This window comes from Hymenobacter glaciei (assembly GCF_039539585.1).
Lineage (GTDB): Bacteria > Bacteroidota > Bacteroidia > Cytophagales > Hymenobacteraceae > Hymenobacter > Hymenobacter glaciei.
Map to the genome: position 1 here is coordinate 1 of NZ_BAABDK010000008.1, position 57,671 is coordinate 57,671.

The window sequence follows — 57,671 nt, forward strand, 5'->3', positions numbered from 1 at the left end:
CTCGGCAGGTAGCAACAATCGGAAGAAGCGGTGCTATCCCAAAGTGACGTCCCATTCTACCGTTTTCTTGAACGAGTGAAACGCTACATTAAACGCTTCTAGCCACTTCCTTTTCTCTCCCTCTATACTGCAAAACGCCTAGGCTCGTCTCCCCAAACGCCAAGCTATTCTCGTACACTCGGCAAAATCCGGCCACGATGTATTAGCTCTCGGCTTCACTGCTTAGTTCAAACAGTTGGTAGTGCCGGGGGAAGTTGGCCAGCGCTTTATCGATTCGCTCGTAGCCAATGGGTTTGTCGGCAGGGCGACGGAAAAGACGAAGGGTGTTGAAGTAAGTCGGCAATTGAAGGTATAAGGTGTCAAAGAAGATGACGTCCTCATTGTGCTGGCTGCCGTCTATTTTGTCGGCCCGCAGCAGCAATTGGCCATGACTGACCAGCGCATCAGAAAGGACAAACTTTCGGTTAGATTGATAGAAAGGATTCATGGTGTTCCGCGGAAGAGCAGGCGTTGGTTTCCGCACCTTTACCACTGCTTCAAATCTACTGCCTGTTCAAGACATACCCTCCTTTGGGTGAACACCAGCAACGGGCCGATACTAGGTGGCCCGCAAGCTACTGCAGTGCCAGGCGAGTTTAAGAAACTCGTCTACGAATCAACGTTCACGAAATGCCCAAAGTAGATGAGTTTCGTAAACTTCATTTCACCCCACAAAAAAGCCTCGCCAGTATCTGGCGAGGCTTTTTGCTGCTTGACGCTACGGGCCCGGCTAGTCCTTCACCAGGCGTTTCACCACGGTGCCTTCCTGGGCGTGGATGCGCACGGTGTAAACGCCCGTGGGCAGGGTGCTCAGGTTCAGCTGGTCGGTGAGCTGGCCCTGGCGGGGGCGCACGCTGTGCTGTTGCACGGGCTGGCCCAGCACGTTCAACACCTCGATGGCCACGGGGCCCTGCTCGCGCAGGCCCGCCAGCTCCAGGGTGGCCGTGCCCGTGGTGGGGTTGGGGTAGAGGGCGGTGCGGGCCGTGAGCTGGCCGGTGGTTACCGCCAGCGGCGAGCCGACCACGAAGCTGAGGTAGAAGCGCTGGCCGGAGTAGCTGGCCGCCATCGTGAAGGCGTAGCTGGGGTTGGCGGCCAGGTTCTGGCGGCGGTTCAGGACCCGGTCTTCGAGCCACACCTGGGTACCAGCGGGCGCATCAGCCAGGTCGGCCAGCAGCAGCTCGTGGGCCCCGTCCACGCTCACGCGCACCCCGAGGGGGATGACGGGGGCCGTGGCCAGGTCGGGCAGGCCGTTGATGGCGAGGCCATCGGGGCCGGCGATGCTCCAGAGGCTGGGGCGGCCGGCGCTGTTCAGCTGCACCTTGTAGGCATCGTGCTGGGGCGCGAAGCCCAGGCCGGCGCCGCCTTCGAAGTACACCACCGTTTCATCGGTGGTGGCGTTGGCGGCGTTGCGGGCCAGCAGGCGCAGCACCGGGCGGGGCGTACCGGTGGCGGTGCCCCGGTTGAACACCGGCGAGGCGTAGCTGGTGGCGCGCACGGCGTTGGTGAAGCTTACCGTGGCCGTGGGGGCGGTGGCCCGCACGAAGAAGCCCTGCATGGCGGCCAGGCTGGGGCTGCCGCCGTTCTGGCCGAGGCCGTTCACGTAGCTCTGGTAGGTGCCCGTGTACTGGCCGCTGGGCTGGAACACGTAGAGGGCATCGGCCACGCCCGAGAGCATGCCGCTGGTGGTGCGCACCACGTCCCAGTCCATGGGCGCGGGGTAGGGGTTGCCCAGCAGGTGCCAGCCCGAGTTGGCTAAGCTGCCGCGGCCGAGGCTATAGCTCACGTTGCCGGTTTGCAGCAGGCCCGAAATGTCCACTGTGGTGGTGGGCAGGGTTTGGGCGGTGTAGCCGCGCAGGGGCAGCAGGTCGTCGGTGGCGGTGGGCACCATCCAGGCATCGGTGAAGCCCGGCTTGGCGGCCGTCAGGCGCGTCTCGTCGTACTGAAACAGGGTGGGGAAGGGCGTGGCCGCGTTGCCCACCGTGTTGTAGGCCGGGTTCAGCTCGAACACCGGCAGGTCGTCGGCAAACTCCTGCACCGTGGTGCTGATGCCGGCGGCGCTCCGCTGCATGGGCGAAGAGTAGTGGCGGTAGCCCGCCGCTCCGCTCAGGCCCGTAATGAAGCGCTCCATGGTAGCGCGGCCGGTGCAGACGCCCCCGCCGGGCTGGTTCACCACCATGCCCGTGCCGCTGGCGTTGCTGACGAGCGTGAAGTTGCCGCCGCAGGCCAGGTTGCCGCCCCCGGTTGCCATGGTGAGGACGTGCAGCAAACCCAGGGCGGGCACCGTGGCGGTGCCGCCGGTGCCGGTGCAGCTCGCACCGGCCGGGTTCTGAATCGTCCAGCTATAGAACGTGGTGGGGGCCGTGCCGCCGAAGGTTTGCAGCGTGGTGCCGTTGGCAAACACGGTGTTCAGCCCGCAGGCGAATACGCCGTTGTTCGTGAAGTTGCCGGCCAGCCCCAGCGGGCAGCCCAGGGTCACGCCCGCCGCCGAGGTGTTGGCAATGGTGAGGCCGTAGAACTGCGCCAGCGTGATGCTGCCGCCTACCGCAATGTTCTGCCCAGCGGTGCCGTTGAAGAACACGGTGTAGGTGGCCGGGTTCCAGGCCCCGCTCACGAGCCAGTTGCCGCTCACGTTGATGTTGCCGACCAGCGTGACGCCGCCCGCGCTGGTGTTGGCCAGCGTGAGGTGGTGGAAGTTGCTGGTGCCAGTGGTGCAGGTAAGCGTCTGGCCGGTGCTGCCGCTGAACAAACTCAGGAAGCCGCAGCCGCAGTAGCGGCCGTTGTTGGTCCAGTTGCCGAGGTAGGTCACGTCGCGCAGCAGCGTGAGGCCGGCGGTGCTGGCGTTGGTGTTCTGCCAGTGCCAGAAGGCCGTGAGCACCGTGCCGCCGATGGTTTGCAGGCCGGTGCCATCAAATACCACCAGCTGGTTGCCGTGCAGGAAGCCGCCGTTGTTCACCCACAGCCCGCTCACGTAGATGCCGTTGAGCAGCGTGATGCCGACTGCATTGGCAAAGGTGATGTCGTGGAAATGGGTGGTGCCGCTGCCGCCAATCGTCTGGGCCACGGTGCCGCTGAAGCGGGTGCGGAAGCCGCAGCCGCAGTAGTTGCCCAGGTTCAGGAAGTTGCGCAGCACGTCGATGTTCTGGCCCAGGCTCACGTTCACGGCGTTGTTAAACGTCACGTCGTAGAAGCTGGTGAGGGCCGAGCCGGCGATGGTTTGCAGCACCGTACCGTTGAAGTACACCAGCAGCGAGTTGGGCAGGAAGGTGCCGTTGTTGGTCCAGTCGCCCAGCAGCGTGATGCCGAGGTTCTGCTGCACCGAAGCGCCCGTGGCAATGGTGAAGTGGTGGAACACCGTGGCCACCGTGCCGCCAATCAGCTGCAGCACCGTGCCGTTGAAGAACACCGTGAAGCCGTTGGCCACGAAGCCGCCGTTGTGCGTCCAGTTGCCCAGCAGGTAGATGTTGGAGAGCAGCGTAACGGTGGTCGGGTTGTTGAAGCGCAGGTCGAAAAAGCGCGTATTCAGCCCCGCGAAGATGGTTTGGGCCGCCGTGCCGTTGAAGTACACCACGTAGCCGTTGCCGAGGAACACGCCCGCGCCGGCCCAGTTGCCGAGCACGGTAATGGGCTGGCTCAAGCTCACCGACACCAGGTTGGTGATGGTGATGTGATGGAACACGGTGTTCACCGAGCCGCTAATGAGCTGGGCCACGTTGCCGACAAAGTTGACCAGGTAGCCGTTGGCGAAGTAGCCGCCGTTGTTCAGCCAGTTGCCCCACACCCGAATGTTCTGGTTGAGCGTGATGCCCGCCAGGTTGTTCCAGGTGATGTGCCAGAACTCGAACACGCCGCTGCCGCTGATGACCTGCGCCCCCGAGCCGCCGAAGAGGGCGGTGTAGCCCGTGTACACTCCCCCCACCAGGTTGTAGCCATAGAAGGTGCCCGCGTTGGCGAAGCTGCCCAGCCAGGTCACGTTCTGGATGAGGCGGACGTAGGCGCCGCTCGCAATGTTCCAGCCGTAGAAGCTCAGCGAAGTGTAGCCGCCCACCGTCTGCACGTAGCCGGGACCTTCGAAACCGTTGAAGTACACCGTGAAGGTGCCCGGGTTGAATGAGCCCGCGTACAGGTAGTAGTTGCCCGCGATGTAGATGTTGGTGGCCAGACTCACACCCGCCAGGTTGTCTACATAAAAGTGGTAGAAGTAGGTGGTCGCGTTGGCATTAATCACCTGGGCCACGCTGCCGGCAAAGCGCACGTAGCAGCCCGTCGTGATGCCGCCCACCGTCTGGTAGCCGTAGAACACGCCCGTGTTCACGAAGCCGCCCAGCACGTAGATGTTCTGCGTGAGCGTGACGGAAACGGGGTTCTGCAGGGTGATGTTGTAGAAGTTCGTGACCTGCGTGCCGCCAATAAGCTGCGCCACCGTGCCCCCGAAAATCACCGAGTACGAGCCGCCGAAGAACAGGCCGTTGTTAATCCAGTTGCCCAGCACGGTGATGTTGCTCACCAGCGTGAGGCCGACTGTGTTGGTGATGGTAACGCCGAAGAAGGTAGTGGTACCCGAGCCGCCGATGGTCTGGGCCGTGGTACCGCTAAATACCACCGCGTAGCCGCCGGCCCCGAAGCCGCCGTTCACCACCAGGTTGCCCACAAACACCACGTTCAAACCCAGGTTCACCACCGTGTTCGGGTCGATGGTCACGTTGTAGAAAGTCGTGACCGAGCTGCCGCCGATGAGCTGCGTGAAGCCGCTAGGGCCGTTGAAGACCACGCCGTAGCTGCTGCCCCCGTTCAGGAAGGTGCCGTTGTTGGTCCAGTTGCCATACACGCACAGGATGTTGGCCGCCTGCAGCGTGACGCCGGAGTTGATGACGACGTTGCCGAACTGCACGGCCGTGCCGCCGCTCACCGTCTGGGTGCCGCTGCCGGCAAAGGTCCAGGTGCTGGTGCGGGTGGCGTAGCAGGTGCCGTTGTACACCACGTTGCCGTAGAGGTTGAAGCCGGCCGTGCCGAGCAGCTGCAGGCTGGCGCCGGTTTGCACGGTCAGGTTCAGGGCCAGGGCGGTGCCGCTGCCCACCACCGGGTAGGTGCCGAGGCCGGTCGGAATCAGGACCACGCTGGTGGCGGTGGGTACTTGCCCACAGCTCCAGTTGGCCGCGTTAAACCAGTCGGAGCTCACCGCGCCCGTCCAGGTGTAGGTGAGGGTGCCCACGGTCAGGTTGCTGCCGTTGTCGGAGCCCACGGTGGCGGGGCTGTCGGCCACTACGCGCACCCGGTAGCCGCTGCCGGCCGGGGTATTAAGTGGAATAACAGCCGAAACTGTGCCGCTGCTGGCGTTGCCGGCCAGCGAGCCGATGCTCACCGGCGCGGCAAACGAGCCGCTAGCATCCGAGAGCTGCACCGTGAAGGTGTTGCCACCGTTCAGGCTGCCCGTCGTCACAGAATACGGCACGCTCAGGGCCGAGCCGGGGCAGAAGCTCCCGCTCACGCCGCCCGTGGCAATTACCACAGTGGGCGAGCCCACCACCAGCTGCACCTGCCGCGTCACCGAGCAGCCGTTCAGGCCCACGCTGAGGGAATAGGTGCCCGCGTTGCTGGCGTTGGCGTTGGCAATGCTGGGGTTGGGCTGGCTGCTGTTAAAGCCGTTCGGGCCCGTCCAGGCAATGGTAGCGCCGGCGGGAATGCCGCTGCTGCTGAACTGAATTAGGGCGCCCGCCGCCACCGGCGAGTTGCTGCCAGCCACCACGTTGGTCAGGTTGCTGATGACGAGGTTGCCGCCGTTGTCGGCGCTGGTCAGGGCCGGGTTGGTGCTCACTAGGCGGATGCGGTAGCCCGTGCCGTCGAGGGTGGCAGCCGGCATGGTAATGCCCATACTGCCGCTGCCCGTGCCGCTAAAGGCAATGCTGCCGATACTCACCGGCGCGGCAAAGGAGCCGCTGGCATCCGACAATTGCGCCGTGATGCTGCCGCTGCTCAGGCCCGCGCCCGACACCGTGTAGTTCACCGCGTAGCTATTGCCGGCGCAAAACTGCCCCGAGAAGGTCCCCAGGGCCAACGTGGTGCTGGTTGGAGGGTTCACCAGCACGCGCACGCTGGCCGAGTCGGTGCAGCTGCCCTGCGTCACGTACACATAGTAGAAGCCCGTCGTGGTCGTCGTTACGTTGTTGAGCGTCGGGTTCTGCTGGTTGCTGACGAAGCCGCCGCCACCCGCCGTGTACAGCACGTACCATTGGTACGAAGCCGCGCCGTTGGGGCCGGCCGTGAGCTGCAGGGTGCCGCCCGTGGTGAGGGGCGAGTTGCTGCCGGCGGTAGCCACCAGCGTGGTGGGCACGGTCAGGTTGCTGCCGTTGTCGGTGGTGCTGGTTACGCCGGGGTTCGAGCCCACCAGGCGAATGCGGTAGCCCGAGCCGGCTGCCGTTGCCTGCGGAATCAGCACCGAAACCGAGCCGGTGCCCTGCCCGGCAAAAGCCGCCGAGCCAATGGCGACGGGCGCGGCAAACGAGCCGCTGGCATCCGAGAGCTGCGCCGTGATGCTGTTGCCAGCGGCGAAGCTGTTCCCCGTCACCGAGAAACCGATGCTGAGCTGCGAGCCGGCGCAGACGTTACCGCCAAACTGCGCCATGCTCAAGATGGGCTGGGCCGAGGGGTTCACCGTCACGGTCGTGGCCACGCCGGGGCTCTGGCAGCCGCCGACGGTTACGTACAGCGTGTAGGTGCCCGAGTTGCCGGTTGTGGCGTTGGGAATGGTCGGGTTCTGCTGGTTGGAGCTGAAGCCCGGGCCCGTCCAGAAGTAGCTTGCCCCGGCCACCGTGGCAGCCGTGAGCTGAATGGTGCCGTTGTAGGCCACCGGCGAGTTGCTGCTCGGCGTGGCGGTGGGCTGGGTGGTAATGCTCAGGTTCGCGCCGTTGTCGGTGGTGCTGGTCACGGCCGGGTTCGAGCCCACCAGCCGGATGCGGTAGCCCGCCCCCGTTGGCGTGTTGGTTGGAATAGTGGCCAGCACTGCGCCGTTGCCCTGCCCGGTAAAAGCCGCCGAGCCAATAGTAGTGGGGCTGGCAAACGAGCCGCTGGCACCGGAGAGCTGGGCCGTAATCGTGTTGCCGGCGGCAAAGCTGTTGCCCGTCACCGAAAAGCCGATGTTGAAGGCCGCGCCCGCGCAACCCGTGTAGCCGAACTGGCTCATGGCCAGCACCGGCACGGCGTTGGGCTGCACCAGCACCCGCACGCTGGCGGAGTCCTGGCAGCCGTTGCTGTTGCCCACGTACACGTAGTATTTGCCGCTCTGGTTGGGCTGAGCGTTGCTCAGGTTCAGGGTTTGGCCCGAGCCCACGTAGCCACTGCCGCCGCTGGTATAGTTCACGTACCACTGGTAGCTGCTCTGGCCCGTGGGCTGGGCCACCAGCTGAATGGTGCCGTTGAATACCACCGGCGAGTTGCTGCTGGCCGAAGCCACCGGCGTGGGGTAAATGGTCAGGTTAGTACCGTTGTCGGTACCCGTAATCGCGGGGTTGCTGGCCACCACGCGCACCCGGTAGCCGCTGCCGGCCGGCGTGCGAAACGCCACCGTATCGCGCAGAACCCCGCCGCTGGCACTCGTGCTAATCAATGAGCCATACAGCCGCGAGCCGGCCGTGAATACGCCGTTGGCATCCGAAAGCTGGAATTTGAACTGGTTGGCGGCGTTGTAAGCCGTCGTATTGGTGGTGAAGGGCACCTGAATAAAGGTGCCGCTGCAAAACGCCGCCGGCGACACCGTGCCCGTGGCAATGGTGGGCGGGTAGGTGTAGTTGGTGCTCGAGCAGGCCGTGCCGCCGGGCGTGGTCACGCAAATCTGGCCGGTGGTGCCGCCGTTCGGGGCGTTCACCGTAATCTGGGTGCCCGTGTTCACCGCGAAGCCCGGCGCATTCACGCCGTTGAACGTGACGGCCGTGGCCCCGCTGAAATTAGTGCCCGTGATGGTAACCGGCGTGCCACCCGCTCCGCCCGTGGGCGTGAAGCTGGTGATGCTCGGCCCGGCGCAGTTGAAGTTGTAGGTGCCCGCGCCGCTCAGTACCACGTACTGGCCGGCCGCGTTCTGCACCGCCAGCCGGAATACCCGCGCCGTGGCGGGCGAGGCCAGCGTGCGGATGACCGGCGTAGTGGTGCCCGCCGTCAGGCTGGCCACATAAGTGTCGATGGTCGTGAACGGCCCGGCCGCGCTGGCCCCCGTTTGCAGCACAATGCTGAAGCTGCTCGTGTTGCTGGGCGTGAGCTTGTAGCGTACCTCGCTCACGGTCTGGGCCGCGCCGAGGTCGGCCTGAATCGCGCCACCGTTGTAGATATAGGGTGAATTGCTGGTAGTGGGAGAGGCCGGGTCGGTGTTAAAAGCCAGGTCGGGGGAGTTGCCCACCGAGCCGCTGTAGCCATAGCTGCTGGCTGGCAGCCCCGCCGCGAAGTTGGCCGACGAGGCGCAGCCGTTCTTCACGAAGGCCTTGCTCCAGACCAGGCTCCACTTGCCATTGGCATCGCGCGAACGCACAAACAGGCGGTTTGCCCCATCGGGCAGCCCGCTGGCATCGGCCGCGAACACGAAGCCCGCAATGTCGGCTGCCGGCGTTATCGGCACGTCGACTCCATTGCCAAAGCCGGTGTCCGCATTGAAGTAATATTCCAGCTTGGTGATGTTGGGCGCAGCCGCCAGCACGGGCTCGTAGTAAAAGCTGCGCACGCTGGTCAGGCTCCACTTGCCGTTGGCATCCCGGCTGCGAATGCTCAGCGAATGGAAGCCGGCGCTCACGCTGCTCAGCGGCACGGCCAGGGCCACCCCGCTGATGTCGGGGCCAGCCGTAACGGGGATGTCAACGGCCGGGTCGTTGTCGAGAAAGTACTCGAGCTTCACCACGTTGGGCGCGGCTACCACGGCATTTGGCTCGTAGTAGAAGCTGCGTACTGCAGTCAGGCTCCATTTCCCGTTGGCGTCCCGGCTGCGAATGCTCAGGTTGTGAAACCCGGCACTCACGCTCGCCAGCGGCACGGCAATGCCCACGCCGCTGACGTCGGTGGCGGCCGTTACCGGCACGTCAACGGCCGGGTTATTATCGAGGAAGTACTCGAGCTTGACCACGTTGGGTGCTGCCACGATGGCATTCGGCTCGTAGTAGAAATTGCGCACCGAGGTGAGGCTCCACTTGCCGTTGGCGTCTTTGCTGCGGATGCTCAGGCTGTGAAACCCGGTGCTTACGCTGCCCAGCGGCACGGCCAGGGCGATGCCGCTGATGTCGGGAGCGGCCGTGACGGGGATGTCAACGGCCGGGTTGTTGTCGAGGAAATATTCGGCCTGAACAATGTTCTGGGCGTGGCCGAAGCGCGCCGCGCCCAGCAGGGCCAGCAGCAGCAACAGCTGCCACCAGCTCCGCCAGCCACGCGACGGGTGCGATGAGGAATAGCGATACATGAGAACGGGCCGCTTAGTTGTTGGAGCGGGTGCTCACGTTCACGTTCAGCGTGTTGCCGCTCACGCTCTGCGAAAGCTGGTAAATGGTCGGAATGGCCGGGATGCCCGCAATGCGGTAGGCAAAGCCCGTGGCCGAGCCATAAGCCCCGATGTCGACGCCGCCCTGGCCCGTGCCAATGGCCGGGCTGCCGGCTTTTAGCTTGTACCAGGCATCAAACTGGCCGGGGACGGTAGGAGTCAGCACAAACACGCTGCTTTGGGGCACGTTGGCGGTGTTGTTGCTCTGGCTGCCCAGGGTGGGCAGGGTGGCCTGGCCCAGCAGGTTGTACTGCCAGGTGGTGTTGGCGGTGGTGCTGAGGTTGTTGCCGAAGTAGTTGTTGCGGACCGTGAAGCCGTCGAAGTTGGAATTGCGCAGCGCCACGTTGTTGCTGAACTCGCCGGTGAAGCCGGTACCGCTCACGTTCACATCCAACTGGATGATATTGTTCGTAATGAGCAGGTTGGTGGTAGCCGTATTGGTGTTGTAGGAGATGCCGTAGATGTAATTCTGCCGTATCACGTTGTTGGTCGTCGCCACGTTGTAGTTCGTGTAGAGGTAAGCGTTACTCACGTAGTTGCGCTGGAAAATCAGGTTGCTGGCCCCCAGGTACACGGTGCTCGTTATCAGGCCCGACATACTGGTGCCGTTGCTGCCCGTAGTGAAAACTACCTGCCCCACCGTGGCCGGAATCACGCTGGCCTGCAAGGCCGGCGGCTGGTTCTCGCTCAGGAAATAGCCCGGACCGACGAAGGTGAGCTGTTTGGTGCAGTTCAGGTTGCCGTAGCTGGTGGTCGAAGGCTCCACCTGAATAATGTCGCCGCTAACCGCTGCGTCGTGCGCCAGTTGAATGGTGGCGTAAATGTTGGTGCCGGTAATGCCGTTGTTGTTCACGCGGCGGATGGTTTGGGCCGAAGCCAGCTGCACAGCCAGCGTCAGCAGCACGAAGAGGAGGGCGGAGGAGAGCTTTTTCATAAATCGGAACAGAAAAAAGGTGGTGGAGAAACTGCCAAAAGCCCTTTTCCTGTGCCGTATGCAAGGAATTGTAAACAGGCTTTTGCAAGGGTAAAATTGACCTTTGCCCTGCTGTCCGTACAATCCGTGCTGTCCCGTATTTTCCCGTTCTCCCGCCTCCGTGCCAGCACGGATATACCTGGTGTAGGGGCGGGGCTTGCCCCCGCCCGCCGTATGCGCAACTAATGAACGTTGTGCATGCGACGGGCGGGGGCAAGCCCCGCCCCTACAATGCTGTTACTTATTTCACTAACCCCGCCGCCTCGTGCACCCGCACGCCCCCGCCATCGTCTTCGGCGGCGCGCAGCATCGCGGCGGCTACGGCCGCACCGGGCACCGGCCGGTATTTCTGCAGGGGCCCGCGTAGCAGTGGCCGCGTCAGTTTCAGCACCACCGCTCCCAGCCGCTCGCCCAGGCGGGGCGTGGCCCGCTCGCCCAGCAGCAGCGAAGGCCGGAAAATATGGATGGCCCGAAACGGCGCCTGCTGCACGGCCGCTTCCATCTCGCCCTTCACCCGGCTGTAGTAGATGCGGCTTTCCGCATCGGCCCCCATGCTGGACACCACCATAAACTGCGCCGCGAAGTTGCCCGCCGCCAGCGCCGCCAGCTGCACCACGTACAGAAAATCAACCTTAAAAAAGGCCTCTTTCGAGCCCGCCTGGGCCATGGTAGTACCCAGGCAGCAAAACACGTCGTCGGCAATCAGCTTCAGGCGCACCGCCTCCAGCTTGTCCAGCTCCGTCACCACCTGCACCAGCTTCGGATGGATGGTGGGCACGGCCTTGCGCCCCACCACAATCACCTTCGCATACCGCTCCGAAGCCAGCAGCAGCGGCAGCAATTGCGAACCAATCAGGCCCGTGGCCCCAGCAAGTAAAGCGGTTTTCTGCATGGGAATCGGCTTTAAATCCGCTATGCTTACCGTTGGTTTATCGTGAAAGTTGTGACGGAGAACGGGCAAATCTTCGATTTGTAGAATACGAGCTTTTATGGCAGCAGAAAGAGGTTTGACAGGTTTTGCTTCCTGACAATACGGCCCATCATAAAGATGCCAATCATATACGAACAAGCCATACTGAGCATAGTCTTGCCAAATCTTTATAGTGCCAAAATGAGGGAGCGGAATTTCACCAGCGAGCAGTGAATGCGCTTCGTGATGGGCTAATACATTTTCAGGAATAAAGCCGTAACCCCCGAAGCTGAAGATGCCAATGTTGCCCACAGAATCGAGAGCAAACCAGTCAAACTCCATACCCCAGAAATCATCCATTAAATCCGTATTACCCATCGGATTCAATATTACTTCAATACCGTTGCTTCCGGCTCCAGCAGTACTAGGCCCTGCCGGAACAATGCGCCCAGTGCTTTTTTGAATACCTTTTTGCTCATGCCCACGCGGCGGTATACATCCTCAGCCAGGCTCTTGTCGCCCAGTGGCAGGCGCCCACCCGGCGCAGCTTTGATGGCTTTGAGCAGCGTATCGGTGGCCGATTCTACCTCGCCGTAGCCTTCCTGTTGGAGGCGCACGTCGAGCTTGCCATCGGCGCGCACCTGGCGCAGGAAGCCGGGCAGCTGCTCGCCCAGCCGCAGGGGCCGGAATACTTCGTTGTGAAACAGCAGCCCCTGGTGCGTTCCGTTCACGATGACGGGGTAGCCCAGCTCGGTTTCGTCGGCCACCAGCAGGCGCACCGCGTCGCCGGGCTCGCCCTGGAAGGGCTCCTGGCTCAGAAACTGCTTCCACTTGGTGGAGGCCACCAGGCGGTCGCTTTCTTCGTCGAGGTACACGTACACGAACACCCGCTCGCCGATGCGCAGGTCGCGCCGCTGGTTGCGGTAGGGCAGGAGCAGGTCCTTCTCCAGGCCCCATTCCAGAAACGCGCCGGCCGGGCCGTGGTCCTTCACCGTGAGGCCGGCGTAGGAGTTCACCAGCGCCAGGGGTCGCAGGTTGGTGGCAATGAGGCGGTCCTCCGAGTCGCGGTACACGAATACGCGCACGATGTCGCCTACGCGGGTACCGGCCTCCACGTACTTTTCGGGCAGCAGCAGGTCGCCGTCGTCGGAGGTGAGGTAGAGGCCGATGCTGGTTTCGCGGGCTACTTCGAGGTCGTTGTAATCGCCGAGGAGGAGGCTGGCCATCTGAGAGGTATTTAATTGGGGAAAGCTACAAAGGTCGGTTCGTCCGGGGGCAGCCACAAGAAACCGCCACACCTTTGTGCCACTCGCCTCAATTCCGGTAGCTGAAAACGATGAATGATTTAGTGCCCATTGAAACCGTAAGCTGGGAAGAATTGCAGCAGTACGTATACGAGGTAGACGGTTCGTGGCGCGACATCTACGTGCTGGGCGCTAATCGGGCAGACTGGGAAATCTGGGCTGATTTCGTCAATGCGAACTACCGCGTAAAATTCATCGATGGCAATTCCGTTCGGCATAATCAAATTGATTTTACAGCGGTAGAAAGCTTTTGGGACAGCGACGGCCCCAATATGCCCATATCAACATTCTTCGTCGGTGAGGTTAATGTCAACTGTTATTTCTTCGGCGATTATGAGATTGAAAACGACATCGACCCGCTAAAAATCACCTCCTATGCGGTCCATCAGCAGCTAATGGATTATTTGACTCGGCTCTCGCAGGCGCTTGGGAAAGAAGTAGTGCTGACTTTAGAAAACGACACGCCGCAACCCGGTACCGGACGGCGGCAATGGCATCCGTTGCTTGCTGTTAATGGCGAGCAGATAATGGTCTACCCGTACTGGCTCGGCTCCAAGTAGCATCAACACTGCCCGCGCAGGAAGTCGAAAAACCGCTTGGCGTGGGGCGCGCGCCGCCCAATAGCGGCCGGGTCGAGGGTAGCCAGAATATCGAAGGAATGCTTGCCCTTGTCGTATTCGCGTTTGGCTGTGGCGCGGCGCAGGCTGTCATCAAGAGCCGGCTTGGTGACCGTTTCCAGTTGCGCAGTGGTCGGTAGCGCGCTGGCCTGGAAGCCTTGCCCATAGTAGGCCGCCAGCCGGGCAGCATCGGCGACCAGCCAGGTTTCCATGCTCACGGCCATGAAGTGAATTTGGGCGCACATCGGGCGCGGCCGGGGTAGGGTCCTGGGTTGGTTCGGCCATTAGAGAGTTGAGCTATTGGGTGCTAGGGGCAAAACAGCGCAGTAGGGCACGACCCCGCACCCTACTGCGCTGTTTTTGGAACTAATCGGAAAAAACAGCGCATCTTTAAGAATATATCTGCGCTGTTTTTAGGAAAAAACTAAAAAAACAGCGCAAATTTCCCTGACTCTTATGGCGCGACACGTTGCTACAGCCACCTCCCTGATAGCCCGCGTACGGGCCTGGTTTGGCCTCGCGCAGGCCGAACTGGCCCTGTACCTGGGCATTAGCCCGCCCTTGGTGCGCGACCTCGAAACCAACCGCCGGACCCTCACATCCGCCGTCAGCGCCGCCCTGCTGCCGCTGCTGCTCCAGCTGCCCCCGCCCGAGGTGCCCGCCGCGCCGGCCACTGGTGCCGCCCTACCGCCCAATACCCCCGCGCCCGATGCGGCCGACCTCGACTTCCGCCGCCGCGAGTGCCTGCACCGTGCCGGACGGCTGTCGGCCCAGGCCGACGCCCTGGCCGCCCGCGCCCACGTGGCTGCCCGCTGGGCCGCTGCCCGGCCCGCCCTGAGCCCGCCCTCCGAAGACGCGCCCGCTCCCGATACGCCCGCCGCCCAGGCGCTGGCCGTTGCCCTGGCCCAAGCCGCTGACCCCACCGACCCGGCCCGGGCCCGTGACCACGCCCGCTGGCTGCGGGGCTGGCTGGCTGCCCGTGCCGCACCCCTCTCGGTCGCCGAGGCCACGCGCTTCCACCGCCTGCGCGCCCAGGCCGCTGGCTTGCTGGCCGAAGCCGCCGCCCTGGCCGAAGCCCTGGCCCCGCCCTTCCCTTGAGTAGTGAGTCGACAATAAGCGCAAGACCAATACGAATGGGTGGCGTGCCGACGCGCGCCTTACTAAAAACGGTAATATTCTTATTCGTGAATAATAAGGGCGGGCAGCACGGCGTTGGGGACGGTGTCAATTCTTTCCACAAACCATTCAACCCCATTCTTCCCATGAACCCCGATTATTCCTTCCTCACGACCTGGGCCGAGTGCGACGCCGCCAAAGCCGATGTCGAGTTCGAGCTGAAGACCTTCAGCTACCGCGACGCCGGCCTCGAAATCACCGACGAGCGCGCCAGCCGCAGCAAAACCGCCGGAGCCGCCGCCCTGGCCAAAAAAGACGGCGAAATCCTCACCGCTCAAGGCCAGGCCACCGTGGTCGGCCTCACCGCCCAGCAGGTGCAGGATGCCAACGACAAAGTGGAGCTGCTGCAGGCTCAGCGCAAGCAAATCATGAAAGCCAACCGCACCAGCGCTGGCACCGACCGCTTCCTGGCCACCGTCGATGCGGCTCAGATACAGGCCCAAATTGATGTGCTCACCACCACGCTGGCCAGCATTGCCACCCGCCGCGCCCAGCTCACAAGCTAGTCCAACAGGTAGTTGGTTAAAGTAGAAAAGGCCCCGGCGACTATCGCCGGGGCCTTTTTTCGTGCCTTCGTAGGGTGCGGGGCTTGCCCCCGCCCGGACGGTCGCACTGTTGCACGGAATCATAGCAACGGTACGACCGTCCGGGCGGGGGCAAGCCCCGCACCCTACTTGTTTTGCAAGCCCTTATCCACGGCTACGGCCAGCAGCGCGCCACCTATTGGCCCCACCACGTACACCCACCAATCTGTCCAGTTGCCGCTGAGCAGGGCCGGGGCCAGCGAGCGGGCCGGGTTCATGCTGGCGCCTGTGAGGGGGCCGGCCACCAGCGCTTCCAGCGCCACGGTGGCGCTGATGGCCAGCCCCGCCAATAGTCCCGCTTCCTTCGGTCCCGACGCAACGCGCAGAATCACCAGCATCAGCCAGAAGGTGAGGAAGGCTTCGATGCCCAGCGCCTGCCAGGCACCGTGGGCCGGCAGGGTAGCTCCCAGGGTAGAGGCCGGCCCGGCAATCAACTTCACCAAAAAGCTGCCCAGGGCCGCGCCCGCCAACTGTGCCAGCACGTAGGGCAGCACCCGCCGCCCACTGAAGCGCCCTGTGGCCCAGAAGGCCACCGTCACGGCCGGGTTTACGTGTGCCCCGCTGGTTTCGCCCAGGCTCTGGATGATGGCAAACACCACCAGCCCAAAGGCCACCGCTACCCCGCTGTGCCCCAGCGCGTGGGTTTGCGCATCAACGACGGCCGCACCGGTACCGAAAATCAACAAAATGGCCGTGCCTAGCATCTCGGCCAGCAGGCAGGTACGGAGCGGGAGCAGCATCAGGCCTGAATCGTATCGGTAGAGCCCACCACAGTGCTGCGGCGCTCCAGTAGCAGGGTGTCGTGCCACACGCCGTGCAGCTGGCCGATGCGCTCGCGCCGCCCCACCAGCCGAAACCCCACCGCTTCGTGCAGCCGCACACTGGCCGTGTTTTCGGGAAATATGCCCGCCTGCAAAGTCCAGAGGTCGTTTTTCTCTGACTCAGTCACCAGGGCCTTCATCAGGCCCAGGCCCACGCCCTGCCCCCGGGCGGCGGCCCCCACGTACACGCTCACTTCGGCCACGCCCGCATACACGCAGCGACCCGAAACCGGCGACAGCGCCACCCAGCCCAGCACCGTCCCGGTTGCGTCGGCAGCTACCAGGCGGCAGGCGGGCAGGTGGCCAGCATCCCAGGCCTCCCAAGTGGGTGGCTCGGTGGTGAAGGTGGCCGTACCGGTGGCCATGCCTTCGGCATATATGGCGCGCACAGCTGGCCAATGGGTTGCCGTGAGGGGAAGCATGTTCATGAAAAGAACTGGTAAGAAGCGTTTCCTGGCCGTCCTGCGGAGCGTAGCCGAAGCAGAACGGCCATGGATTAGAAATTTGCCCGCACGAAGTCGTGGGCGTAAGCCTTCACTTGCTCGCGCACGCTGCGGAACTGGGCCATAATTTCCTCCTCGCTGCCGGTAGCCTTGGCCGGGTCGGGGAAGTTGTGGTGCAGCTTGGTCGCCGTTGTCGGGAACACGGGGCACACCTCGTTGGCGTGGTCGCACACGGTGATGATGAAGTCGAAGGGCACGGCGGCATATTCGTCGACGTGGTTGCTGGTGTGGGCCGAAATGTCCACGCCATCCTCCGCCATCACGCGCACGGCGCGGGGGTTGAGGCCGTGCACTTCCACCCCGGCGCTGTATACCGCGGCGCGCTCGCCGAGCTCCTGCACGAGGTAGCCGTGCAGCAGCTGGCTGCGGCAGGAGTTGCCGGTGCACAGCACCAGAATGTTTTTCTTGTCAGACATAAAAGTTGGGGTCAGCCGCGGGCGGCGTTAGGTAAAGAAGATTAGCAGCACCCGCCGCCCGGCGCGCAACCGGCCACCTGCAGCTGGGGCAACGCAAACGACTGGTCGGCGGGAATGCCGCAGGCATCCTGCGCCAAACAGGCCGTGTGCTTGGGCGTGAGCCAAAAATCCGTGCCGTCAAAGTCCAGCCCGAATTTGCCGATGGTCGACTGCTGGTATTCCACCTCAATCTCTAAATCCTCGCGGCCCAGGATTTTCTCCGACAGCTGCAGGATGTGCAGGAATTTCTGTGGCGCCAGTCGGTGGTCGTAGTCGCCCGCTTCCCAGAGCTGGAAGTTGGCTGCCGTTTCGCGCCGCTCCACACCGCCACAGTCAATAAAATGCTTGCTCACCAAGCCCACTTCTGTTACGTGGAAATGGGCGGGCAACTGCGTGCCATCGGCCAGTCGGAAGCTCACGGCTGCCAGCCCGGCCAGCGCTTCTTTCATCTCGGAGATTTTCATGATGCTGTTGGGTTGAGAGTAGGATTTGGGAAAAGGAGAGGTATGATTAAAAGTTAGCAACAGACGGGTCCGGTCGCTGCGGTGCCGGCCGCGACGGGCAGCTCGGCCAGCAGGTCGCCAAAAAGTTGCCGGGCCACGGCCCAGCCCGCCGCATCGAGGCAATAGCACACCCGCGGGCCGTCGACTTCGCCCTGCACCAGGCCGGCTGCCTTTAGCTCCTTGAGGTGCTGCGATACAGTGCTTTGCGATAACGGTAGCTCGAGCACCAGCTCGCCGCACACGCAAGCCTGGCGCTGCGCCAGCAACCGCACAATGGCTACCCGGGCCGGGTGGCCCAATGCTTTGGCCATCGCTGCCAACTGCTGCTCCTGGGCCGTAAAATGGGTGCGCTTGTGGAAAGCCATAAGAGTATCAGCGCTTATCGTAGATTTACGATTGCAAACATAATAGGATGTTTCCAATTCTGCTCTGGGTAATTTCTGTTTGGCGGAATAATGCTGTTTTTGTTAATAAAAAAATAACCTGCAGATGCATGCGTTGGGTTATGAATTATTATCTACGGATAATGCCAAAAAATGCGTTTAAATGGAGTGAATAGCGATTTGATAAATTATTACACTACAAATAATACCATGAAATGTGCCTGAAAATAGCCGGTTACGCCCAGAAAAAATCTATTGATAAGTCAATTTGTAAAAACTATTTTGTAGCTTTCCATCGTAGTTAACCAAACCGCCAAGGTGGACTACCTTCTTGCTCGCATCACTTATCGTTATTTACTATGAAAAATACTTTACGATTTTCCGTTCTCGCCGGTATGCTGGGGCTGTTGGCCGCCAGCCAAGGCCACGCCCAAACAGGCCCCAACCAGTCGGCCCCGGCCAGCCCGGCCGCTCCGGCTGCCATCAACCCCGATTCCGTGTTTGTGAACCCTGAAGTGCGGCCCCAGTTTGTGGGTGGCGACCGGGCGTTTGCGGCCTATGTGGGTAAATCCATCCGCTACCCGCAGCAGGCGCTGAACCGCCGCATCTCGGGCCGGGTTTTCATTAGCTTCACCCTCAGCGCCCAAGGCAAGGTGCAGGATGCCCACGTGGTAAGCGGGCCCGGCAACGGCCTCAACGAGGAGGCCCTCCGGCTTATCTGGACCATGCCCCCCTGGGAGCCCGGCCGCGTAAACGGCCAGCCGGTGCGCGTGGCCTGCACGCTACCAATTGCCTTCAACTCGGGCCGCTAGACTAGTTATTTTTTGAAGTCGTTTTCGACTGTATTGGTGAGTTAAAGCAATTAGTTAGATTATATCCGCTATAAAACAACAGCGCCCTGCTTCCCATTAGGAGGCCGGGCGCTACTATGTTGGCTCCGGTTCTTATTGATATACCGGCACACCGGGCGCACCCAGGCCAAAGTCACTGAAGGTGATGGTTTCGCGGGTGCTCTCGTACATGCGGGTACCGTTCGCGGTATTTAGCCCGCGCGGGTAGTAGCCCAGCAACAGCTGGAAGGTGCGCAGCACGGTGAACTCGTTGCGGAAACGCAGGCCCAGCCCAAAGCCCGTGTAGGGAGCGTCGGTGAAGGGCGACCCGCCGCCGGGCCGTTCCGATACCCAGGCCGCGTCGGCAAAGGCAATGCCGGCCAGGCGGAAGCCCAGCAGCGAGAGCGGGGTAAACAACGTGGTTTCGTAGTTGAGCACAAAGCGGCTGGTAGCCCGAATGGGATTGGCCGGCGAGAAGCCCCGCAGACCCCGGTCGTTGGTGATGCCCTGCTGCAGGTAGTCGCCCGGCCGGCGGTTCAGTCCAATGGTGGCCCGACTGCTGAGGAAGTGGCGGTACTGCCAGTTGCCGGTGTGGTACAGCTTGGTAAACGAGGTAAATTCCCCCGTCAGCAAGCCCTGTTCCCAACGGTGGCCCTGGTCGAGGCGCTGGTAGCCGCCCAGGTCTACGGCGCCGTAGAGGTAGCCGGTGCGGGTGCTGTAGCCTGCAGCGGCAATGCGCACGTCGAGGTAGCGGTGGGGCACCACGCTGTTCATGTCGTAGCCAGCCGTGAAACTCACCAGCGTGCCGGTTGGCACGTCTTCGGTGCGGCCAAAGCCAAACAGGTACCGGTCCTTATAGTAGCGCCGCACGGAGTAGCCCACGGTGCCCAGCAGCAGGGTGCCATTGTAGTAGTTGTTCTGGTAGCCCGGCACATCGATGGGGTCGGGGTTGGGCACGGCCTGGTACTGCGTCCGGATAACGCGCGTGGCCACAATAATGCGCCCAGGGTTCTCGTAGCCCAAGTCGTAAGAGCGCAGGCGCAGGGCCCGTCCTATCCAGGCGTCCTGCACATTGTAGGTGAGGGGGTAATAGCGGTTGGACTGGCCCGGCGCCGGCGATGTCAGCGGAAAGGCGAGCACATAGCGGTCGAGGCTGAGTGCCCCGGCGTAGCGCGTGGTGGGCGAGTAAAAGTCGCGCCGCAGCGATACCCCGCCCGAGCGGTAATTGAACTCGTCGCGGTAGCGGCCCTGGGCGTAGATAAAATGGCGGAAAGGAGCAGTGTAGCTGCCTTCGTAGGCCCAGGTTTGGGCCCCGGGCGCATTGTCGAACTCGCTGCCGTAGCGGTAGGCGTTTTCGACCTGGTGGCCCAGCCCCAGGAAATTCTGGTCGCCAAGCGTGACGACCCCCGACGTGGCCGAACCTATCTGCACGCCGGCTGTGACGCTGAATACATCGGTGGTGAGCACTTCGATGTCGACGCTATCGCGCGTGGTGGTGCGCTCGTTCACCAGCACCCGGGCGTCGAGCACTTCGGGTGTCTGGCGCAGCAAACGCTCCGATTCGGCCAGGGCCTGGGGCGCCAGCGCCTGGCCGGGCCGGAACAGCAGCACCTGGCGGATGCGGGCCCGCGAGGTTTTGATGTGCAGGCCATTGCCGACTTTGTCGAATAGCGCATTCGGGTGCCGGGTCGAGTCGGTGAGGCTGTACCCGAAAGCGTCGAGTGTTCGGATAGTTACGCGGCGCACAATCTTGAAGCTGTGCCGGTCGAACTGCCGGTCGAGCAGCACGGCGTCGAGGCCGGCCTGCTCTTCCTGCCGGCGCGTGAAGTTGAGCAAGCCGGACATGGCCCGGCCCACGATGGTTTTGCGGCGGGTGTAGGCCTGCAAGCGGTTGATAAGCCGCTCCTGGTCGAAACGCTCGCGCAGGGAATCGGGCCGGGCCGGCAGCGTCTCCTGGCTGGCGCGCAGCGAGTCGGGCGGCACCGCCGAGCGGGGGTCAAATGTTTGGGCACCCGCCGGCCGGGCCAGCCCCAGCAGCAGGAGCAGACCCGGCAGCCACACCGATAAATAATAACCGCGAAAGCTCATGGATAGGGGCAACGCCGCAAAGTACGAAAAGGAGCCCGGGCTGTTGGCGGGTGGGGGAATTGCCAAAGACGCGGCAGGCACCGCTTTGCTAAGCTATTGCGAAAGAATAGCCGGCTGTTTTTCCCGAAAAAAGAAACTATTCCCAAAAAAATTAGCTTAAAGTATAGTGTCCGATTGCGGGCTGATTAGTAATTTTAAAGCCGAAAGCACGTCCCGCCGTATGAACGAACGCATTCAGGAGAAACTAAGCATATTAGCCGACGCGGCCAAGTACGATGCGTCGTGCAGTAGCAGCGGTGGCAAGCGCAAAAACGAAGGCAAAGGCCTCGGCAATGCCGAAGGCATGGGCATTTGCCACAGCTATACGGAAGACGGCCGTTGCGTGAGCCTGCTGAAAATCCTGCTCACCAACCACTGCATCTTCGACTGTGCCTACTGCGTGTCGCGCCGTTCGAACGATGTGAAGCGGGCCGCTTTCACCGTGGATGAAGTGGTGGACCTCACCATCAACTTTTACCGCCGCAATTACATCGAAGGGCTGTTTCTGAGTTCCGGCATCTTCTCCAGCCCCGACTACACGATGGAGCGCCTCGTGCGCATCGTGAAAAAGCTGCGCACCGAGCACAAATTCAACGGCTATATCCACGTCAAAACCATTCCGGGCGCATCGCAGGAGCTTATTGCCGAGGCTGGCTTGTACGCCGACCGCCTCAGCGTGAACATTGAGCTGCCCTCGGAGCTGGCTCTGACCACGCTGGCCCCGGAAAAAAACTACGCCGAGATTCTGACCCCGATGGCACAGATTCGGGACGGCATCATTCAGAATAAAGAGGAGAAAGCCCTGTTCAAGAAAGTGCCCGGCTTTGCTACCGCTGGCCAAAGCACCCAGCTTATTGTGGGCGCCAGCGCCGAAACGGATTTGCAAATCATCAAGCTCACCGACTCGCTCTACCAGGGCTACGGGCTGAAGCGCGTGTATTACTCGGGCTACATTCCCGTGACCGATGATGCCCGCCTGCCGCAGGTGACCCAGCCACCCGTTATCCGGGAGCACCGCCTGTACCAGACCGACTGGCTCATGCGCTTCTACGGCTTCCAGGCCGACGAAATTCTCGACCCGGCCCACCCGCACCTCGACCTCGAAATCGACCCCAAACTGTCCTGGGCCCTGCGCAACCGGCACGTTTTCCCGGTCGACGTGAACACCGCCGACTACGAGATGATACTGCGCATTCCCGGCGTGGGCGCCCGCTCGGCCAAGCGCATTGTAGCCGCCCGCCACTTCGCCTCCCTCAACATGGAAACCCTGCGCCAGCTGGGCGTCGTGCTAAAGCGCGCCAAATACTTTCTCACCTGCCAGGGCGAGCGGCAGCCCATTATTGGCGAGCTGACCGAGCAACAGGTGCGCCGCCAGATTCTGTTTGGCTCCGGCTCGGTGCGCTCGGCCCTGGTTACCCAGCAACTCGATTTGTTCGCCCAGGCCTCCTGAATCTACTGTGCAAGCTGACTTCAACTCCGACTCTTCCACCCTGCTGCTACACCCCGGCCAACTGGGCGGCGTGCAGCACGACATCCTGTTTTCTGTCATGAAAGTTATTCACCGCCAGCCCGAGGCTGCTGTTCGGCCCGCTGCCGTTTCCGCTTCCGACAAAGTGAACCGCCTCTCGTGCTGCTGCCGCATTAGCGAGCTGATGCCTTTGGTGCGCCAGCTGCACGACGAAGCCCGGGCCCGCCACGAAGCCCAACGCCAGGGCGAAGAGCGCCAGCAGGCGGCATAAAAACGGGACGCCCGGTTTCGCGCTTAGCCGGCCGAGCCAGTTGCCTGCCAGCAAAAGCCGCTTACGGGCGCCGCAAGCCCAGCCGCTCCACGGTTTCGCCCTCGAAGTCGAATTCGATGAGCACGGCAGGCTCGTTGCCCACCACCCAGCCGTCGTGGCCCGGCGCTATAGCCACTACCTGCGGCGCGATGAACTCCTCCAACGTGCCGTCGGCGTACTGAATATTGAGGTGGCCGGCTGCCAGAAAGCCCACGTGGGCGTGCTGGCAAAGCTCGGTGCCTACCACGGGCTTCATGTCTTTCGACCAACGGAAGCCGACCGGGTAAACAACCCGCTTCACCCGGGAGTTACCGGTGCGTACTACGTCGACCTGGGCGCCGCCAATTTCGCGGCGAGTGGCCCCTTTGAGAGGACCGAGGAGGGTGTCGAGATTCATGCAGCGTAGGAGTTTAAGGTTGGGAATGCCAGCAGCTTGCTGGCTTAAATATAGACGTTTTAGCAAGAAGCCAACCTGCCGTGAAGCCCAGCCGCCGCCCTGCCACTGCCAGCTTGCTGAGCACAATTTCTGCTTCGCGCCGCCCGGCGCCGAACCTAACCGCCGCGCCCCGCGACTACACCTACGACGGCACCTTCGAGGGCTTGCTGACGGTGCTGTTCAGCATCTACGAAAGCAAGTCGCCACCCAACAGCATTCAGCCGGAAGCGACGGCCCAGAGCGGGCTATTTGCCCAGCCGGCTTACCTCGAAACCAACGATGCACAGGCCACCCGCGTGTGGGAGGGCCTGCTGAAAACAATGGATGCCGAGGCCCGCACGCGCCTCTATCACGTCTTCCTCAGCGAAGATGCGGACCGGGAACAGTTGATTTTTCGCTACGTGGATTTGGCCTTGCGCTCGGCCGTGGATGTTTCGGAGAATTACGCCAACGCCGACGTGCGCCGCGTGCAGCGCCTGGCCCAGATGATGTTTCGCGAAAAGCACCGCATGGAAGCCTTTGTGCGCTTCGAGAAAACATCCGACGAGTTATTCCACGCCACCATCGAGCCGGATATGGACGTGCTGCCCCTCATCGCCGCGCACTTTACCAAGCGCTACGCCGACCAGCGCTGGCTGATTTACGACCGCCGCCGGCACTACGGGCTGTATTACGATTTGAGCCGCACCGACATTGTGCAGTTTGAAAACCCGACGGGCCGAAAAGCCACCGATATTTCCGCTACCGTGCTCGATGAGCGGGAGCCCCTGTTCAAGCATCTCTGGCAGGCGTATTTCGACCACGTCAACATCCCCGAGCGCAAAAACATGAAGCTGCACCGCCGCCACATGCCGCTGCGCTACTGGAAATACCTGAGCGAAAAGCAGCCGCGCGAGGTGCGATTCGAGCCCATCAAAAACAAGCAGTCCATTGCGGGCAAGGAGGTGTCGGCGGGCCAGAAACTGCTGCCACCCGCCGAGTAACGCGGGCCTTGGGCGAGGCGTTTAAGGCGGGCGCGCCGCTAACTTGCGGGCCGGTTCTGCTTCAGCGGGCCGTTTTGAAGAGAAGCTATGCAGACAACTTTGGTATTTGGGGCCTCTGGGCAATTGGGGCAATGCCTGGCACACGTTGCCCGCGAGCGGGGCACTGCCGGCCTGCAGTTTCTGGCCGAAGAGCAGGCCAATATTCTCAACCCGGAGGGCCTGGCCGCGCTGTTTGCCGCCCATCGCCCGGCCTACGTCATCAACTGTGCCGCCTACACGGCGGTGGATAAGGCGGAGGATGAGGTCGACCTGGCCCGCCGTATCAACCGCGATGGGGTAGTAAACCTGGCCCGGCTTTGCGGCGAGCACGGCAGCACGCTCATCCAGATTTCAACCGACTTTGTATTTGCCGGCAACGGCCACCAGCCCCTCACCGAAACCGACGAAACCGCGCCGTTGAGCGTCTACGGCCTCACCAAGCTCGAAGGCGAGCAGGTGATTCCCGGCCTCACCGAACGGTACTTCACGCTGCGTACCAGCTGGCTGTACTCGGAGTTTGCTGGCAACTTCGTGAAAACCATGCGCAAGCTGGGCCGCGAGCGCGACGAGCTGCGGGTGATTTGGGACCAGGTGGGCACACCCACCTACGCCATCGACCTGGCCGGCGTCATCTTGGGTATTATCGAGCGCGGTAGCACCGCCTATGGCTTGTATCACTACAGCAACGAAGGCCTCACTTCTTGGTACGATTTCGCCACGGCCATCTTCGAGCTCAGCGAAATTTCGGTGAAAACCACACCCATTCGCACCAGCGAATACCCCACCAAAGCCACCCGCCCACCTTTTTCGGTGATGGACAAGACCAAAATAAAAACTGCGCTGGGCGCGGCCATTCCCCACTGGCGCGAGAGCCTCAAAACCTGCCTGGAGCGGCTTTCCGCCGCCGAGTAGCAACAGGATGCCTGTCTGTTCTAAGCACTCGTTCGAAAGTAAATGAGTAAAAGCACGTCATGCAGAGCGCAGCGAAGCATCTCCCGTGCCACAGTAAATCAATCGTTTGACGATGCGAGCGAGATGCTTCGCTGCGCTCTGCATGACGGTTACTTGTGCTTGAGTACTTAAAGCCTTACCGGGTACGACCCCGCCCCTACATCCACTGATTCCGAAACTGCTCTAGCTGCGCCCGTAAAACCGACTCACCAGGTAGGCCGCCCCGGTGAATGCTGCCCCGAGCACGCACACGCCAAGCCAGCCAAAGTGCATCCAGACAAAGCCACCGGCCACCGAGCCCAGTGAGCCACCCGTGAAATAGCCGGTCATGTACACGGTGTTGAGGCGGCTGCGGGCCTCGGGCACCAGCGAAAATATGCGGGTCTGGTTGGAAATGTGGGCCGCCTGCACGCCCACATCCAGCAGAATGACGCCGACTACCAGCCCGGCCAGGTAGAAGCCTCCCAGGCCCAGCACCACGTAGGCGCCCAGGGCCAGCAGCGTGCCCACGCCAATGGCAAAGTCGGGACCGCGCTTGTCGGCCGTTTTGCCGGCCAGCGGCGCAGCTAAAGCGCCCACGGCCCCAATCAGCCCAAAAAAGCCGGCTACGTCGCTGCCGTAACGGTAGGTCGGGCTTTCCAGGAAGAATGTGAGCGTAGTCCAGAACACACTGAAAGCAGCAAACAGCAGCCCGCCCACCAGGGCCGAGCGGCGTAGCGCTGGCAGCGTGGAGGTAAACGTCAGGAGCGACTTCATGAGCGAACGGTAGGAGCCGGTGAACTGTGGTTGGTCGCGGGGCAGCTGCCAGGCCAGCAAGGCCAGCAGCGCCACCATAACAACGGCTGCGATTTCGAACATGGCCCGCCAGCCCAGGTGCGCCCCCACGTACCCGCTGAGCGTGCGCGAGGCCAGAATTCCAATCAGCAAGCCGCTCATGATGCGGCCCACAATGCGGCCGCGGTCGGCTTCGGGGGCCAGGTGGGCAGCCATGGGCAGCAGCAGCTGCGGCACTGCCGAGCACAGCCCGATTAGCACACTGGCCCCGGCCAGCACCGCAAACGTAGGCGCCCAGGCGGCCAGCGCCAGGCAGGCGGCGGCACCAAGCATCAGGAGCAGCATCAGGCGCTTGCGCTCCAGCATATCGCCGAGCGGCACTACGAAGAGCATGCTCAGCGTGTAGCCCACTTGCGTGGCGGTGGCCACCAGGCTGGCCCGGCTGTCGGTGATGTGAAAGTGGCGGCCAATAGCGGCCAGCAGGGGCTGGTTGTAGTAGATGTTGGCCACCACCAGCCCACAGGTGAGGGCCATAAGCCAGACCAGCGAATTAGTCAGGCGGTGGGTGGGGAGGGGAGGAGCCCCCGCCGATACGGCGGGGGCAGAGAGCAGCTCAGACATTTAATAGCGCGAACGAATCGGGATAGGGCAGCAGCGAAATAGCGTAGGATAACCGCTTTCCGGGGCCGATGGTTGCAGCGCTACCGACGTAACCTGGCCGGCACGCCTGCGTTTGCCTGGCTATGAGCCGAGGATTTACCAAGGAGGATGACGCGCAGACGCCTCCCATCATTCCGCCCCGGGCAGCCCTGCCGCCGGGCACACCCAACTACGTCACGCCCGCCGGGCTCGAGCAGCTGCGGGCCGAACTGGTTACCCTGGAAGCTGAACGCACCCAGGCCGAAGCCGACCGCAGCAACGACACCGACCGCACCCACCGCCTTTCGCTCTACAACGGCCGTATCGCGCTGCTGCTCGAGCGCCTCGGCAGCGCCAAAGTAGTGGACCCCGCCGGCCAGCCAGCCAAAGAAATACGCTTCGGCGCCACCGTCAGCCTGCGCACCGTGAGTGGCGGGAAAATCGGCTTTGAGCGGAAATTCATTATTGTTGGCGTCGATGAAGCCGATGTGGCGCTGGGCAAAGTGGCCTTCGTGGCGCCCATTGCCCGGGCCGTTCAGGGCGCGAAACTGAAGCAGCAAGTGCCGCTGAAGCTGGAGCCGCAGGAAGAAGTGGTGGAGGTCGTAGCCATTAGCTATACGGCCGTATAATTTTTCGCTCGGCGTTTAGTGCTTGGCATACGGAAACGCGCTTTGCATATTCCGGACCAGGGCTTTTGCCAGTGTGGGAGCACTGGTGCTGGGCTTGCCGTGCAGCTCGTGGTCGAAGCGCCACACGATTTTTCCAGTTTGGGTGTCGTAAATATCGAGGGACGTGCGTACGCCGTTATCGGCCATGGGGTTGGCGCCGTTGTTGCTGAGCAAATACACGGCGATGCTAACCCCGCCGGGCAGCATCTGGCGCATGTCGGTTTGTCCCATTAGCACGGCGTCCACACCCAGAGCGGCGCGTAGCTGGGCCATCGAGTAGCTGGGCAGACTTTCGTAGGAAATGCCCGCCTGGGCCAGTCGCTGGTTGGTGTCGGCTGGGTTTTGAAAGGTGACCGTAGTGGGATGGGCCACCTGCTGCTGCATCAGGGCGGCCTGCAACTCGGTCTGAAGCTGGTAGCCCAACTGTTGGCGCTCGCCCGTCCGCTGACGGTTCGGCCCGCTGGTCAGCGACAGGGGGCGGCGGACGCTGTCGGTCCACTGCACACCGCGCACTACTACGTCCTGCAGTCGCTCCAACCCAACGGTAAAGGGCAAAATGGCTACCGTGCGATGCGTAGCCAGCGCGGCCGGCACCAGCGCTTGGCCCTGATAGGTACGCCGGGCGCACCCTGGCAAAAAGCTGCTCATGGCCAGCAACACACCAATGAGTATAAAACGCATAGTTAAGCTTGTTTTCAGGGCGGGAAGGAAAGTGACCCGGCCAGCAGATGTGGCAAAGCACTTGGTCAATTTGTTGCCTGGTCCTTTCCCTGAAACCAGGGCTTTAACTGGCTTTAGGGAAAGGAAGGCGAATGCAAATGTCAGAATAGATGCTTAGCGAATGCTGATTTTTTGCACGAGGCGGCCCGCTGGCGTTTGTACATGCACCGTGTAGAGGCCCGGCTGCTGGCTGCTGAGGTCGAGCCGCAGCTGGCTGCGGGCGCTTCCTTGCCAGGCCTGGTGCGCTACTTCGCGGCCCAACCCATCGATTACGCTTACATGGGCGGCAGCCAGGGTAGTGGGCAGCTCCACCGTGAAGCGGCCGTCGTTGCTGGGGTTGGGGTAGGCCAGCAGCGGCGCGGCCAGGCGGGTGTTGGCGCGGGTGGCCAGGGCAATGGACTGGTAGTTGCCGAAATTCTGGCGCTCAACCGGCTGGAGGCCCGTGCCACCGAAGTCGAAGCTCACTATTTTGAACCGGATGCTGTTGTCGGTATTGTAAGTGTACTGGTTCTCTAGTGCTAGAATAACGTCCCAACCGCTCCCGTTCCAGCTGTCAAACTCGGCCAGCGTGGGGTTGCCTGCCGAATCGAAGGTGGCGAGCTGGCGCTGCTCGTTTTCCCAGCTGCCGCTTAGTTGGTGCTGGGTCAGAAGTTCCCAGCGCGTAGGAGTGTAGGTGCCCTGCTGCCGGGCTACCGTTTCCCACTGACCAGTGGCGGTGGGTACCTGCAAATCCACGCTGGCTACCAGCATTTCGGCGAAGTTGTACCACACCACTTTTTCCCAACGCTCGTCGTCCTGCCACTTGCCCTGGCCGTCGGGCACCTGGGTCAGGCGGGAAGTCCACTCGCCGGTGGCGGCTACGGTGTACTGGTAGCGCACCGAGTCGGCGTAGGCCTGGGTGGTGGGGCGGTATACCTGCACCGTTTGCGCGGTGAGGTGGTTGGCAGCATCGTAGGTGTTGAGGTAGCGCGTGCCAGCAGCCGTTATCCAGTTGCCGGCCTGGTCGGCCTCCTGGTGCTCCTGCAGGGTAATTTGCTGCTGTGCATCGTAGGCCGATACGTCGCGGCTGTCGTCGGTCCAGCTCCCGCTGTCGTAGTACTGGGTGCTAACGCTGAGGGGATTCTGAGCGGCGTTGTAGGCAGTGAAGGTGCGGTAGTATGGCGTGCTGCTGGCCGAGTCAGCCGCAACTTCCTGCGTTACCAGTGCCTGGGCATTGTAGGTGTAGCCCAGGCTGATGGGGTCTTCCCATTGCTTGGTTGCCGGGCTGTAGCCGTAGGCGGTTATCTGGCCGGGCCGCAGTACGGTGGTGCTGGCCGCCCGGGCCGCCAGGGCCATGCCGTGCTTGGGTAGGCTGGCGGCTCGCAGCGCTTGCACAGTGGCAGGCTGCCGCAACAGCTGCGCCGACGCGCTAGTGTAGGAAAGGGCCAGGGCCAGGATGGAGTAAAAAGCCGGTTTCATTGCCGAGAGTGTTAGGGTTAGAGAACAAGACAAAGGTCTTGTGGCGTAAAACCCCCTGCAATCCTCAGAAACGAGGAATTATGCCTACTGGAAAACCAGTAGGAAAGGCTCGATTGCCCGGTATTCACCTCCGCTTACGGCACTGCAACCCGCTGTTCTTTGCGCTGGCACGTAGCTTTGCCCTGCCCGACCGGCCATTCCGGCGGGCTTTCACAAGCTGATGATTGTTTACAAATCGAGTGACTGGTGGGAGGCCTTGCGCCACCTGCGTTCTTCGGGTATTATTCGCCTGCTGCTGCAGCGCGTGCTGTGGGTGGGCCTCTACGCCACTGTAGTCACCGCGTTAGTGACGAATTTCGACCGGTTGAACATAGCCGTCGACAAAGAGTTTTTCTCCTTTCTGGGCATCCTGCTTAGCCTGCTGCTGGCCTTTCGGACCAACACGGCCTACGACCGGTTTTACGAGGGCCGCCGCCTCTGGGGCCAGCTCGTGAACAGCTGCCGTAACCTGGCGGGCTTGCTGCATGCCCGCCTGCCCGCCACCGATGCCACGCACCGCATCTACCTGGCCGGGCTGCTGTCCAATTTCCCCATTGCCCTCGATGGGCACCTGCGCAAAGGCGTCCGGTTCGATAAGCTGGCGGAAGTTGAGCCCGGCTTCATTGCGCAGCTGCAGCAGGTAGGCCACGTGCCTTCGCGCCTAGCCGCCCAGCTTCAGGAGTTCTACGAGCGGCTGCTGCGCGAGGAGCTGATTCTGCCCACGCACCTCATCACCATTCAGCGCCACCACGAAGCCCTGCTCGACGTGGCCGGTGCCTGCGAACGCATCAAAGCCACGCCCATTCCTTTTTCCTACAGCTATTTCATCAAGGGCTTCATCTCGGTGTTTGTGCTCACCATGCCCTTCAACCTGCTCGATACTTACCAGTGGCTCACCGTTCCCATCACCATGTTCGGGGCCTACGCGCTGCTGGGTGTGGAGATGATTGGCGACGAAATCGAAGACCCTTTCGGCAAAGACAGCAACGACCTTCCGCTCACCCAAATGTCGAACCGCATTCGCGCCAACGTGCACGAAATCCTGGGCGTCGACCTGCACGAGGACATTCGCGCCCTGGCCGATGCGCCGTACAGCGTGGTGTTCTGAGAAATTAAAAATCGAGAATTAACAATTAAAAATGGCCGCCGAATATGCTACGAGCGGCCATTTTTAATTGTTAATTCTCGATTTTTAATTCCCTGCTACGCCACCAACTGCTTCTTATACGTCCCCGGCGTCATGCCTTCGTACTTCTTAAACAGGGCCTGGAAATACGAGAGGTTGTTGAACCCCGCCCGCAAACACACCTCGGCCACGCTGGCCAGCGGGTGGCGCAGCAGCCGTTTGGCCTCGCCCAGCCGCTCACGAATGATAAACTCGACCGGCGTAATCCCAAACTCGCGTTTGAACACCCGAAAGAACGTGGCCTTGCTCATGCAAGCCAGCGCACTGAGCTTGTCGATGGTCAGGTTTTCGGCCAGGTGGTCTTTGATGTAGCCCACCACGGCGGCAAAGCGGTGCGTGGTGAGGTGCCGGGCGTAATCGTGAAAAATGAGCTGGCGGGCCTGGGTCTGCATCAGGCGCACCAGCAATTCCTGCAGCGTGAAGCTGGCCAGTACGTCCTTGTTAACGTCCGAAGTGCGCGACACGGCCACCAGGCGGCCCAGCGTGTCGGTCAGCTCGGGGGTGTTGGTGAGGTGGGCATACTCAGGGCCTTCGATGGTCCAGGGCTGGTGCGGCTCGGCTTTGGGGTACCGCTCATTCAGCATATCCACGGTGTGGCGAATGGTGTCGGGCGCGATGGCCACGGCCAGGCACTGCGTGGGCTGGCACAGACAGGCATCGGGGAAGTCGATTTCCATCAGTTCGTCTTTGTCCACGACCACCGACTCGCCGGGCAGGTAGTCGAAGGCTTCGCGGCCGGGCAGGTGCATTACCTTCTTGCCGCGCAGCATCGTCGTCAGGGCCAAACCTTCGAGGCGTAGGGGCACGCGGTGAGCAGCGTGATGCGTTTCGAACACGTTGAGCTCGAACCCTTCCAATTGGTAAACCGTCCGGTTCTCGACCAAGGAATGCAGGCGCTCGAGCGTGAGCGGGGCAACAGCGGCGGGCAGGTGAACGCGGGACTGCATAGCAGCGGAATAGTTTGGTAAGGGAGTACTCACTAATAACAGGTGGAGTGCGCAGCAAGTTGCGATAATTCTCGCACTCTTTGCGACTATACCACAACCGGCCGGCCTCTGGAAAAGGGACCTTTACACTTTCCCGATTTCACCTAATTCCATCTCCAAAGCCATGGCCGAAACCCTAGAAGAAACCACCACCGTGGTGGCCCGCCCCCAGTTCAAATCGCACTACGACAACTTCATCGGTGGCAAATGGGTGGCTCCGGTAAAGGGCCAGTACTTCGAAAATCCTTCGCCCATCGACGGCAAGGCCTTTTGCAAAGTGGCCCGCAGCACCAAGGAGGACATTGAACTGGCTCTTGACGCCGCCCACGAAGCCTTCAAAACCTGGGGCAAAACCTCCGCTACCGAGCGCAGCAACGTGCTGAATAAAATTGCCAACCGCATCGAGGAAAACCTCGCCCACCTCGCCGCCGTGGAATGCGTCGAGAACGGCAAGGCCATCCGCGAAACCACCTACGCCGACATGCCGCTGGTTATCGACCACTTCCGGTACTTCGCCAGCGTGATTCGGGCCGAAGAAGGCAGCGCCACCGAGCTGAACAGCACTACGCTGTCGCTCAATATTCAGGAGCCGCTGGGCGTCATCGGCCAGATTATTCCCTGGAACTTCCCGCTGCTGATGGCCACCTGGAAGCTGGCTCCCGCTATCGCGGCCGGTTGCACCGTGGTGATGAAGCCCGCCGAGCAAACCCCCGCCAGCATCATGGTACTGATGGAGCTGATTCAGGACCTGGTGCCTCCGGGCGTTATCAACATTGTCAACGGGTTCGGTCTCGAAGCCGGTAAGCCACTGGCCTCGTCGCCGCGCATCAACAAGGCTTCTTTCACGGGCGAGACGACCACCGGCCGCCTCATCATGCAGTACGCTTCGGAAAACCTAATTCCGGTGACGATGGAGTTGGGCGGTAAGTCGCCCAATGTCTTCTTCAAATCGGTGATGGACGCCGACGACGACTTCCTCGACAAGGCCCTCGAAGGCGCCGTGATGTTTGCCCTGAACCAGGGCGAAATATGCACCTGCCCTTCGCGGATGCTAGTGCACGAAGACATCTACGACGAGTTTATCGCCCGCGTGATTGAGCGCGTGAAGGCCATCAAGCTCGGCAACCCGCTCGACATGACGACGATGATGGGTGCGCAGGCCTCGAACGACCAGTTCGAAAAAATTCTGAGCTACCTCGAAATCGGCAAGGCCGAGGGGGCCGAAGTGCTGGTGGGCGGCGAAGCCTACGCGCAGACCGACGGCGCCCTGGGCGAGGGTTACTATATCCAGCCCACCATCTTCCGGGGCCACAACAAAATGCGCATCTTCCAGGAGGAAATATTTGGCCCGGTGCTATCCGTTACCACCTTCAAAACGGTGGAAGAAGCCATCGAAATTGCCAACGACACGCTCTACGGCCTCGGTGCCGGCGTGTGGACCCGCGATGCGCACGAACTGTATGAGGTGCCCCGCGCCATTCAGGCCGGCCGCGTGTGGGTGAACTGCTACCACGACTACCCCGCCGGCGCGCCTTTCGGTGGCTACAAAGCCTCCGGTTTCGGCCGCGAAAACCACAAAATGATGCTGAGCCACTACCGCCAGAACAAGAACATGCTCATCAGCTACAGCCAGCAGAAACTAGGTTTCTTCTAGGCTCAGGGTAAAGCCTGTCATCTTGAGCGCAGCGAAGGACCTTATTACGCCGAAACGACTTGCGTCAGAATTCGTTCTGGCCGCAGTGCTGGCGTGATAAGGTCCTTCGCTACGCTCAGGATGACAGTTTCTGTTTTCACAAACTCTACACCCACACCCCAATGCCCACTCCCCGCGTCCTCGTCACCCAAGCCGCCGAAGCCACCATCGACCTGCTCCGCGACGAGCACGGCCCGCTCATGTTCCATCAGAGCGGCGGGTGCTGCGACGGCTCCTCGCCCATGTGCTTTGCCAAGGGCGAATTCCGAGTGGGCGGCAACGACACGTGGCTGGGCCGCATCTACGGCTGCGACTTTTTTATGAGTGCCAGCCAATTCGAATACTGGAAACACACCCAGCTTACCGTGGACGTAGTGAAGGGCCGCGGCGCCAGCTTCTCGCTGGAAATCCCACTCGGCGTACGGTTTTTGATTCGCTCGCGGCTGTTCACCGAGGACGAGGAAAAGGATATGGCGCCGGTGTACGCTGGCGACGAATACCCGGAAATGGCGGTGTAGGGTACGACCCCGTACCCTACTCTTCCTGGTAGTAAAAAAGCCTCTATCAATACTGACAGAGGCTTTTTTTAATGTGATACAAACCTTACTTCACGTTCGTTTTTGTCACCAGCTGCACCGTTTTGGGGTCGACGGTGATTTCCTTGAGGCGCTGGGCCACGGCGGGCGGCATGCTTTCCTGGTAGCGGCCGTGCAGCTGGCTGGCCAGGAACTTCTCGGAGGCCGCAAACATGGCCATGTTGTTCACGGGGCGGGCAAAGCCATGGCCTTCGTCGGGGGCCAGCAGGTATTGCACGGGGTAGTTGCGGTCGCGCAGGGCCGCTACAATCTGGTCGGCTTCGGCCTTGTTCACCCGTGGGTCGTTGGCACCCTGCACCACCATGAGCGGGGTTTTGATTTTGTTGGCTGAACCCAGCGGCGACATCCGGTCGAGGGCGGCCCGGCCTTCGGCGGTGCCGGGGTCGGCCATGCGGGCGTACATCTGCTTACGGCCGGCCTCCCAGTAGGGCGGAATGGCGTTGAGCAGCGTGGTCAGGTTCGACGGCGCCACAATGGCCACCGCGGCGTTATACAAGTCGGGGGTGAAGGCCACGCCAGCCAACGTAGCGTACCCGCCGTACGAGCCGCCCATGATGCCCACCCGCTTGGGGTCGGCAATGCCTTGGGCCACGAGGTACTTCACGCCCCAGGTCAGGTCGTCCTGCATTTTGCGGCCCCATTCGCCGTTGCCGGCGTTCAGAAACTGCTTGCCGTAGCCGGTGCTGGCCCGGAAGTTGGGTGACAGCACGGCGTAGCCCCGGTTGGCCAGAAACTGGGCCATGGCGTTGAACCCGTAGGAGTCGCGCGCCCACGGCCCGCCGTGCGGCAGAATAATGACGGGCAGGTTTTTGGCCGCCAAGCCTTTGGGTAACGTTAGGTAGGCCGGGATTTCCAGGCCGTCCGACGACTTGTAGCGCACCACTTTCATGTCGGCCAAGTCGGCGGCTTTCAGCTTGGGGCGGGTCTCGTATTGCTTGGTGAGCTGCTTGGTCTGGCGGTCGAACAGGTAGGCAACCGTGGGCTGAGTAGCCGAGTTGGCCGCGAGCAGCCACAGCCGCTCGTCGGTGGTGTGCGAGCCCGGGTAGATGTCCAGCCCTGGCAGCTGCCGGCTCACGGTAGCAAAATCCTGCTCAAAGGCCTTGTCTTTCCACACGCGGCGCATACGGTCGTCCTCGAAGCTCACAAACACCGGCTCGTGGGTCTTCTCCGAAATTGTGATGCCGCCCACGTCCACGCGCTTCAGCGGGTCGGCCTGGTAGGGTTGCTCCTGCCCAGTGGCGGGGTCAAGCAGCACGATTTCGGCCAGGTTGCGCGCGCCTTTGTTGGTGGCCAGGTACACGTGCTGGTTGTCTTTGGCGAAGCCTTCCACGGCGCTCTGCTCGTCAATCGTCGTTTTGTAGAAAGGCGTCATCTTTTCGCCCTCCACACGCAGCCACTCGGTGCTGCCGTCGGGGTTTGAGCGGGCCGCCAAGCGCAGCTGGTCTTTCCAGTCAAAAGTCCAGTCGCCGATGCGGTCGGTATTCTGGCGCACTAGGGTTTTTTCGCCGGTAGTGAGGTTCAGCTTATATAGGTCGTGCCAGGCCTTGTCGCGGTCATTCAGGCCGATATAAAGCGTGTTGGGGTCGGTAAGTGGCGCGTTGAGTATCTGAACCCGCACACCTTTCAGGCCGGTAAGGTCGCGGGCGGCGGGCACGGGCTGGCCAGCGGCTGGGGCTTCGGCCGGGTTCACGGCGTAGATGTTGAAGTTCTCGTCGCCGGCCTTGTCCTGGCTGTAGAGCAGGTACTTGCCGTCGCGGCTCCAGAAGTAGCTGCGCACCGGGCGGGCCTGGTCGTTGGTCATCGGCCGGGCTTTGTCGAAGGGCTCACTCAGGCCCTTCACCCAGATGTTGCGGGTGCCATTAAAGGGCCGGATAAAGGACAGAAACTTGCCGTCGGGCGAGAGCTGCGCACCCGAAATATCGGGGTCGCCAAACAGTAGTTCGCGGTCGATAATCGGTGGCTGCCCGCTTGGCTTAGCCGTTTGCGCAAAGCCAGTTTGAGGAGCAGCCAGGGCCAGCATCAGGCCCAGTCGAAGCAAAGTGTTTTTCATAACTAAAAGCAGAAAAAGATGAAGTGTTGCCCAAAGTAACAAAAAAAGCCCCGACCGCGCGAGCGACCGGGGCAAAGCAACAATTGGCTTCTAAATAACTGAGCCTATGCCTCCTGGAAGTGGTACAGGAACGTTACGACGCCCGTGTAAGCAGGCTTTTTCACGCCTTCAATCTCCAGCGTTACTTCGATGCGGGTTTTGGCAATGCCACGCAAGTTGGCCACCGAAAGCATCCTGGCACGCAGACGCACGGCACTGTTCACCGTCACGGCCTGGTTGAAGCGCAGGCTTTCAATTTCGTAGTTCACCTGCATCTTCAGGTTCTCGATGGTGACAATTTGCTGCCAGAGGTAAGGCAGCAGCGACACTGTGAGGTAGCCGTGGGCAATGGTGGCCTTAAATGGCGACTCGGTTTCGGCCCGCGCGGCATCGGTATGAATCCACTGAAAATCGAGCGTAGCCGCGGCAAACTGGTCGATTTGCGCTTGCGTGATGGTGTGGTAGCTCGACACGCCCATTTCCTGGCCAATGTGGCTTTCGAGGTCGGCGAGGCTGCGAATGGTAAGAATGGGCATAAAAAAGTGGCGTACGGTTGCGGATAAAGGCCCGCAAACATACGCCACTCCAGTTGTAGGGTGCGGGGGCAAGCCCTCCGGGTACGACCCCGCACCCTACCTCGAAAAGCGCTAGCTGCTACGGCCGCCAAATACGCGGCGTAGCAGCTCGGTAGTGCGAGCCACCGGGTTTTCGCGGATGTTGGCTTCTTCCTGGGCAATGAGGGTGAACAGGCCGTCGACGGCTTTGCCGGTGGCGTACTGGTTCAAATCGGGCTGTACTTTCTGCACCAGGGGCAACTGGTTGTACGTGCCAGCCAACTGGGTGTAATAGCGCGTGGCGCCCACTTGGTCGAGGCTTTTCTGCATGATGGGCGAGAAGGCCGAAATGAGCTGGGTCGAAGTTGTGCGCTTCAGAAACTGCGTGGCGGCGTCTTTCTGACCGGTCAGGATATTCCACACATCCGAAAACGTGAGACTTTTGATGGCCGAGATGAAGATGGGCTTGGCACTGCGGGCGGCGTCTTCGGCACCGCGGTTCAGGCTGAGCTCGAACTTATCGACCTGGCTGCCCAGGCCAATACTGCGCAACGTGGTAGCCACGCGCTGGGCATCGGGCGGAAAAGGAATGCGGATGAGGCGGTTCAGGTAGAAGCCATCGGTTTGCGAGGCTTGGTCGGCGCCCTTGCCAATGCCCTGCAGCAAAGCTTCCTTAAGGCCGCTGGCGGCTTCGGAGTTGCTGAGGTTGCCCACGCGGGTGCCGCTGCCAGTGGTAGTGGTGCTGCCCGAAGTAGCGCCCGGCAGCTTGATGCCACCGGGAAGCTTAATGCCGCTCAGGTCGGGGAAACGGAACTGGGCCGAGGCCGAAAGCGAGGTGACAAGTAGCAGGGCGGCGAAAACGAGCTTTTTCATGGCGCGGAAGAATCAAGGATTGTACTTGTGTCGAAGGTGAACTGCGAAAATCAGCCGGCGGATGTAGAGACGCGACCCATCGCGTCTCGGCGTTGAACGATGCTGGCACGGCGCAGTCCCGAAGACGCGATGGGTCGCGTCTCTACATCGTTCTCGCAAATCACTTCGCGTAAAATTCTCCTCTTACAAGTGCCGTGCCGGACTGGTGCTACATTACAGCCGGCCCAAACGGCCACCGTCCACGCGCACTTCGGCCCCTTGCACAAAGGCGGCGTCATCGGAAGCCAGGTAGGCGATGATGGCGGCTACATCCTCCGGCTTGCCCACGTCGTTTTTATCAATGACTTCGACGCCGGATTTCACGTTCGGGTTTTCCCAAAGCATGGGCGTGTCGATAGCACCGGGGAGAACAACGTTGGTGCGGATGCCCTTGGGCTTGCCTTCGAGCACCGACGAACGGGTAAGCGACAGCATAGCCGCCTTGGCCGCCGCATAAGGCGCTACCAAAGGGCTGGTTTCCACGGCGTGGATGCTGGCCACGTTCACGATGTTGCCACCGGGCTTCATGTGCAAAAATGCCTGCTTGGTGAAGTAGAAGGCGCCCAGCAAATCCACGTTCAGAATGCGCAGCCAGTCTTCGCCAGTCAACTCTTCGAGGGCTTTGAACTGCATGAGGCCAGCGTTATTCACAACCACATCGAGGCGGCCAAACTGGGCCAGGGCGGCCGCAACGGTAGCTTCCACCTGCGCTTCGACCGCCACGTTACAGAGGCTGGCTAGCACATCGGGCGCACCGGCGGCTTTCACTTGGGGCACCGCTGCGTCGAGGTTGGCCTGGCTGTAATCGGCGAGTACCACGCGGGCCCCTTCAGTAGCAAAGCGTTTGGAAACGGCCAGGCCAATGCCGCTGGCCGCGCCGGTAATGAGAACGACTTTGCCTTTGAAGCGAAGAGGCATAATGAAGGAGAAAGGAGAATGTGAAGGGAAATAAATGGCCAGCCGCTCAGGATGACGTTCTGTATTATGCTTGCTGCTTAAGCTGCATCGACCGTTGTAGAATTGGCCTGAGCCGTCGAGGTATCGGCGCTGGCGGCTTTCACGTCGGCTTTCTGCTCGCGGGCCCACGCTTCATTGCTTTCCTGGGGCATCACGATGGGCACTTGCAGGCACACGCTTTGGGCGGGCAGCACCTGGCTCCAGTCAGCGATGAGGTGCTTATAGGCCGTGCCCACGGGCCGGATGTTGCGGTCCAAATCGTACAAACCCACGGGGTTCATGCGGCCGTTGTTTTCGCGCAGAGCACTGTCCCAGTCCACCTGGTCGGTAAGCGAATACCAGGTGAAGCCCACCATGGGTACGCCGTCGTTGCGCACGCGCAGCACGTTGGCCCATTCCTTCCAGAGCCAGTTCACGGCCTCGTCGCCGTTGGGGCCCTGCCAGATGTTGGTTTCGGTGTGCATTACGGGCAGGCGGTAGCGGTCGTGGTACTGCGTGGTGATGACATGATAGCCAAATACTTCGCCCGAAGCCGTCGTGCTGCCGTCGGCGCGCACACGGTGCTCGTTGGTGTAGTAGTAGTCGTTGCCCATGATGCAGTGCCGCTTCATCTTGGTTTTCAGGAAGAAGTGGTACTCCTCACGGGTCATGCCGTTGTCCATCAGGAATTCGTACATGCTCGAATTCACGCGGCGGCCGTAGTTCAAATCGAGGGAGAGGAACCGCTCGGCGTTCATGGTTTCGGCCGGGCCGATGGCGGCCGGGTTCTCGGCGTGAAAATATTCCGACGATTCGCTCTGGATGAAAATGGCGTCGGGCCGCACTTCCAGAATGGCTTCCATGGCCAGCACGTTGGCCTTCACAATGTATTTGAGCGCATTGACGAAGGAGCGGTCGTCACTTAGCTGCTCGTTCCACCAGCCATAGCGGGCCGAAAACACGGCGCAGATGTACATCTCGTTCACGGGCGTGTAGAGCTGCACCCACGGAAACCGCTGGGCAAACGCCTTGGCGTACTGCGCAAACAGCGCCGGGAAATCGGGGTTCTGGAAGTTGCCAATCCAGTCGGGCACGCCGAAGTGGCACAGGTCGACAATGGGCGCGATGTTGCGCCGCAGCAAGTCCTGAAACGTGACGTCGGCAAAGCTCCAGTCGTACTTGCCCGGCCCCAGAAACGTGGTGTGAATGGGTGGCCCGTAGCGCAGAAACTTGATGCCCATCTCATCGACGAGGTCAAAGTCTTTCTGCCACAGCTTGTAGTGGTTGCATTTTTCCAGCTCATCCACCCGGTGTTTGCCGTTCTGGATGGTGGGGTTGCTGTTTTCGATACCGGTGGCGAAAAGGAACTGAGGACCCATGCAGGCGCGGAGAAATGAAGTGGAACGGCATAACCCCAACCGTGGCGGGGCCTCCGTGCAATACTCCTTTCGGCGGCTGGGCGTTGCCGCGGCCTACAATTCCTGCACCTGTAGCTGGATATCGACGTTGCGGCCGTGGTCGTCGGCGCAGGAAATTTTGACGGCTCCGCTGGGTGGGCGAAAAAACACGCGCTCAGTCGCCAGTGCGGCGCGCAGAAACCGGTCGTTCACGTACCAATACACTTGGCGTACCTCGCTGCCAGCCGCGCAGCTTAGCAGCATCTGTTGCTTGTCGTGGCGGTCGAGTACATACTCGGCGTGGTCGAGGGGCGAGGTGATGGCCAGAGCGGCTCCCGCGCCACCATCGGTATTACGCACGAGGCGGCAGGCGGGGTTATGAGGTGGAAGACGCGAACTGGGCAGCCCCTGTGACTCCCGAAAAGCCAGCACTTCGGGCAGCGGGTTAAGAAATAGCTGCCGCTTAAAACCCACCGCCGGCACGCAGGCGCGACAGTAGCAAATGGTGCCATCAGCCGATACCAGCGCTTCTTTCTGGTGCTCGCAGCGCCGGGCGGTAGAGGTGCCAGGCAGGTAATAATCGATGAGCTGGTTGGGGCAATGCTCGCCGGGTACGAGGCCGGTTTCGGCGCACACCAGGCGGAAGTCGAGCGTGGCGGGCGGCACCGCCCAGTTGTTGGGCGAGTTGTAGGCGAGGGTATTGAACAGGTCGAAGAGCAGGGGCGAGGCCACGTCGGCTCCGGTGAGGGCCGGGCTGCCCTGCCCGCTGAAATTGCCCACCCACACACCGATGGTGTAGTCCTGGTTGTAGCCGATGCTCCAGGCGTCGCGGCGGCCGTAGCTGGTGCCGGTTTTCCAGGCAATTTTGGGCAGGTGGCGGCTGTTCTGGTACCCCATTGGCAGGTCGGGCCGGGTGCGTTGGGCGAGAATGTCAGTGATGAGGAAGGCGGCAGCAGGCGAGAAGAGTGAGGGATTCGATGAGGGCGTTTTCGGCTGGGCTTTTAACGCTTCTACCTTTATTAGTTGGCCCTTTCTTTCGGCTCTAAATTCTTCATGAAGCACCAGCGGTGAATACTCTCCACCATCCGCCAGCGCCGCGTACAATCCAGTCAGTTCCTCAAGTGTGGCCCCGCAGCCGCCCAGAATCGTGCTCAGGCCCAGCCTTGGGGCTGCTTTCGCCACGCTTTTAAAGCCGGCCAGCCGCAGCTTGTCGGTGAACACGGGTACGCCCACATCGGCCAGCACGCGCACGGCCGGGATGTTGAGTGAATAGGTGAGGGCTCGTTCCACAGTTACTTCGCCGTCACAGCTTTTATCGAAGTTCTCGGGCCGGAAACCGCTGAAATTGGTGGGCACGTCGGGCAGCTTCAGCTTTGGCGTTACAATGCCGCGGTCCACGGCTAGCGCGTACAGAAAAGGCTTGAGGGTGCTGCCCGGGGAGCGAATGGCCCGTACGCCGTCAACCTGTCCGCTGCTGGCCGCGTCCTGGAAATCGGCAGAGCCCACGTAGGCTTCCACGGCACGGGTGCGGTTGTTGACAACCAGCACGGCGGCTTGTGAAATGCCCAATTCGTGCAGGCGGCGCACATAGTTGCGCGTCAGGTCCTCGGCTTTGGCCTGGGGGCTGCGCCGCAGCGTTGAGTGGATGATGGCCTGGCTGGGAAACTGCGACACCAGCCGCCGCGCCAAGTGCGGGGCCAGCGTAGGGGCGGCGTGGCGCTGCACATCCAGCGGCTCGTTTAGGGCATCGGCAATATCTTGGTCCGGGAACAAATGCTGCCGCTGAAACTGCCGCAGCCAGCGGTTGCGCTCGGCCAGAATTCGGTCGTTGTTTTTGCCCAGCACCAGCACGCGCGGCTGGTTGGGAATAATGGCCAGCGTCACGGTCTGGGCCAGCGATAAATAGTCGGGCGGCTGCTGAAAGTAGAGCAGCGCGGCCGACTTCACGCCTTCGATATTGCCGCCGTAGGGCACCAGGTTGAGGTAAAGCTGTAGGATTTCGGCCTTGCTGTAATGGGCCTCCAGTTGCGTGGCGCGCAGCATTTCCAGCAGCTTGTTGCCAAACGTACGCTCCTTGGGCTCCAGCAGCCGGGCCACCTGCATGGTGATGGTGCTGGCCCCGGTGGTACGGCCGTTTCGGAAGATGTTGCGCCCGGCTGCCTGCACGATAGCCACCGGATTCACCCCGAAATGGTAGCGGAAATACCGGTCTTCCTTATTGATAATCGCCTGCTGCAACGCGGGCGTGATTTCCGATAATTCGGTTTTCATTCGCCATTTCTGCGTGGGGTTCAGGTACGCGTGGAGCACGCTGCCATCGGCGGCCAGCACAATGGGGGAGTAACGCGGCGCAGACGGCGGGGGAAAAGCCTGGTCGAGCAGCAGCAGCAGCAGGAGCGCGCTCAGCAACAGCCCACCCATAAATCGTAGTGCAGTCCGCCGGTTCATGGCCAAAGGTAATCCGGCGCGGTACCGGGGGCCAAAGCCCGGCAACCAAGCAGCCACTTGCGCGCCTACAGCACCGAAACAGGGGCGTTTAGCAGCATTGCGTTAATGGCAAGAAAGCGGTCGATTACGGCAGTTTATTGTAATGGTTGCGTCAAAAACAGCCTTTATTTTTATAAAAACATCCTCTTTCTCGTAAAAAAGCGATGAAAACCGAAATCCGATAAGCAAAACGACTCCGTAAATATTCCGGGTCTGGCAGCAGAGCAGCCCGGTGCCGTGGTTCTTCCGCTCCCGAGCGTTTTGGGATTTGCCCACCAGAACCATTGCCAGGACTGCTGCAAGCCTCTTTTTTCACCAATCCACTCCCTATTTTCAAACCGCTACATGAAAAACAAATTCTTAGCCACCTTGCTGGTGGTCGGCCTATCGGCCGGCGTTACTTACGGCCAGGCCGTTGTCGACCCCGAATTGCGCGCGGCCCTGGCGTCCAGCCCTACCGCCCAGGTGGTCGTTACGTTTAACGGCAGCGGCGCGCCGCAGCCCGCGCAGCTGGCTGCGTTGCAGCAAGTGGGCATCACCAAGGGCCTCACGTTTCAGGCCGTACCCGTGGCGGGCGTCATCGCCACCACCGCCCAGGTAGATGCTTTGGCGCAAAACCCGGCCGTGCGCTCGCTGTATGTGAATAAGCAGCTCGATTACTACAACTTCGACGACACCAACCTGACTGGCGTGAAGCGCCTGCGCACCGACCGCGAAACCACTACTCGCAACGGGGGAACTCCGGTTTCGGGCCGCGGCATTGGCGTGCTCATCAACGACAGCGGTGTGGATGGTACCCACGAAGACCTCAAACTGGGCTCACACCTGGTGCAGAACGTATTGGGTACCACCAACCTGAATGCTCAGAACAGCATGCTGCCCTTTACGCCCATCGAAGGCGTGCCGAACACCGACAACAACTCGGGCCACGGCACCCACTGCGCCGGCACCGTGGGTGGCAATGGTGCCCGGTCGGGCGGCAAGTACGAAGGCGTGGCGCCGGGCGCATCGCTGCTGGGCTATGGCTCAGGCGGGGCGCTGTTTGTGCTCGACGCCATCGGGGGCTTCGACTATGCCCTTTCGCACCAGTTTCAGTATAATATCCGCGTCATCAGCAATTCGTTTGGTTCCAGTGGCACCTTCAACCCCAACAGCCCCATTAACGTGGTGACGAAGAAGTGCTACGACCGCGGCATGGTGGTGGTATTCGCCGCCGGCAACTCCGGCCCCGGTGCCGATACCCACAACCCGTACGCCATAGCTCCCTGGGTTATTTCGGTGGGCGCCGGCGACCGCAACGGGCTGCTGGCTGGTTTCTCGTCGCGCGGCGTGAAAGGCCAGCAGGGCACCTTCGTCGTAGACGGCCAGACTTGGACGTTTAAGAACGAGCCCGTTATTACCGCTCCGGGTGTCGACGTGGTGTCGACCCGCGCCATTGCCCCGGTGGCTGCTTTGGGTACCCCCACCGATGTTGCCGTGCTCACGCCGGGCCAAGTGCCTTTCTACACGCACAGCAGCGGCACCAGCATGGCCACACCCCATGTGGCCGGCGTGGTGGCGCTTATCCTCGAAGCCCGGCCCTCACTGAGCCCGGCCCAGGTGAAAGACCTGCTCATGAACACCGCAACTAATATGCCTGGCCGCGAGTCGTGGGAAGTAGGCGCGGGCTACGTAAATGCCTTCGCAGCCGTGGACCAGGCCTTCCGCTCGCCGGCGTTTGGCAGCACCGTGAACGCCGCCCGCACTTTCAGCAGCAGCGTGAATTCGCTGGCTACCGACATTCCCTTCACCATCAACTTCGACCCGGCCCTGACGGCCAACAACCAGCGCACCTTCGCGGTGGGCGCGGGCACCAACAGCCTGCAGGTGAAGATTTCCTCGCCCGGCCTGCTGGGCGAAACCGGTAACCTCACCAACCTCGTGCTGCTCGACCCCAGCGGCAAGCGCTATAGCTCGGGCACGCCCGTTACGTTCACCCTGAGCACCGACCGCAGCGTGGCCGTGACCTCGCCCGTGGTGGGCACCTGGACGGTGCGCGTAGAAGGCGTGCGCGGCGTGGCCCTGCCCGAAACGGTGAATGGCAAAATCACGCTCCAATCGCCGGCTGGTACCACCAACCTAGCCGACATCGTGGGCCACCCCGCCGAAGCCGCCATCAAACTGGCCGTTACCGAGCGCCTCGTTGATGGCCTGAGCAAGGGCTTCCAGCCCGATGCTAACCTCACCCGCCTGCAGCTGGCCAATTACCTGCTCATGGGCCAGGGCATCCGTCAGTTTTTGCCCACCACCGGTGCCCGCACCTTCGCCGACGTTTCGAGCCTCGCCGACATCCTGCTCACCGAGTCGGTAGCCGCCCGCGGCGCCGCTCAGCGCGACCGGTTCCACCAGTACAACGGCGTGATGCTGCCCGCCGCCGGCGGCACCTTCGCCCCCAACGCCGGCGTGAACCGCGCCGCCCTGGCCTACTCGCTGGTGCAGAGCCTGGGCTTCCAGCCGCAGGCCCTGGCCCGCAATGGCCAGGCCGTAACGGTGAAAGTAAACGGCCAAAACATTCCGCTTGACGACGCCGCCACCATCCCGGCCGGCCTCGAAGGGTACGTGAGCGTGGCCCTCGAACTGAACCTCATCAACGCCTACTTCAGCCTCACGCAGGGGCCCTACGACCTGCAGCCCGTGCTACATGCTACCTTCAAGCCCGCGCAGGCCGTTACCCGCGCCGATTTTGCGGTCATCGTCACCCGCACTTTCGACCAGTACAACGCCCTGACGCAGCCCACCGCGGCCCGAACCGCTACTGCTGCCACCAGCCCCGCAGGCGTTGCGGCCTCGGCCGAAACCGTTGCCTACCCCAATCCCTTCAGCGGCAGCACTACCCTGAGCTACTACCTGAACCAGGAGGGTCCCGTGAGCGTGGAGGTGTACAACGCCCTCGGCCGTAAGGTGCAAACCCTGGTGGTGGGCACGGAAAGCGCCGGCCAGCACCAGGTGAAATTCGACGCCGGCAAGCTGGCCAGCGGCACCTACCTGCTCAAGGTAAAAACCGGCGAGTCGGTATCAACCAAGCGCGTGGTGCTGCAATAGCTCCAATCAACGCTTTAACAGAAAGCGGCCGGCTCGTAAGAGCCGGCCGTTTTTTTGTTATCCAGCAAACCGTCCGGGGTAGAGACGCATATTTGCGTCTCGTCGTTGAACGACCCGAATCGTACCGTTCGCCCGCCGCCGTTCACCGACGAGACGCAAATATGCGTCTCTACTCCGCCGTAATTCATTGTAAAATTGCGCGATGGACGACGATAAATATGGTGACCGTTTTCGCGTAGCTTCAGCCCGGTGGGCCGGATACGATTATAGCCAAAGCGGCGTGTATTTTGTGACCATTTGCACGCTAAACCGCGCCAGGTATTTTGGTGAAATCATCTTGCCAACTGGCATGTGGGAAGAAGCTGAATTGGCTCCCTCCGCGCAAGCTGGAATTGTACAGGAGTGCTGGCTGCAAATTCCAACCCGTTTTCCATTTGTAATGCTTGATGCCTTCGTTGTAATGCCCGACCATGTGCATGGTATTCTGATTTTTAACAAGCCAGATGATAAACGGCCTGCGTTGGACTATCAGAATTCCTTCGGGCCGCAACGTGAGAATCTAGCGGCGATTATTCGTGGATTTAAAGCGGCGGTTAGTTCAATTGTCAAGCAGCAAGGTTTAGAGTTCAGTTGGCAAAGCCGGTATCATGACCGGGTAGTTCGCGGTGACGTGGAGTTGAAAAAGATTCAGCAGTATATCGCCAACAATCCAGCGCGTTGGAAACACGAGCAGTTTGGTGAAGAAGGGCTATTCCGATGATGGGTATTGCACGAGGTAGAGACGCATAGTTGCGTCTCGTCGTTGAACGGCCGACTATGTAACGCCCGCATTGTTTGAACAACACCGTTCAACGACGAGACGCAACTATGCGTCTCTACTGCACCCGCACTACGCCGGCGCCGTTGTAGCTGTGGTATTCGGCGTTATACATCGCATCAGCATTCACCGGGCCCAGCTTGAACGTGCCTTTGCTTACGGCGCGACAGAGGTAGTAGAAAGATTTCGGTGAGCTAGTGGCCGTGGTGAACAGGTTAATGCGGTCGTCGCGCACGTCGAGGTAGTCGGGCGTGGCTGCATCCTTGGCCCAGGCCAGCTCCCGCAATGCGCCAATGCGCGGGTTCTCGATTTCGAGGCCGGCGGGTAGCAGGTCGGTGATGGCCACGTTCTTGATTTCGCCGGCGGCTTCACCCGCTTCGATGGTGATGCGCACCACCACCAAATCGTTCTGGCGGAAGCTGGGAGTTCCCAGCGGCACGCCGTCGCGGTTCAGGAACTGACGGCGCACTTTCAGGTAGGAATCCTCCTCGCGCACCTGGCCACCGGCCGAGATGCCCTCGGTTTCCCAGAAGTAGTAGAGGCTGCCCTTGCCAGCAGTGCGGATGCTGACGTTGCGGTTGGCCACGTTGCGCACGGTGAGGTCTTTGCCATCGAATTTACCGGCTGGTTTACCGTCGATAAACAAGCTGGCGGTGGCGGTGCTGCGGGCATTCTGGCGGGCCATTTTGCCCAGGGCCAGCAGGGCGAAGGCGCTTTCCTGGGTGCTGAGCCAGGGAGATGCCTTCATTTGGCGGCTGAGCTGGCGGGCGATGCTGGGGATTTGCGGGTTGTTGGGGTCGGTGCTCACCAGCGCGTTCAGGACCAGGCCCATGTCGCGGATGGGCGAGTAGAACGAGCCGTCGAGGGCACGCTTAGCGGCCCGCTCGCTGCCGAACCGGGTGGGCAGCATTTCACGGAAAGCGCGCTGGTTGCCGAGCAGGCTTTGGGTGCAGGCCAGCATAAACCGGGCATCTTCGGTGAGTAGGGGGCGGTTGGCGCGGTAGTAGTTCATCGCCACGGGGTCCTGGCGGCCGGCCAGGGCCAGCACGTAGAGCGAGTAGGCGATTTCCCGGCTGGCGATGATGCGCTGGCGGGCCAGGTTGTTCACGTCGAAGTACTGGTAGGGTTCGGTTTCGCGTTTTTTGAGGCGGAAGGCCAGGTATTTCAGGGTCTTGTCGAGGACCGACTTATTCACCGCGAAGCCGGCCTGCTGGGCTTCCTGCAGGAAGTGCGCGGCGTAGGCCGTGGCCCACCAGTTGTCGTAGTCGCCGCCGGGCCAGTAGCTCAGGCTGCCGTTGTAGAGCTGCATGCTCTCAATCTTGCGGATGGCTTCCTGCACGTGGTAGTTCGGATTATACCGCTGGGCTTTCGGTCCGGAGCCGGATTTCTGCTGCAGGGTAGCGGCCAAATCGCCGTAGTACAGCTGCGGGAAAGCGGCCGACACGGTTTGTTCCAGGCAGCCGTAGGGGTATTGCAGCAGGTAGCGCAAATCCTTACTGAACTCCGTGAGCGGCGAACGGCTCACCACCAGCCGGCTGGTCAGCGAGGAGGGGATGAAATCGGTTTTCAGGTTGAGCGGGAGCGTGGCCCCGCCGGCCACTACGCCGCTGCCGGTGCGCTTTTCGAGCGAGGCGGCGGGACGAACAGGCAAGTCGATAATCTCCGTGAATTTCTCACCCATTGCCGTTACAGAGGTAACGAGGCGGCTTTCGCCAATGCCAGCTGGGGCCAGCACCTGGAACATCACGCGGCGCTCGGCGTTGGGCGGCAACGTAATGTTTTGCGAACCAGCACTCAACAATCGAAGCTGCCCGGAAACCGCCACACCAGCTATGCCAGTCGTGTTTTTGTTGGTCGTATTCGTCAGCGTCACCGGCACATCAATCGTGTCGCCGGGGCTCATAAACCGGGGTAGGGCCGTCGAAATTACTACCGGGTCGGCCACCTTCATCGTGGCTTCGGCCGAGCCGAAAGCATCGTCCTTGTAGGCCACGGCCATGATGCGAAGCGCCCCGCTGAATTGCGGCACGCGCACCCGGTAGCGCACTTTACCGTCGCCGTCGGCGGTGAGGACGCCGCTCCATTTCGACACCAGTTTCACGCGACGGTTAGGCACGGGGTTGGTACGGCGGGCCATGTCGGCTGCGTCGCCACCGCTGCTGCTGGTGCCCAACTCGGGCAGCAGGAAGGGGTACACGTCGTAGGCCGACACTTCGAGGGCGCGCTTCTGGTAGAAGTAGGCGTGCGGGTCGGGCGTCTGGTAGTTTTTGAGCTGGAGAATGCCCTCGTCTACCACGGCTAGAGTAAGTTGGGCGCGGGGTGCGGTCGTGATTTCCACGGTTTGCCAGGTTTGGGAGCGGCTGGCGGCCGGCGCGGCAATGACCACGGCAAGGCGCGAATCGGTTTTCTCGACGGTGAGCGGCAGGAAGCCGCGGGCCACGGTGAGGGGCAGGCGGTCCTGGGCGGTGTGGGCGCGTACGGCCGTGGCGGTCACGTACACGTTGGGCACGTGCTCGCCCTTGATGGAGATTTTCACCTCGGCCGCCTTGCCGTCGGTGGTCACGTAGAAATGGTCGAGCACGTTGGCCCGCTCCACCGTTACCAGAATGCGGCCGGCGAAGGGCGATTTCAGCAGCAGGTGGGCCGTTTCGCCGGGCTCGTACTTGGGCTTGTCGGCCTCAATGGTTACCTCGCCCTCGTTGTTCACCTCGAAGGAATTGGCCTGCGTATCGCCGTAGCCATAGGCGTAAAACTGCTGCGTAACGTAGCTGGTAGCACCCGGCCGGCTGATTCTCACCTCGTATTCGCCCGAATAAACCGGCGTGAAGCTGAAGCTGGTTTCGCCCCCCACAGTGCGGCTCTGGCTCAGAACAACCTGGTCGCGCTGCTGCGAATTGTACACGTAGCGGCCACCCTGGCGCTCCAGTACGGTTTCCCAGAGCTTGCGCACCACCTTGATATCGGCCTGGGCCGACGTCGGCTTGCCAGTGGGGGTGAGGGCCAGCAGCTTCACGGTAAGGGCCTGCTTCGTGCTGATGAGGTCGGGCAGGTTGCCGATGCCGAACATGGTGGCCTGCGTCTGCACATCGAAGGTGGCGAGGCGGTTCACGGGGCGGCCGGTTTCGTCGAACACCGTGGCGAACGCCACGCCTTCCAGCGTGCCGAGGTCGCGGTAATCGGGCGCGGTATAGGTAGCAGTGCCATGGCCGGCAGCGTCGGTCATGCCCTCGCGCACGGTTTTCTCGAAGCGCGAGGTAAGGGCGCTTTCGCTGGATTCGCCGTCGTCGTTAGTGCTTTTGCGCCGCTCGCCGCTGTTGATGGTGAAGTTATAGTCGGGGTATTTCGGAGCCGAAAAAGACTTCTGCTTTAGCGAAAACTCGACCTCAAACTTGCGGTCGGCGGCGGGTGGGCCAAACAGGTTTACGGCGGTGATGTTGGCCGTCACGTCCTGGCCCGGTTTCAGCACCTTGGGGGCGGCCGTCACGGTCACCTTCATGCGGTCAGGAATGAATTCCTCCACGCTGATTTGGCGCGAATTCAATAGCACGTCGTTGCCGGTCAGCACCTCCATCGTGTAGAGGCCAGTCATGATGGTGGGCGGCAGAATGAAGCGGCTTTCGAAGCTGCCCGCCGCGCTCAGCTTCTGCTGCAAGCTGCTGTATTCTTTGCCGCTGGGCAGTAGCAGCCGAATCTTCAGGGGCAAGCCAGTAGGTGGGCTTTTCCAGTCTTCGGTTCGGATGACGGTATTGGTGCGCACCGTGTCGCCGGGGCGGTACAGGTTGCGGTCGCCGTACAAAAAGGCCTGGTAATGCGCGGCGTTGGAGGTCATCCCGCCCACTTCAAAGCGGGAGGTTTCAACCTGGCTTTTGGTCAGGTCCAGAAAGGAAAAGTCGGCATCCTTGGTGGCCGTAATCATGCCCAGCGTGAAGCGCTTCATGCTGGCGGCCGAGTCGAATTGCGCCACGCCGGCTTTATCGGTCGTGGTTGTGCCAATTACCTGGTTGTTCGAGCTAACCAAGTTCACCGTCACGCCGCTCAACGGCTCGGCCGTGCGGATGGAATTGGCGAACACCGTGGTGCCCGTTGCGCCCTGCTTCACAATCAGGCCCAAATCAGTCACGGCCACCAATCTGCTCACCTGCAGCCACTGCCGCTCGGTGTCCTGCACCCGAATGACGTACAGGCCCTTCATCGGTCCCTGAAATTCGAGGTCTTTCAGGTTGAGGTTGAGCAGGCGCATGCCGCCTTCCTTGGGTAGGCCATCGACTGAAATGGTGCGCTCAGAAAGCACGTTGCCAATGGTCTCGGTGTCGTAGTACTGGAAGCTGCGGTCGATGTAGTCGCCGTTTTCGTCGGTGTTAGACTCGCGGGGCTCGTCCTCGTCATACTCGGGGTAGCCGTACTGCTTTTCGCCCCGCATCAGCTGTTGAATGTTGTTGGCGTATACCTTGGCGATGGTCACCTTCACTTTGGCCACTTCGTTGATGCGCAGGCCCAGGTTGCGATTCCCCAGTGCATCGAGGTACATGGCTTTTTCGTTGCTAGTAAAGCTCAGGCTTGGCCGCTCAGTACCAAACGAAACGGCCTGGCTAAAGGCCTGATTCAAGCTGCCGCCTAACGAACCGCGCGTACCGGCCGCCAGCGAAATCTGGTAGGTTTTGCCCACCTCAAACCCGCCCCGTAGCGTGAAGCCGCTTTCCAGCGCCTCGACCGAAAATGCCACTGCCGGATTCACGGTGAGATTGGGCTGGATGTCGGCGGCGCTTACGGGCTGGTTGAGCAGCAGCGTCACCACCGGCAGGCCGTTGAGCAGCGAGCCGGTGAGCTCGCGCACTTCGAGTGTGCTTTGGTCGGGAATTTCGGCCTGGGCCGTTAGGGTTTTCTCGGTTGCCTTGGTGCCAGTGGCCGGGCGCAGGCCGGGGGCAATGTCAATCTGCACGGGCGAGCCTTGGCGCACATCCTGCATAAACGTGACGGCTACCACTGCGTCGGGCTCGGCCGAGTTTACTTCCACGGCCACGGGCTTGCCGTCCTGGGTCACCTTCAGGCGCGACTTCACATCCGAAGGCCGCACGGGGTAGTTGAACACGAGGTTGGCGCGCAACTCGGCCGTGCCCGCCGCCCGTTTGGAACTGCCATAAAACACCTGCGGCGCGGCCATGTCCAGGTACGGGGTATGAAATTTGGGCCGGTTCAGGGCCAGCTTCTGCTTGTCGCTGGGCAGCGTTTCGGGCCGCAGGTTGGCCGAGAACACGGTGCTGGGCCGGAAAGGCTCCAGCGGTGAGAACGTCAGCTCCCGGTCGCCGGTCCACTTGAACTTGCCGCGGATGTTGGGCGAAAACGTGACAAAGCGCGTCGTGTCCCAACGGTTTTGCTGGGCTTCGTCCACCACTTTTTCATCGAAGGTGAACACCAGATTGGAGTAGGGGTCAATTTCGTCGCCGTCGGTCTGGGCCATCTCGGTGGCTTGTTCCTGGGCAGTTTTTTTGGAGCACGACGAAGCAGCCAGCAGCAGGAGCAGCAGTGGCAGAAAGCGGTAACGAACCAGCATGGATTGGGGAAGTGGAAATGTAGCCGAAGGTAGCAGAAAAGCTCCAGCGTTGCGCGCTTCAACGATAGAAGAACCACAATATTTTATAGTTTAGTGCTGCTTGGCAGGAACCTCACCCCCAGCCCCTCTCCAAAAGAGAGGGGAGCCATGGTGTTTCAGTCTGCATATAATTCTGAGTAAACGTTGGTGTAAACGTCGGGCCTAATTAGCATCAGGCTCCCCTCGCTTTTGGAGAGGGGCCGGGGTTGAGGTTTCGTCACCCGCTGCCCGCAGGCCCGTATAGCTGGGCACCCTCATCAGCCCTACCCGCCCATGACTGCCGACCAGACCCGCCTCCACGCCGACGTGGCCTTCCTCACCAACCTGCAGCCGGCCCGCAACTGCCACAATCTCGGCTCGCTCAACAAAGCGGCCGACTACATCAAGGACTCGTTCCAGAAGCTGAATTGTGCCGTGATGGAGCAGCCCTTCAACGCCGATGGCCGGCTTTACCGCAACATCATAGCCTCCTTCGGTCCGCCCGATGCCGAGCGCATCATCATTGGGGCGCACTACGATGTGTGCGGCGACCAGCCCGGGGCCGACGACAACGCCAGCGCCGTGGCCGGCCTGCTCGAAACGGCGCGGTTGGTGCATCAGAATCAACCACCGCTGCGCCACCGCCTCGACTTTGTGGCCTACCCTAACGAAGAGCCGCCCTATTTCGCCACCCAGTACATGGGCAGCGCCGTGCACGCCAAGGCCCTCAACGCAGCCAATGTGCAGGTGCGCGCCATGCTGTGCTACGAAATGATAGGCTACTTCAGCGACGTTCCCGGCTCGCAAACTTTCCCCAACGAAGCCTTGGCGAAGTTGTACCCCAGCACCGGCAACTTCATTGTGGTGGTGGGCAAATCGGGCCAGGAGCAGTTCACCGAACACGTGCAGACCCTGATGAAGCCGCACGCCGGTACGCTGGACGTGCAACGCATCAACCTGCCCGAAAGCATGGGCCTGGCCGGCCTGTCCGACCACCGCAACTACTGGCACCACGGCTACAACGCCGTGATGATTAACGACACGTCGTTTCTGCGCAACCCCAACTACCACCTGAAATCAGACACCATTGACACGCTCGATTTCCCGCGCATGGCGCAAGTAGTGAATGGGGTATATGGAGCGTTGCTTGAGTTATAGCGCAACAGTAGCGCGGACTTTTAGTCCGCGTCTCCGCCGGAAACCCGACCGAAACCCGATGGCGTGAGGACGCGGACTAAAAGTCCGCGCTACTCCCGCTACCCCACCAGCTCCAACACTTCCCGCAGCCGCTCCACCGCCCGAAACTCCACCCCCGCCAGTAGCTCAGCGGATACATGCTCATGAATCCAGTTGGCGTGGTAGGGCACATGAATGGCCGGGAAACCCAGCTTTGCCACCGGCAGAATATCCGATTTCAATGAGTTGCCAATCATTACGAAGTTCTGGGGCGTGGCCCCGAGGCGGGCGAACAGGCGGCGATAAGTAGGCTCGTCTTTCTCGCTCACTATTTCGACGTGGTCGAAAAAGTCGCCTAGGCCGGAGCGGGCTATTTTGCTTTCCTGGTCTAGCAAATCACCTTTTGTGAGCACGAGCAGCCTATAGCCGCGCTGCTTGAATTCGGTGAGCACCTCCACCACGTCGGGCAGCGGCTCGATGGGGTAGCGCAACAAGTCCCGGCCCATATCCAGAATCTGCTGGATTTCACGGCCCACTACTGCGCCGCCCGAGAGCTGAATGGTGGTTTCTATCATCGACAGCATAAACGACTTGGCTCCGTAACCGAACAGCTGCATGTTGGCGCGCTGCACCTCGTAGAGCCGGGCATTGATGGTGGCTTCGTCGGTGTACGGCGCCAGAATCCGCAGCAGCTGCGCTTCAACCTGGTCGTAGTGCGGCTGGTTGGTCCAGAGCGTATCGTCGGCGTCGAAGGCAATAATGGTTTGCGTGGGCATGGGGTAGGGGCGGGGCTTGCCCCCACCCGTCGTAAAACGGAATCGTTGTGACGGTGCGAACGGCGGGCGGGCACAAGCCTATGGGGTAGACCCCGTCCCTACATCCGGCGAACACTGCAAAGCTACCGACCTTTGCCGGCCATGAAGCACCTGATTGACCTCGAAACCTGGCCCCGCCGCGAGCATTTTGCCTTCTTCTCGGCCTTCGAAGAGCCGTTTTTCGGCCTCACGGCCAACGTCGACTGCACGGCGGCAATGGCCGAAGCCAAGCGGCTGGGCGTGTCGTTCTTCCTCTACTACCTCTACCATGCGCTGGAAGCAGCCAATGAAGTCGAAGCCTTCCGTTACCGCATCGATAACGGCCAGGTGTATTGCTACGACCGCATTCACGCCTCCGCCACCCTCGGCCGGCCCGACCACACCTTCGCCTTCTCCTTCATCGAGCAGCGTGATACGCTGGCTGGCTTCATCGCTGGCGCCGAAGCTGAAATCGCGGCCGTGCAGGCCAGCACCGGCCTGCGCCTCTCCGATACCACCGGCCGGCCCGATACCGTGCACTGCTCGGCCCTGCCGTGGGTGCGCTTCACCAGCTTGTCGCACGCCCGCAGCTTTACGTACCCCGACAGCTGCCCAAAACTCTCCTTCGGCCAGGTTTTTCAGGAAGGCGACACGCTGCAAATGCCAGTATCGGTGCACCTGCACCACGGGCTGGGCGACGGCTACCACGTGGGCCTTTTCTTGGCTGCGTTTCAGCGGCGGCTGGGATAAGGGGAACAGCCATTCTGAGTATCCATTCTTACTTGCCAATTTGTTCAGGCCTTATTTGCCGGCTCATCCCAACCTCTTCCACTATGCCCGCCAGCCAAACCCGTCTCTACGACGATGTGGCCTTTCTGACCAGTCTTCAACCGGCTCGAAACTACCTCAACCTCGAATCCCTGAACCGGGCGGCCGACTACATCAAGACCGAATTTGAGAAACTGAGCGGCTTGGTGCTGGAGCAGGCATTTGAAGCAGATGGCCGACGCTACCGCAACATCATCGCCTCCTTTGGCCCGCCCGAGGCGGCGCGCATCATTATCGGGGCGCACTACGATGTAGACGGCGACCAGCCCGGTGCCGACGACAATGCCAGTGCCGTAGCTGGCTTGCTCGAAACTGCCCGCTTGCTGCACCAGCTCCCGTTGAAATACCGGTTCGATTTCGTAGCCTACCCCAATGAGGAGCAGCCCTACGCCGCCACCGAATACATGGGCAGCGCCGTACATGCCAAATCCTTGCATAAGGCTGGTACGGCGGTGCGCGCGATGGTCTGCTATGAAATGATTGGCTATTTCAGCGACCTGCCCGGTTCACAGCAATTCCCCGATGAAGCGCTGGCCCTGCTCTACCCTCAAGTAGGTGATTTTATTATTGTATTGGGCAAAATGGGGCAGGAGCCCTTCACTTACCACATGCAGCAGCACATGCAGGCCCACGCTGGCAGCCTCAACGTGCAACAAATCAGCTTGCCCGAAAGCATGCCCCTGGCTAAGCTCTCCGACCATCGTAACTATTGGACCTACGGCTACGATGCCGTGATGATTAGTGACACGTCCTTCCTGCGCAATCCCCATTATCACAAGCCCACCGATACCATCGACACGCTGGACTTTAGGCGCATGGCCCAAGTGGTGGATGGGGTGCTGGGGGCTGTGCTGGCGTTGTAACATTGTCGCGTTATGCTGTCTCACCCGCACGAAGTCTTTCTCGAAGTAGCTCAGCGGCTAAGCTTCACCAAAGCCAGCCAGGCCTTGTTCACCAGCCAGTCGGCCGTGAGCAAGCAGGTGAAGGCCCTGGAAGAGCACTACAAAACCGGCCTGTTCGAGCGCCTTGGTAGCACCATTCAGCTCACACCGGCTGGCCGCAAGCTCTACGAAAAGCTGCTGCAGGCCAAGCAGCTGCAGCAGGAGCTGCACCAGGAAATGAACGCGCTGAGCCCCGACTTTGCGCCCAGCCAGCACCTCATCATTGGGGCCAGCACCACCATTTCGCTCTACGTGCTGCCCCCGGTAGTATCGGCCTACCTGCGCCTGCATCCCAACCGCCAGCTCAGCCTCAAAAACCGGAACTCCGATAACATTTTACGCGCTTTGCTCGACCACGAAATCGAGTTGGGCATCATCGAAGGCATCCACAAGGTGAGCAATGTGACCTACACACCCCTGCTTACTGATGACGTAGTAGCCGTGTGTGCCGCCAATAACCCGCTGGAGAAGCGCACTCTCGAAGTTCACGACCTGCTCACCACGCCGCTGGCCCTACGCGAGGCCGGCTCGGGCACGCTGGCCGTGCTCGAAGAAGCCCTGGCCCGGCACCGCATCAAGCTGGCCGCCTTGCCAGTGCGCGTGCGCCTGGGTGGCACCGAGGCCCTGAAAAACTTTGTGCGGGTAGATACCTGCCTGGCTTTCCTGCCCCGGCAGGCGGTAGTGAAAGAGTTGGCCTCGGGGGAGTTCTCAGAAGTGAAAATCAAGGGGTTTTCACTGAAACGCGAGTTTAACTTTATCCAGCGCAAGGGAACCGAGAACAATGCGCCCTACAAGGATTTTCTGCAATTCACGCGGCGCTACTATTCCGGTAAGGCATAGGCTATTCCAAAATCCTATCCCAAATGGGCATACCTGCGGTGAAGCACCTACGTACTTTACCCCCATGAAACTCGTCGCCTCCGAATCCATTTCCCGCTTGGCTGGGCTGCACTGCTCCACCTGCGGCACCGAATATTCCGCCTTCGATTTGCAACGGGTTTCGGCCTGCTGCAGCCTGCCGCTGGTGGCCAATTATGAACTGCGGGAGCCGCTGAGCCGTAGCGTAATCGACACCGCTGACGCCTCGATGTGGCGCTATGGCGCGCTGCTGCCGCTGCTGCACGAAGAAAACAAAGTCACGCTCGGCGAGGGCCTCACGCCGCTGCTGCGCTTGCCGCGCCTGGCTGCCCGCTACGACTTGGCCAATCTGCTCCTCAAGGATGAAGGCCAGAACCCCACCGGTTCCTTCAAGGCACGCGGCCTGAGCATGGCTATATCCAAAGCCAAGGAATTGGGAGTGGAAGGCTGCATCATTCCCACGGCCGGCAACGCGGGCGTGGCCCTGGCGGCCTATTGCGCCCGCGCCGGCCTAAAAGCCGTGGTGGTGATGCCGCGCCACACGCCCACTGCCTTCAAAGAGGAGTGTTACTGGTATGGGGCCGAGGTAGAGTTGGTTGATGGCCTCATCAGCGACTGCGGGGCCCGCGTACGTCAGCGCAATGCTAACGGCGCCCTGCTCGACATCTCGACCTTGAAAGAGCCCTACCGCCTCGAAGGCAAGAAAACCATGGGCTACGAAATTGCCGAACAGCTGGGCTGGACGCTGCCCGATGTGCTGCTCTACCCCGCCGGCGGCGGCACGGGCCTCATCGGCATCTGGAAAGCTTTCCAGGAAATGAAGCAACTCGGCTGGTTGGCACCTGATGTGAAACTGCCCCGCATGGTGGCCGTGCAAGCCGAAAACTGCTGCCCGCTGCTCGAAACCTACGAAGGCCGCCAGCCCAACTGCCACGCCTACCAGGGCCGCGCCACGCTGGCCAACGGCCTGGCCGTACCCCACCCACTGGGCGAAAGCATGATGCTGCGCGTCCTGCACGAATCGAACGGCACCGTGGTAAGCGTGAGCGAAGAAGGCATGCTCGCTGGCATGCGCGACCTCGGCCAGCACGAAGGCCTGTTCGTGGCCCCCGAAGGCGGCGCGGTGTGGACGGCGGCCCGCCAGCTGCTGGCCACCGGCGAAATTCAGCCCCACGAAAACATCCTGCTCCTGAACACCGGCAACGGGCAGAAATACATGGACAACGTGGCCGGCCGCGCGCACGCGTAGGGAGTTGGGAGAACAAATCAGAGAACGTCATGCTGAGCGCAGCCGAAGCATCTCTACCGCAGTAGTAAATCCTGTCGATTGGATTACTACTGCGGTAGAGATGTTTCGGCGAGCTCAGCATGACGTTCTACTGTGCTCCTGTGCCCGCAACCTTCGGCCCGGCAATACCTTTGCCCCATGCGCATTCTCCACGTTCTTTCGGCTGAATTCTTTGCGGGCTCGGTGGCCTACGCTGTGCAGCTGGCCGAGGCCCACCGCGCGCAGGGCCACCAGGTGTGGATAGTTGCCGATGCCGACCCGCTGCCCA

Annotated in this window: 45 protein-coding genes (1 of these 45 running past the window's edge); 20 read left to right on the top strand and 25 right to left on the bottom strand. The window is 61.5% G+C overall.

All coding sequences use genetic code 11. From position 1 onward, the window contains the following. Positions 1-202: 202 nt before the first annotated feature. The 5 genes from ABD837_RS04190 to ABD837_RS04210 all read right to left on the bottom strand — a co-directional run bounded on the left by ABD837_RS04190 (position 203) and on the right by ABD837_RS04210 (position 12,653). Entirely contained in the window at positions 203-487 is a 285-nt protein-coding gene (locus ABD837_RS04190) for a hypothetical protein (RefSeq protein WP_345050656.1), read from the bottom strand. A 282-nt stretch (positions 488-769) separates the two neighbouring features. Beyond that, positions 770-9,466: a T9SS type A sorting domain-containing protein gene (locus ABD837_RS04195; protein ID WP_345050659.1), complete on the bottom strand. Its 8,697-nt coding sequence runs from the start codon at positions 9,464-9,466 to the stop codon at positions 770-772. Positions 9,467-9,479: 13 nt separating this feature from the next. Further along, positions 9,480-10,478 carry a right-handed parallel beta-helix repeat-containing protein gene (locus tag ABD837_RS04200; RefSeq protein WP_345050662.1) on the bottom strand — a complete coding sequence of 333 codons (999 nt, stop codon included), beginning with the start codon at positions 10,476-10,478 and terminating at the stop codon, positions 9,480-9,482. A gap of 280 nt (positions 10,479-10,758) precedes the next feature. Next, positions 10,759-11,409, bottom strand: a complete 651-nt coding sequence (locus ABD837_RS04205) for an NAD-dependent epimerase/dehydratase family protein (RefSeq protein WP_345050664.1) — start codon at positions 11,407-11,409, stop codon at positions 10,759-10,761. 407 nt (positions 11,410-11,816) lie between these two features. Beyond that, complete coding sequence (locus tag ABD837_RS04210) at positions 11,817-12,653, bottom strand: CvfB family protein (protein ID WP_345050667.1); 837 nt, start codon at positions 12,651-12,653, stop codon at positions 11,817-11,819. 110 nt (positions 12,654-12,763) lie between these two features. Here ABD837_RS04210 and ABD837_RS04215 point away from each other — a divergent pair, with 110 nt between their 5' ends. Further along, on the top strand, positions 12,764-13,291 hold the full coding sequence (locus tag ABD837_RS04215; protein WP_345050669.1) for a hypothetical protein: 528 nt from the start codon (positions 12,764-12,766) through the stop codon (positions 13,289-13,291). Between the two features lie 2 nt (positions 13,292-13,293). Here ABD837_RS04215 and ABD837_RS04220 read toward each other — a convergent pair whose 3' ends face one another. Further along, on the bottom strand, positions 13,294-13,593 hold the full coding sequence (locus ABD837_RS04220) for a DUF4276 family protein (protein WP_345050672.1): 300 nt from the start codon (positions 13,591-13,593) through the stop codon (positions 13,294-13,296). Between the two features lie 211 nt (positions 13,594-13,804). Here ABD837_RS04220 and ABD837_RS04225 point away from each other — a divergent pair, with 211 nt between their 5' ends. Together ABD837_RS04225 and ABD837_RS04230 are read left to right on the top strand one after the other, a co-directional pair. Next, a complete protein-coding gene (locus ABD837_RS04225; protein ID WP_345050675.1) occupies positions 13,805-14,446 on the top strand; it encodes a helix-turn-helix transcriptional regulator in 642 nt (213 codons plus the stop codon). 164 nt (positions 14,447-14,610) lie between these two features. Beyond that, entirely contained in the window at positions 14,611-15,030 is a 420-nt protein-coding gene (locus ABD837_RS04230) for a hypothetical protein (protein WP_345050677.1), read from the top strand. Between the two features lie 164 nt (positions 15,031-15,194). Here the strand turns inward: ABD837_RS04230 and ABD837_RS04235 are convergent, their stop codons facing one another. From ABD837_RS04235 to ABD837_RS04255, 5 genes are all read right to left on the bottom strand, one after another. Further along, positions 15,195-15,848 (bottom strand): MIP/aquaporin family protein, encoded by a 654-nt coding sequence (locus ABD837_RS04235; RefSeq protein ID WP_345050679.1) that lies wholly within the window; start codon positions 15,846-15,848, stop codon positions 15,195-15,197. Beyond that, positions 15,848-16,357 carry a GNAT family N-acetyltransferase gene (locus ABD837_RS04240; protein ID WP_345050681.1) on the bottom strand — a complete coding sequence of 170 codons (510 nt, stop codon included), beginning with the start codon at positions 16,355-16,357 and terminating at the stop codon, positions 15,848-15,850. The genes ABD837_RS04235 and ABD837_RS04240 overlap by 1 nt, the downstream gene beginning before the upstream one ends. 68 nt (positions 16,358-16,425) lie before the next feature. Further along, complete coding sequence (locus ABD837_RS04245) at positions 16,426-16,848, bottom strand: arsenate reductase ArsC (RefSeq protein ID WP_345050684.1); 423 nt, start codon at positions 16,846-16,848, stop codon at positions 16,426-16,428. Between the two features lie 41 nt (positions 16,849-16,889). Beyond that, entirely contained in the window at positions 16,890-17,351 is a 462-nt protein-coding gene (locus ABD837_RS04250) for a DUF6428 family protein (RefSeq protein WP_345050686.1), read from the bottom strand. Positions 17,352-17,404: 53 nt separating this feature from the next. Next, positions 17,405-17,755: an ArsR/SmtB family transcription factor gene (locus ABD837_RS04255; RefSeq protein ID WP_345050690.1), complete on the bottom strand. Its 351-nt coding sequence runs from the start codon at positions 17,753-17,755 to the stop codon at positions 17,405-17,407. Positions 17,756-18,132: 377 nt separating this feature from the next. Between ABD837_RS04255 and ABD837_RS04260 the strand changes: the two genes are divergently transcribed. Beyond that, complete coding sequence (locus ABD837_RS04260; RefSeq protein ID WP_345050693.1) at positions 18,133-18,585, top strand: energy transducer TonB; 453 nt, start codon at positions 18,133-18,135, stop codon at positions 18,583-18,585. Positions 18,586-18,717: 132 nt separating this feature from the next. Here ABD837_RS04260 and ABD837_RS04265 read toward each other — a convergent pair whose 3' ends face one another. Next, positions 18,718-20,691 (bottom strand): BamA/TamA family outer membrane protein, encoded by a 1,974-nt coding sequence (locus ABD837_RS04265; RefSeq protein ID WP_345050695.1) that lies wholly within the window; start codon positions 20,689-20,691, stop codon positions 18,718-18,720. A gap of 220 nt (positions 20,692-20,911) precedes the next feature. Here ABD837_RS04265 and ABD837_RS04270 point away from each other — a divergent pair, with 220 nt between their 5' ends. Continuing rightward, complete coding sequence (locus tag ABD837_RS04270; protein WP_345050697.1) at positions 20,912-22,180, top strand: putative DNA modification/repair radical SAM protein; 1,269 nt, start codon at positions 20,912-20,914, stop codon at positions 22,178-22,180. A gap of 7 nt (positions 22,181-22,187) precedes the next feature. Further along, positions 22,188-22,469, top strand: coding sequence for a hypothetical protein (locus ABD837_RS04275; RefSeq protein WP_345050700.1), 282 nt, complete (start codon positions 22,188-22,190; stop codon positions 22,467-22,469). A 61-nt stretch (positions 22,470-22,530) separates the two neighbouring features. On the opposite strand, the gene ABD837_RS04280 is transcribed toward ABD837_RS04275, so the two are convergent. Then, positions 22,531-22,905, bottom strand: coding sequence for a cupin domain-containing protein (locus ABD837_RS04280; RefSeq protein ID WP_345050702.1), 375 nt, complete (start codon positions 22,903-22,905; stop codon positions 22,531-22,533). 80 nt (positions 22,906-22,985) lie between these two features. On the opposite strand from ABD837_RS04280, the gene ABD837_RS04285 reads away from it, so the two are divergent. Both ABD837_RS04285 and rfbD read left to right on the top strand, forming a co-directional pair. Beyond that, positions 22,986-23,927, top strand: coding sequence for a TIGR03915 family putative DNA repair protein (locus tag ABD837_RS04285; RefSeq protein WP_345050705.1), 942 nt, complete (start codon positions 22,986-22,988; stop codon positions 23,925-23,927). 87 nt (positions 23,928-24,014) lie between these two features. Next, complete coding sequence (gene rfbD, locus ABD837_RS04290; protein WP_345050707.1) at positions 24,015-24,878, top strand: dTDP-4-dehydrorhamnose reductase; 864 nt, start codon at positions 24,015-24,017, stop codon at positions 24,876-24,878. A gap of 222 nt (positions 24,879-25,100) precedes the next feature. On the opposite strand, the gene ABD837_RS04295 is transcribed toward rfbD, so the two are convergent. Further along, positions 25,101-26,312: an MFS transporter gene (locus tag ABD837_RS04295; protein WP_345050710.1), complete on the bottom strand. Its 1,212-nt coding sequence runs from the start codon at positions 26,310-26,312 to the stop codon at positions 25,101-25,103. Positions 26,313-26,434: 122 nt separating this feature from the next. Here ABD837_RS04295 and ABD837_RS04300 point away from each other — a divergent pair, with 122 nt between their 5' ends. Next, positions 26,435-26,959, top strand: a complete 525-nt coding sequence (locus ABD837_RS04300; RefSeq protein ID WP_345050712.1) for a GreA/GreB family elongation factor — start codon at positions 26,435-26,437, stop codon at positions 26,957-26,959. A gap of 15 nt (positions 26,960-26,974) precedes the next feature. Here ABD837_RS04300 and ABD837_RS04305 read toward each other — a convergent pair whose 3' ends face one another. Both ABD837_RS04305 and ABD837_RS04310 read right to left on the bottom strand, forming a co-directional pair. Next, positions 26,975-27,679 carry a hypothetical protein gene (locus tag ABD837_RS04305; protein WP_345050714.1) on the bottom strand — a complete coding sequence of 235 codons (705 nt, stop codon included), beginning with the start codon at positions 27,677-27,679 and terminating at the stop codon, positions 26,975-26,977. Between the two features lie 153 nt (positions 27,680-27,832). Beyond that, on the bottom strand, positions 27,833-29,176 hold the full coding sequence (locus ABD837_RS04310; protein ID WP_345050717.1) for a T9SS type A sorting domain-containing protein: 1,344 nt from the start codon (positions 29,174-29,176) through the stop codon (positions 27,833-27,835). 220 nt (positions 29,177-29,396) lie between these two features. On the opposite strand from ABD837_RS04310, the gene ABD837_RS04315 reads away from it, so the two are divergent. Further along, complete coding sequence (locus ABD837_RS04315) at positions 29,397-30,323, top strand: bestrophin family protein (RefSeq protein ID WP_345050719.1); 927 nt, start codon at positions 29,397-29,399, stop codon at positions 30,321-30,323. 95 nt (positions 30,324-30,418) lie between these two features. Here the strand turns inward: ABD837_RS04315 and ABD837_RS04320 are convergent, their stop codons facing one another. Continuing rightward, positions 30,419-31,348 (bottom strand): AraC family transcriptional regulator, encoded by a 930-nt coding sequence (locus ABD837_RS04320; RefSeq protein WP_345050722.1) that lies wholly within the window; start codon positions 31,346-31,348, stop codon positions 30,419-30,421. A gap of 163 nt (positions 31,349-31,511) precedes the next feature. Between ABD837_RS04320 and ABD837_RS04325 the strand changes: the two genes are divergently transcribed. Continuing rightward, positions 31,512-33,041: an aldehyde dehydrogenase family protein gene (locus tag ABD837_RS04325; RefSeq protein ID WP_345050724.1), complete on the top strand. Its 1,530-nt coding sequence runs from the start codon at positions 31,512-31,514 to the stop codon at positions 33,039-33,041. 161 nt (positions 33,042-33,202) lie between these two features. After that, positions 33,203-33,598, top strand: coding sequence for a DUF779 domain-containing protein (locus ABD837_RS04330; RefSeq protein ID WP_345050727.1), 396 nt, complete (start codon positions 33,203-33,205; stop codon positions 33,596-33,598). Between the two features lie 85 nt (positions 33,599-33,683). On the opposite strand, the gene ABD837_RS04335 is transcribed toward ABD837_RS04330, so the two are convergent. The 6 genes from ABD837_RS04335 to pbpC form a co-directional block, all read right to left on the bottom strand. Then, positions 33,684-35,726 carry an alpha/beta fold hydrolase gene (locus tag ABD837_RS04335; RefSeq protein WP_345050729.1) on the bottom strand — a complete coding sequence of 681 codons (2,043 nt, stop codon included), beginning with the start codon at positions 35,724-35,726 and terminating at the stop codon, positions 33,684-33,686. Between the two features lie 104 nt (positions 35,727-35,830). Further along, positions 35,831-36,301: a MaoC family dehydratase gene (locus tag ABD837_RS04340; protein WP_345050732.1), complete on the bottom strand. Its 471-nt coding sequence runs from the start codon at positions 36,299-36,301 to the stop codon at positions 35,831-35,833. A gap of 111 nt (positions 36,302-36,412) precedes the next feature. Continuing rightward, positions 36,413-37,192 carry a DUF4197 domain-containing protein gene (locus tag ABD837_RS04345; RefSeq protein ID WP_345050734.1) on the bottom strand — a complete coding sequence of 260 codons (780 nt, stop codon included), beginning with the start codon at positions 37,190-37,192 and terminating at the stop codon, positions 36,413-36,415. A gap of 213 nt (positions 37,193-37,405) precedes the next feature. After that, positions 37,406-38,149, bottom strand: a complete 744-nt coding sequence (locus ABD837_RS04350; RefSeq protein WP_345050736.1) for an SDR family NAD(P)-dependent oxidoreductase — start codon at positions 38,147-38,149, stop codon at positions 37,406-37,408. A 77-nt stretch (positions 38,150-38,226) separates the two neighbouring features. After that, entirely contained in the window at positions 38,227-39,546 is a 1,320-nt protein-coding gene (locus tag ABD837_RS04355; protein WP_345050739.1) for a family 1 glycosylhydrolase, read from the bottom strand. A gap of 93 nt (positions 39,547-39,639) precedes the next feature. Further along, positions 39,640-42,012, bottom strand: coding sequence for a penicillin-binding protein 1C (gene pbpC, locus ABD837_RS04360; RefSeq protein WP_345050741.1), 2,373 nt, complete (start codon positions 42,010-42,012; stop codon positions 39,640-39,642). A gap of 384 nt (positions 42,013-42,396) precedes the next feature. Between pbpC and ABD837_RS04365 the strand changes: the two genes are divergently transcribed. Together ABD837_RS04365 and ABD837_RS04370 are read left to right on the top strand one after the other, a co-directional pair. Beyond that, a complete protein-coding gene (locus tag ABD837_RS04365) occupies positions 42,397-45,132 on the top strand; it encodes a S8 family peptidase (protein WP_345050743.1) in 2,736 nt (911 codons plus the stop codon). A 202-nt stretch (positions 45,133-45,334) separates the two neighbouring features. Beyond that, a complete protein-coding gene (locus tag ABD837_RS04370) occupies positions 45,335-45,892 on the top strand; it encodes a transposase (RefSeq protein WP_345050745.1) in 558 nt (185 codons plus the stop codon). A gap of 115 nt (positions 45,893-46,007) precedes the next feature. On the opposite strand, the gene ABD837_RS04375 is transcribed toward ABD837_RS04370, so the two are convergent. Then, entirely contained in the window at positions 46,008-51,500 is a 5,493-nt protein-coding gene (locus tag ABD837_RS04375) for an alpha-2-macroglobulin family protein (protein ID WP_345050748.1), read from the bottom strand. A 312-nt stretch (positions 51,501-51,812) separates the two neighbouring features. Here ABD837_RS04375 and ABD837_RS04380 point away from each other — a divergent pair, with 312 nt between their 5' ends. After that, the gene (locus tag ABD837_RS04380) at positions 51,813-52,676 is read left to right on the top strand and encodes a M28 family peptidase (protein WP_345050750.1); all 864 of its coding nucleotides are present in this window, start codon (positions 51,813-51,815) and stop codon (positions 52,674-52,676) included. A 98-nt stretch (positions 52,677-52,774) separates the two neighbouring features. On the opposite strand, the gene ABD837_RS04385 is transcribed toward ABD837_RS04380, so the two are convergent. Then, a complete protein-coding gene (locus ABD837_RS04385; RefSeq protein WP_345050753.1) occupies positions 52,775-53,470 on the bottom strand; it encodes an HAD family hydrolase in 696 nt (231 codons plus the stop codon). A gap of 141 nt (positions 53,471-53,611) precedes the next feature. Between ABD837_RS04385 and ABD837_RS04390 the strand changes: the two genes are divergently transcribed. The 5 genes from ABD837_RS04390 to ABD837_RS04410 all read left to right on the top strand — a co-directional run. After that, positions 53,612-54,238 (top strand): CatA-like O-acetyltransferase, encoded by a 627-nt coding sequence (locus ABD837_RS04390; protein ID WP_345050755.1) that lies wholly within the window; start codon positions 53,612-53,614, stop codon positions 54,236-54,238. Positions 54,239-54,321: 83 nt separating this feature from the next. Continuing rightward, positions 54,322-55,179, top strand: coding sequence for a M28 family peptidase (locus ABD837_RS04395; protein WP_345050757.1), 858 nt, complete (start codon positions 54,322-54,324; stop codon positions 55,177-55,179). Between the two features lie 12 nt (positions 55,180-55,191). Continuing rightward, positions 55,192-56,097: a LysR family transcriptional regulator gene (locus ABD837_RS04400; RefSeq protein ID WP_345050760.1), complete on the top strand. Its 906-nt coding sequence runs from the start codon at positions 55,192-55,194 to the stop codon at positions 56,095-56,097. Positions 56,098-56,161: 64 nt separating this feature from the next. Further along, complete coding sequence (locus ABD837_RS04405) at positions 56,162-57,364, top strand: threonine synthase (RefSeq protein ID WP_345050762.1); 1,203 nt, start codon at positions 56,162-56,164, stop codon at positions 57,362-57,364. 177 nt (positions 57,365-57,541) lie between these two features. Beyond that, positions 57,542-57,671 carry the 5' portion of a polysaccharide deacetylase family protein gene (locus ABD837_RS04410; RefSeq protein WP_345050764.1) on the top strand. Its footprint extends 1,769 nt past the window's final position, so only the first 130 of its 1,899 coding nucleotides appear in the window; the start codon lies at positions 57,542-57,544; its stop codon lies beyond the right edge, outside the window.

Bases quoted from the DNA above. Each gene is read 5' to 3' on its own strand.
- ABD837_RS04380 (WP_345050750.1), top strand. From the start codon at position 51,813: ATGACTGCCGACCAGACCCGCCTCCACGCCGACGTGGCCTTCCTCACC.
- ABD837_RS04195 (WP_345050659.1), bottom strand. From the start codon at position 9,466: ATGTATCGCTATTCCTCATCGCACCCGTCGCGTGGCTGGCGGAGCTGG.
- ABD837_RS04235 (WP_345050679.1), bottom strand. From the start codon at position 15,848: ATGCTGCTCCCGCTCCGTACCTGCCTGCTGGCCGAGATGCTAGGCACG.
- ABD837_RS04330 (WP_345050727.1), top strand. From the start codon at position 33,203: ATGCCCACTCCCCGCGTCCTCGTCACCCAAGCCGCCGAAGCCACCATC.
- ABD837_RS04215 (WP_345050669.1), top strand. From the start codon at position 12,764: ATGAATGATTTAGTGCCCATTGAAACCGTAAGCTGGGAAGAATTGCAG.
- ABD837_RS04345 (WP_345050734.1), bottom strand. From the start codon at position 37,192: ATGAAAAAGCTCGTTTTCGCCGCCCTGCTACTTGTCACCTCGCTTTCG.
- ABD837_RS04385 (WP_345050753.1), bottom strand. From the start codon at position 53,470: ATGCCCACGCAAACCATTATTGCCTTCGACGCCGACGATACGCTCTGG.
- ABD837_RS04190 (WP_345050656.1), bottom strand. From the start codon at position 487: ATGAATCCTTTCTATCAATCTAACCGAAAGTTTGTCCTTTCTGATGCG.
- rfbD (WP_345050707.1), top strand. From the start codon at position 24,015: ATGCAGACAACTTTGGTATTTGGGGCCTCTGGGCAATTGGGGCAATGC.
- ABD837_RS04340 (WP_345050732.1), bottom strand. From the start codon at position 36,301: ATGCCCATTCTTACCATTCGCAGCCTCGCCGACCTCGAAAGCCACATT.
- ABD837_RS04220 (WP_345050672.1), bottom strand. From the start codon at position 13,593: ATGTGCGCCCAAATTCACTTCATGGCCGTGAGCATGGAAACCTGGCTG.
- ABD837_RS04245 (WP_345050684.1), bottom strand. From the start codon at position 16,848: ATGTCTGACAAGAAAAACATTCTGGTGCTGTGCACCGGCAACTCCTGC.
- ABD837_RS04400 (WP_345050760.1), top strand. From the start codon at position 55,192: ATGCTGTCTCACCCGCACGAAGTCTTTCTCGAAGTAGCTCAGCGGCTA.
- ABD837_RS04265 (WP_345050695.1), bottom strand. From the start codon at position 20,691: ATGAGCTTTCGCGGTTATTATTTATCGGTGTGGCTGCCGGGTCTGCTC.
- ABD837_RS04305 (WP_345050714.1), bottom strand. From the start codon at position 27,679: ATGCGTTTTATACTCATTGGTGTGTTGCTGGCCATGAGCAGCTTTTTG.
- ABD837_RS04315 (WP_345050719.1), top strand. From the start codon at position 29,397: ATGATTGTTTACAAATCGAGTGACTGGTGGGAGGCCTTGCGCCACCTG.
- ABD837_RS04320 (WP_345050722.1), bottom strand. From the start codon at position 31,348: ATGCAGTCCCGCGTTCACCTGCCCGCCGCTGTTGCCCCGCTCACGCTC.
- ABD837_RS04255 (WP_345050690.1), bottom strand. From the start codon at position 17,755: ATGGCTTTCCACAAGCGCACCCATTTTACGGCCCAGGAGCAGCAGTTG.
- ABD837_RS04250 (WP_345050686.1), bottom strand. From the start codon at position 17,351: ATGAAAATCTCCGAGATGAAAGAAGCGCTGGCCGGGCTGGCAGCCGTG.
- ABD837_RS04370 (WP_345050745.1), top strand. From the start codon at position 45,335: ATGGACGACGATAAATATGGTGACCGTTTTCGCGTAGCTTCAGCCCGG.
- ABD837_RS04375 (WP_345050748.1), bottom strand. From the start codon at position 51,500: ATGCTGGTTCGTTACCGCTTTCTGCCACTGCTGCTCCTGCTGCTGGCT.
- ABD837_RS04300 (WP_345050712.1), top strand. From the start codon at position 26,435: ATGAGCCGAGGATTTACCAAGGAGGATGACGCGCAGACGCCTCCCATC.
- ABD837_RS04280 (WP_345050702.1), bottom strand. From the start codon at position 22,905: ATGAATCTCGACACCCTCCTCGGTCCTCTCAAAGGGGCCACTCGCCGC.
- ABD837_RS04210 (WP_345050667.1), bottom strand. From the start codon at position 12,653: ATGGCCAGCCTCCTCCTCGGCGATTACAACGACCTCGAAGTAGCCCGC.
- ABD837_RS04200 (WP_345050662.1), bottom strand. From the start codon at position 10,478: ATGAAAAAGCTCTCCTCCGCCCTCCTCTTCGTGCTGCTGACGCTGGCT.
- ABD837_RS04335 (WP_345050729.1), bottom strand. From the start codon at position 35,726: ATGAAAAACACTTTGCTTCGACTGGGCCTGATGCTGGCCCTGGCTGCT.
- ABD837_RS04270 (WP_345050697.1), top strand. From the start codon at position 20,912: ATGAACGAACGCATTCAGGAGAAACTAAGCATATTAGCCGACGCGGCC.
- ABD837_RS04260 (WP_345050693.1), top strand. From the start codon at position 18,133: ATGAAAAATACTTTACGATTTTCCGTTCTCGCCGGTATGCTGGGGCTG.
- ABD837_RS04205 (WP_345050664.1), bottom strand. From the start codon at position 11,409: ATGCAGAAAACCGCTTTACTTGCTGGGGCCACGGGCCTGATTGGTTCG.
- ABD837_RS04395 (WP_345050757.1), top strand. From the start codon at position 54,322: ATGCCCGCCAGCCAAACCCGTCTCTACGACGATGTGGCCTTTCTGACC.
- pbpC (WP_345050741.1), bottom strand. From the start codon at position 42,012: ATGAACCGGCGGACTGCACTACGATTTATGGGTGGGCTGTTGCTGAGC.
- ABD837_RS04405 (WP_345050762.1), top strand. From the start codon at position 56,162: ATGAAACTCGTCGCCTCCGAATCCATTTCCCGCTTGGCTGGGCTGCAC.
- ABD837_RS04225 (WP_345050675.1), top strand. From the start codon at position 13,805: ATGGCGCGACACGTTGCTACAGCCACCTCCCTGATAGCCCGCGTACGG.
- ABD837_RS04350 (WP_345050736.1), bottom strand. From the start codon at position 38,149: ATGCCTCTTCGCTTCAAAGGCAAAGTCGTTCTCATTACCGGCGCGGCC.
- ABD837_RS04310 (WP_345050717.1), bottom strand. From the start codon at position 29,176: ATGAAACCGGCTTTTTACTCCATCCTGGCCCTGGCCCTTTCCTACACT.
- ABD837_RS04390 (WP_345050755.1), top strand. From the start codon at position 53,612: ATGAAGCACCTGATTGACCTCGAAACCTGGCCCCGCCGCGAGCATTTT.
- ABD837_RS04295 (WP_345050710.1), bottom strand. From the start codon at position 26,312: ATGTCTGAGCTGCTCTCTGCCCCCGCCGTATCGGCGGGGGCTCCTCCC.
- ABD837_RS04240 (WP_345050681.1), bottom strand. From the start codon at position 16,357: ATGAACATGCTTCCCCTCACGGCAACCCATTGGCCAGCTGTGCGCGCC.
- ABD837_RS04230 (WP_345050677.1), top strand. From the start codon at position 14,611: ATGAACCCCGATTATTCCTTCCTCACGACCTGGGCCGAGTGCGACGCC.
- ABD837_RS04325 (WP_345050724.1), top strand. From the start codon at position 31,512: ATGGCCGAAACCCTAGAAGAAACCACCACCGTGGTGGCCCGCCCCCAG.
- ABD837_RS04365 (WP_345050743.1), top strand. From the start codon at position 42,397: ATGAAAAACAAATTCTTAGCCACCTTGCTGGTGGTCGGCCTATCGGCC.
- ABD837_RS04355 (WP_345050739.1), bottom strand. From the start codon at position 39,546: ATGGGTCCTCAGTTCCTTTTCGCCACCGGTATCGAAAACAGCAACCCC.